A 57,671-nucleotide genomic window follows, 5' to 3' on the forward strand; every position below is an offset into this window, starting at 1 on the left:
TATCCACGTTCAGTGCTCTATATTCCTAGCCGATATCCATTGAGATATAAGCGCTAGTGCTTAACCGAATGGCATTATGACTTCAGTCAGGCTTTTCTTCGTTAGCAAGAGTGCTGCATGCTAATTTAGAGTGTGACTTGCTGGTTGAGAATACTTTCGGTTAGCGTGTTGATTTTAGGGAAACTGATCAAGCTCTGCTTCGCGATGTCTTTTTGCTCTTCCAGTACGTCTTTCAGTATTTGCTCTGTTGTTAGCGGGTTAGCCAGCACAACGCGAAAGACGGTTGTAAGCCTGCGATCCCACGCTTCTGGCGTGATACGGGTACGAGATACAAACGACTTACCCGATTCACGTTGACGTTTCTGGATGAACTTGGTCATATCATCAAGGGCCGCCAGTAGCTCTTCACGTTGCTCGGGATCGGCAAGTCGTAGCGCTTCTTGAGTACGAGCAGGGGCATACCGGTAGGTTAGCAGGCATAATTCAGGCTCGGAAATCAGCTCAAAGTCAGGGTGTTGAGCGATCAGCGAGGCAAAGTACTGGGCTTTTTCAATACTGGTATTGATCAGCATTTCATAGCCCGGCCGACTGATGATATTGAGGCTGGCATACAGTAGCATCGCCATCCCGCTTCTTGAGCCTTCCAGTGTATGGCTACCTAAGTCTTTAGAGCCCTTACGCAAGATGTATTCGGCATGATGCTCAATCGCTGTCATTAAGGCCGGGTTTTTAAAGATGACCATCCCCGCGCCCATAGGGACATACAGTTGCTTGTGAGCATCTATGGTCACTGAGTCCGCACGTTCGATCCCCTTTAGCAGTGATCGGTACGTATTGGACATCAGAGTTGCGCCACCCCATGCGGCATCGACATGAAAATGACAGCCATATTCCTGTGCCAGATCAGCCAGAGCCTCAAGCGGGTCGATATTACCTGTTTCCGTTGTACCAGCGACACCGACAATTGCAAAAGGTTTGATGTTTTGCTGCTTAAGCTCATCAAGCTTGGCGCGCATTTGGTCAACACATACCCGGTTGTGGCTATCGGTCTTGATCGGGATCAGGCAGTCTCTGCCAAGACCTAGTACATCGGCGGATTTTTTAAGTGAGTAGTGGCCTCGCTCCGAAACCAGCACGACAAGATCTTCATAGCCATAGTGCTTCATTGCTTTGAATAGACCTTCTTGTGTTACCCCTTTGAACTCACCATCAGGCTTTAACGCACTGTTTCTAGCAACCCAGAGGGCAGTGATGTTGGCGATAGTACCACCGGAACAAAAGGCGCCCAGAGAGTGGTTAGCGCTGTGCATCCACTGCTGATAAAAAGCGTCATCCTCATGGTAAATCAAGTTGTGAAGCATCCCCAGTACCTGCCGCTCCAATGGCGTAAATGCCTTAGAGGTCTCGATTTTCACCAAGTTCTGGTTCAGGCCGATCATAATCTTGGACAACGGCATCAAGAAATAGGGCAAGGCCGAGGTCATATGGCCGATAAATGTCGGTGCAGAGGTATGCACAGATTGGGCCACCAGCTTGTCCAATAGAAAATGGGTATGATCAGACACAAAGCTCGGGTGCTCTGGTATATCTGCAGACGAGAAGTCTTTTTCGATTTCTGCCAGGGGTTTTTCGCGGGCAGCTATATGCGTTTGTAAAAACACATTTAGGTTTTCTGAAATCTCTTTTTCGATCCGACCTAAGGTCGATTCGGGTGCTTCCGGCACTGTAAAAATGCGATGCAACGACTCTTGGGTTGCATCGGCTTTTTTGTGATCCACTACTGCCATAACGATTAATAACTTGTAACTATTTCGGCAAATTGCAGCTAATTTAATGCAATTTTCCGTCGCTGTCGAAAAAAATTAAAACCGGTAGTTCATACCTACGGTGAAAAGTAAGCTTTCTTCATCATAAAAGCTGATGTTTGAATTACTTTGGTTATAGCCTATTAGTGAGACTAAATTCCAGCTTTTCCAGCCCATTGGTTCATCATATTGTGATGCAAGGAAGACCCCCCACTTGTCATCTTGTTGTGTACGCTCAAAAATTGGATTTTGTTCATCAAAGGCAATGTAGTCGTAGCTGAATGTTAGAGCAAAGCTGGCTTTGTTGACGCGCTGAACCACACTAAGCTCTGCACCGAAGCTGTCACTTGCCATTGCGTCGCCTTGCGCATCGTTACGGGTATAACTGATAGCTGAGCGCAAAAATTGCGCTCGGCTAATTGGCATAGAATGGCTTAGTTGGGCATAGTAAATGTCGGATTGACGGTCGAGGGATTGCTTTTGCGCATCAGACAGAGTGGCTTGGCTTGAGCCGCTGGTTTCTTTATCAAGATCCTGATTACCTCCAGAAAGTTCTAACGAGAAATTACTGCCGAGGATTTGATTGTATTGGAAACGTAGCCCTTTGATTTTACTATCTGTTTTCGCTCTAGCTTGGTCTAGTAGGTAAGGGTCTTGCCACGTTTCACTCGTTAGTAAGCCTGGCACATAGCTAAAAACTAATGTCCCGTTGCCATCGAGCTTGTGTTTATAGCCCAATTCTACATGGAAGCGGCCAAACGCCAAGTCAGAGCGACTGGTACCAAAGTAAATTTGTTTGTCTAGTGTTTGGTTGGTATAGCTAATGGTCCCGAGTGGAGCAACAAGAAAGCTACTCTCTTTATCTGCCTTACCATAATCCCCGATGGTACTGTCATCAGTGTTAAATGGAGAGCGGCTTTCCGAATACCCCGTCAAAAGTGATATGTCAGCGTTTAAACCTGCAGACCATCGCTGTGGTTGGTTAGCGTGCGCATAGCTGGATATGCAAACTGCCGGTATGAGAAAAAATAACGCGTTAGCGTGCCGGTTTGTCATATAGGATCCTTCCTAATTAAAGGGATTCATTGCAAAAAGGGTGGGTTGACCGTAGCAAAAAACCGTTAAGCATGTATGAATCTATAAAGCTATGCAATTGAAAAAACATGATATTGCCCAATTAATATACAATATTTATTGGGCCTAAGGCACTACGTTTACTGACACTCCATTTCAGTAAGCGCCGTCATCTTTTCGTTATAGGCATTAAGTGGTTTTTCTATATTACCCGGGTGTGTGAGTAATTCGGCAAAAGCACTTCGCAAGGCATAGTTTTTCGGATGCGGCTTGCTTTGTCTGTCATCGAAGGCCAACTTAGCCGCTTTGCCCAAATCAGAGTTTTGTTCTTCTGATAAGGCTTTCACATCTTGTTGGGTTAGGTTTAACCATGACTCAACTGGAAGAGAAAGGGCTAGTTTGTCCTTGTCGTTGGCGAGATACCAATCAAAGGCATCGCGATTCAATTCAAAGTGATGCTTACGCCCTTCAAGGAACCACTGGCCAACCTCTTTGAGGTCTGGTTCTTTATCAACCGCTAACGTAACTAGGCTTTCATACCAGCTGAGAGAGGCATCAATATACTGGTGGTATTTTTTACTTTCGCAACTTGTCGAAGAAGCAAATGCGATGGAAGGCATAAGTGCTGTTGAGAGTATAAGTGCTGCTAACTTCATTTCTGTTCCTTGATGTTTTGTCTTTCATTGGGCAATGAAAGCTATAGGCGACCGTATTGTTCTACTGTTTGTTATCTGCCGCTATCTCCTGAATCCTCCGATTGTAGCTACCTGATTGCCATAAGGAAAAGAATTCTTTATCAGAATGGATCATTGTTAACATAATTAGAAGCAAAAAAACAAGGAGGCGATAGCCTCCTTGTTTAAACGTTTAGCGAAAGCTTAATCTCTGCTCTGCTTATTCATCGCGACGGAAATGCAGTATGCTGCGCCGCCCCATGTAATGCCCAAGCCGAAAAGCATCATAATAATTGCGCCCGTTGTCATAGTTTGGCCTCCTGCTGTGGCTGTGGTTTCGATGAAACATTGATAATAACGGCAACAACAAACATTGCTGCAACTAGGCCCCAACCCAACATCAGAAGATCTGAGGTTGCATAGCCGCCATAACCATCGTTGAATGTATTAACGAGGTTGGTACCCAGAATGACAGCCAGCATTGCCGGGCTTAGGAAGCGGATACAGATTTCAAACCACTTACCGATGCTGAATTCAGAGATGCTATTTACGTAGTTGCGGATGTCAGATACTTTCAGCAACCATGCAATGACGACAAGCTCAACAAGGCAGCTAGCCAAAAGTGCAACGTTGTTAATGAAGTAGTCAACCAAATCAAGGAGCAGTAGGCCGCCATTGGTGGCAAAAGCCATCGAAACAACAAAGCCGATACCACATACCAAAGAGGCTGCTAGCTTACGGGTGATTTTCAACTTATCGATGACAGCTGAGGTAACCGCTTCGATAATTGAAATGTGCGAGCTCAAACCTGCCACAACCAAAGCTAAGAAGAACAGTGGACCTAGAATATACGGTGCAGGTAGTAAGTTAATTGCTGCCGGGATGGTGACAAATGCTAAGCCAACACCAGCCGACACCACTTCAGTAATAGGTTTGGCTTGCTCTTGCGCCATATAGCCCAATACACCGAAGATCAATACACCCGCAGTGATAGAGAAACCACAGTTGATGAGCACAGTCATAAAGGCGTTGTTGTTGATATCAGACTTCTCTGGCAGGTAGCTAGAGTAAGCAATCATGATGGCGAAACCGACACTCAGGGTGAAGAAGATCTGACCATATGCCGCAGACCATACCTTGGCATCCAAAATCTTACTGAAGTCTGGCTGGAATAGGTAATTTAGTCCATCTAGAGCACCTGGAAGGAATGCAACGCGGCCAATCAACGCAACGACCATGATAAACAGCAAAGGCATCATGATCTTGCTTGCGCGCTCAATACCACCTTTGACACCAGTAAATATCGCAGTAAAAGTGATCGCCCAAGCAATCGCCATCGGAATTGCAATATGGCTTTGCAGGCTACCCAATTGACTTGGACTGTTGTCGCCTAGTTTCAGATATTCACCAAAGAAGAAGGCATTAGTATCGGTACCCCAGCTTTGGGTGAATGAATAACTCAGATAAGAAATCGCCCAACCAATAATCGCTACGTAGTAAACGGCGATAATGGCCGCGATAAATACCTGGAACCAACCTAGCCACTCAAATTTTAGGCCGAGTTTGGAAAAGGCTCTTGGTGCAGCCCCACGCAGTTTATGACCAAGGCTGAACTCCATAATCATAAAAGGGATACCGGCGGTGAGCATGGCAAAAAGGTAAGGGATAAAAAAGGCGCCACCACCATTTTCGTAAGCCATATAAGGGAAACGCCAGATGTTTCCTAGCCCGATTGCAGAGCCTACTGCCGCTAGGATAAATCCAGCGCGTGAGCCCCATTGTTCACGTTTCATATACATCTCCTTATGTACTGCAAATCACTATCTAGATAGGATTAGTCAGAGAATTATTCCAATTAATATCAATACTTAGCGTGATAATTGAAAGGTAAGACCACGCTGATTGAACGAGATTAACTAGAGTAAATATGTAAAGCAATAGAGCGTAGGGTTGTAAAGGAACGGCGGGGTAGATGTTAATTTTTGGTTTTGCCTTCTTTTCTAGTGAAGAACGCTGTGGTCGGCTTCATGTTGGTAGGAAAAACTAGCGGCAGAGAAAATACGTGGTTGGAAATATTATTTTACAAACCCGTTGATTAAATCTGCAAATTGGTTAATTTGCAGCTAATTCGCACACCAGTGCTTCAATTCACTGGTGTGTCGTCAGTAAATTGGCCTAGAACTCAGAACGCATAGGTAAAGCCAAGGTTTGTTTGGAATTGGGTTAGCCACTCGGAATTGACCTTTATATTACAGGTTTGGTTACCCTCCGGGAGGTTGCAGACGGTTGTGGTATCACTTTCCATGAGGTTAGCAAGCCAACGTCCTTCTAATAGTAATGAGAAGTGTGGCGTGAATTTGTATTCCACTCCACCCAAGAAGCCACCAGAGAAAACAAGATCTTGGTCACTCCAGTCGGCATCGATAATAGTTGTGCCTATGCTCGCGCCCACGAAAGTATCAAAACGCTCAAAGGTATCAAAACGCAGAGAGCTCTGAAAATGTACATAAGTGAATGAACCGGAATTTGAAAAGGTTTCATAGTCAGTCGGCTGGTGACTGACAAATAAACCCACACGCCCCTTGTCTAAGTCTGTTTCTATGGAGATTGCGTAATGAGGATCGTTTTCGGGCTCAATGTTAACCCCGTTATCATCCTTGATTGAGCTGGAAAAAGTGTAGCCAATGTATGGTGTCACATAGATGGTATTGGCAGCTACCGTATGCGATGCCATTAACATACCGGCAAAGATTAATAATAAATGTCTTGTTTTCATACCATTATCCAATAGCGCAAACATAAATTTAAGTGTGACAGCTTTCTTAAATTATTGCTTTTTCATTAGCCAGAATCTTGAACTCTCCCTAAAATAGAGTTAACGGTTTGTTAATTTTTTCTAGGGGGCGAAATTTATGGACTTCGAATTGAAACTCGCTGTGTTGATTGCCATAAGCATCATGACTGTTATAATTGGCTTTGGTATAGTATCAGTTACTGCGTAAGCTATTAATAATTAGATAAATATAGAACAGGTTAAGTTTTTATCTAGCTAGGGACGGTATACTGCTTTACAAGATTCCTGTAGTACGTGGGTCGGGGCATGACAAATCATTTACCGTTTAGTTTAAAGGCATTCGATTTACCTTTAATTAACAGCTTTTCACATAAGTTACTCAATGCGAAAAAGAAAAAAATCGCGTTAGTTGTGCAGGGAGGAGGGCAACGTGGCATTTTTACGGCCGGGGTATTTGATGCTTTTCTAGAAAGAGGCTTCGATCCATTCGAGCTTTACATCGGCACGTCTGCTGGTGCGCTGAACTTATCGTCATATATTAGCCGTCAACCTCGTTTCGGTTATGATTTCATTGTTAACTACACCACTGACAATGAATTTTTCAACTTATATAAGTATCTTAGCCAACAGAAACCGATGAACCTCGATTGGGCTTTGGAAGCTGTACGGGCTCATGGTTCATTACCGTTAGATGTGACTGCTGCAAGGCAGGTGCTGCGTCATCGACATGCGTTTGCCTGTGCTACCCGTAAAGATACTTTGCAAGATATTTATATACCCATGTACGAGGATAACTGGTGCGATGTATTACGGGCTTCATGTGCAATACCGGTGATTTATAATCAACCAGTTAACTTCGACGACTTGGAATGGGTTGACGGTGGCGTCAGTGCTGCTGTGCCTGTGAAGGAAGCTTGGCAGCGTGGTGCTGACTTAGTGATTGTGGTGAGAACGGAACCTGTGTTATTGCCTCAAGATGAGAGCAGCCGCTTTGATGATTGGCGCGGTAAGGTGGAAATCGCGCTTCCTGATTATATTGATAGGCTGAGTTTGAATGAGTCTTTGGATAAGGTAAAAGCTTTGCACGGAGAGCTGACAACCAAGTTCGAAAGCTGGAAGCTGAATTGGCGTGATAAAGAGCCTGGAGCAGCATCTTCAGGTAAAGGTAAAAGCTGGAGCTTACTCTCGGCTGATAACATAGAGCGATTTCTCGCACTGACAGGTAATAATAAACGGCTCGAGGTGATCGATATGCTTAATCGCTACTATACCACCTATCAGGGGGCACATGAATTTATGCTCTCTCCACCTGAAGGACTGCAAATTATCCAAATTTCGCCAGAAAAAAGTTTGAAGAGCCGAGCTTTGCTAAGCAGTAAGGATGATTTGGAGATAGATTATCGTGAAGGTAAGTTAGTAGGGCGTGAATTTGTGTCTCATTTTGCCGATATATTAAATGAGACCTCGGCATTAAGGCGATAAACGGTGTTGTTCAAGTACAAAAAAGGAACGCCGTAGCGTTCCTTTTTTCATTAGCAAGAAGTACCAGCGATTAAGCAAGTACGTTCTGCAGCCAAGGCCAGCCTTGTTTCTTACGGCTTAGCGTGTTTTCCATCATCAGCATGCCATCTTTAGCATGTGTATCTAGCACTTCGTTCCACTCACCTTTGTAAAGTAGGCGCGTTGTGCTAGTTGTGATGTCAGTCAGCATCAGAGCGGCCATTGCTAGGCCTTCTTCGTCACAACGACGCTGAAGATCAGCTTCAAGCTCAGTAATCATGTCGTTAACTTGCTCAAGAGTTGCAAGTTCGATTTGACCAACAACAACATTACGCTCTTTGAATGGGTATGCTTTAAGGTCTTTTTCTACTAGCTCAGCAGCAGATAGGCCCTGGATGTCAGTTTTAGCGATCAGAAGCTCTTTGATGAACAGGTCTAGATCTACAACACCAGCTAGTGGAGCAAGCTCAGCCACCGCATCTTTGTCTTTTTGAGTGCACGTTGGAGAAGCAAAACCCACAGTATCGCTTAGGATGGCAGACATCATCAGGGTCGCTAGTTCGCGAGTGATTTCTACGTTTTCCATCTTGAATAGGTTGAACATGATGGTACATGTACAACCAACTGGCCAGATCCATGCTTCAAGTGGGTTAACCGTCATCACATCACCTAGGCGGTGGTGGTCAACAATACCTACGATTTCAGCATCTGCGATGTCATCCGGTGCTTGTGCTAGATCAGAGTAATCAACTAGCCAAACTTTCTCGCCAGCGACACCCGTACACATTTCAGGTTGATCAACACCAGCTGTCGTTAGGATATGCTGAGTTTCACGGTTGATTTCACCTTGACGAACAGCTTTAGCTTCAACGCCACGAGCTTTAAGAAGAGCAGCACCAACAAGTGCTGAACAGATGCTATCGCTATCAGGGTTTTTGTGACCAACTACTTGAATCATGTCGTTTCCTTTACTGCGTCAATCACTGCTTGTAAGCAGTAAGACTAATTAATTTATCCTGAGCCTGTTATACGACAGGTGCTTTAGGAATGTAATCGGGCAATTTTAGAGTTTCTGGGAAAAATAACAATTGAAGTTGCGCAAAAAATTCTTGGTTGGTTAATATCGCAGCTAAAATAGCAAGCTCAAACCCTTAGATCTTGTTGTAAATACTGGTGAAATTCGTTGAATGGCATCGGTTTGGCAAAATGGAAACCTTGCATCAGGTGGATATCCCGCTGATGCAGGTATTCAACCTGATCCGCCGTCTCGACACCTTCAGCGATTACTTTTAGCCCAGCGTGTTTGGCAAAAAGGATAATGGAGTCAAGAATATTAGACTTCAAGTCATTGGTACCAATCGTGTCGATAAACATTTTATCGATTTTCAATGTATCGATAGGCAGGTTTTGCAGGTAGCTAAAACCGCCATAGCCGGTACCTGCATCATCGAGTTTGATTGAGATACCAAAATTACTCAGCTGCTGAATAATTGACCGGGCTTTTGCCAAGTTTTTGAACGGGATCCGCTCTGTCACTTCAAACGCCAACCGATGAGCTGGGATTTTCCTTTGTGTGAGTAAGTTGATCGTTGTGGCAAGGAATTCGTCATCTTCCAGTTGCTGTGGCGTAACATTCATGCTGACACAAAAATCGGATTCGGCAATGAGCTCGTCTTGAAATTGGTCAATGATGAGTTCAAGCAGGTAAACCGTCAACTGCTTGATTTGCCCATTGTGCTCTGCAATAGGGATAAATTGATTCGGTGAAATGAGCTCTCCATCAGGTCGTTGCCAGCGGATCAACACCTCGCAGCCGGTCATCTTTCCTGATCGGGTATCAATGATCGGCTGATAAAAAGGGATAAACTCTTTTTTTAGTAAGCCATGCGTGATCATTTCTTTTAGCGTTCGCTCAGGTGTACGGTATAACCCAATCAGCAAGCAGCCAGATAACAGCATAAAAAACAGTAATAGCTGAGTGATAAATTGATCACTGTTTGTCACATAGCTGATCCCATTCGCTGTTGCATAGACATTGAACGCGTAGTTGGGGCCAAAAGCTTTTCTTGCAATGTGGAAATATTGCTTAGCCTCCAGCATAGGATAAACCTGAATTTCCTCGCCATCTCGACTCAAGGTCATTGCTGTACAATTCTTGCACACTTCACTTTGTGTGAATACATGCTGCACCGGTTCGGTAATTAAGATCAAGCTCGCTTCGGCAAGGCGGTAGTGAATCTTAAGGCGGTGGTTATGATAAGGGGCAACGTTATAACTAAAGTCGACAGTATCATGCCCGAGAACGCTACTGTCCTTGTGATCAAAATCTTTAATGAGCGGAACTTTATCTCCATAAACAGAGCAATGGCCTGTTGCGGTCTGTAGCTCTAGCAGTTGGATGCCAGTTGATTGCTCAATAGTCTCACGTAATAAGGAAATGTCCTGCTGAGTACAGGTAAAGTTAAGCTCAGTTATGAGCTCTTGTAATTCACGCCCAACATCCATGAATCGTTCTTGGTAGAATATATGAATGTTTTCGAGCCGCTTTTCGACTTCACTTTTGAACAAGTAATGGCTAATTGGTTGTGAAGACATAGCAATAGCAGTCGCACCCAGTAAAAATACTAGGATTGGGGATCGCCAACGTAACCAAAGAGTCATGTTCATCAATAGGGTGCGAGTTGTTCAAAAAGGGCGCTATTGAAACATAACTTTATGGTATATAACAGAGGGGAGCATTGAATAACTGCAAAAAAAAGCAACTATCTAAAAAGGTACATTGATAGTTATCTCCAACGTATTGATTAACAATACATCTTTAAATCAACACCATAAAGGTGTATATATGATGCTTCTTTATGGAGGTGGTTAAATGATATTAAGAATGCTCCCTGTCGTTGTGAGTTTTTGGTTACTAGCTGCACATTTTTTACGCTATGGCTCATGGCTACCATGCCTATTGTTAATAGCCTTCCCTTTGGTACTGCTTATTCGCCACCGATGGGTTCCCTACGTGATGTCCATAAGCTTAGGTCTAGTTGCGTTGAAGTGGCTACAAGTTACTTATAGCATGATCACGATCCGTTTGATCATGGGGGATGATTGGTTACGAATGTCGATGATAATGGCGGCGGTCGTGTGCGTTACATTGATGTCTGCGTGTGTATTTCAAAGTCGAAAATCGAAAGACTATTATCGAGTCAATGCCAATTAAACCATAGATAACTTATGGTTTTTTCCTTGTTGGTGTTATGTTATAACATAATAATCCGGGGTGCTATTGTTCTGATTACCAGCAACCTATGCCTTTACGCTGTTTTAGTGCAATAATTTTAGATATCATTACGGTTTATACCCAAGTGACTTCATTAAACCAAATACCTTGAAGTTGCTTGGGTATAACAACCCGAGTGATCAACCCGAGTTAAAGAGTAACGCCTTAGCGATAGTCGTACCGTAGAGTATTCAATTGCTGGGTGTTGTGTAAAGAATAGTTAGTCAAACAGCAAGCCTGTAGCCTTAACCGTGAGGCTTTGTATCGATCTGATTGCCGCTGCTGATTTGTCTGTAGAAGTACTTAGGAACAACATGGTTAAAGTAAGGGCCCGTGTGCCTTTTAAAGTCGGTCAAAGAAGTAATATTCCTGCTGAGCTGCTTTCATTTAACGGGTTAGAGTCAGGCAAAGAGCATGTTGCTGTGATTTTCCAAAATGCCGATCAGCGTTCTATACCACCACTTGTACGCATGCATTCTGAATGCTTGACGGGGGATGTTTTTCATTCATCGCGTTGTGACTGTGGTGAGCAGTTAGATGAAACCATCGAAAAAATGGGTGAGCAGGGTGGTGTCCTATTGTATCTGCGTCAAGAAGGGCGCGGGATCGGTCTTTACAACAAGATTGATGCTTATGAATTACAAAGTCAGGGCATGAACACCTACGAAGCAAATAATCACCTTGGATTTAGCGATGATCTTCGAGAATTTTCTGAAGCCGCTTATATGCTGACGGCGTTGGGTTTGAAAGAAATTCGTCTGATCACCAATAATCCGAAAAAGATCCGTGAACTTGAAGCTCTGGGTATTGTGATTTCAGAAGTGGTGGGTACTAAAGCGCACGTCAAAGATGGTAACGAAAACTATCTAAAAACCAAAGCAGCACACGGTAAACACCGCTTCCACTTTGATTAATACCTGCTACCCGGAAGATAAATAAAAAGGCGGAGCCATGAAGATGGCTCCGCCTTTGTTGTATTTCTATGGGGTTCTGGCTTAGTCACGCTTCCACAAAACGTGGCAGAATTTGTTGTCAGGATCACGGCTCACAAGAAGGCGAGCGAAAACATCGTCTAGCTCATCATTTTCTTCATTAACCAGACCAACGCGCACTTCGGCATACACTTCTTTATCAACGTCAAAGCCAACGTGCTCAGCCCAGTCATCTTTAGTTTCAACTAGTTCAGCAGCACCGCGCTCGTCAAATTGCATCGTGAAAAGCAATACGTCGGCAGGCTCTAGGTTATCAGAAGCCATCTCCAGGAAGATGTCATAAGCGGCATCGATAACGTCGTCATAAGAAATTAGGTTTGGTGTGTCCATGAACTCTATCTGTCATTGGTTAATTGAAATGGCAGTATACCCAAGCAATATGCAGGTGCAAGTTTCGACCTTATAGGCCACCAAGCTTGGGCGTTCCCCTTAACAACAAAAAAGGGAAGCGCTCGTTGGGCTTCCCCTTTGGTAATAGTCTAACTATTGTTTAGTCTGCGCGACCCATGAACTTACGTTCTTGAACGTTGACCTTAACCTTTTCACCTGTAGAGATGTATTCAGGTACTTGTACTGATAGGCCAGTTGCAAAGCGTGCTGGCTTAGTACGAGCTGATGCTGACGCACCTTTAATTGAAGGGTCGGTCTCTTCGATAACCAATTCAACGGATGAAGGTAGTTCGAGGCCTGCTGCTTTTTCATTGACCAGAATGACAAGAATACCTTGGGTATCTTCATTGATGAATAGCATTTCATCAGCAATATCTTCAGCGTTGAAGGTGTACTGATCGTAGTTCTCTGTATCCATGAAGATGATGTTTTCACCTTCGGCGTATGAATAAGCGACTGGGTGCTTACTCATCTCAACAGTATCTACCACATCATCAGCCTTTAGGCGTTCGTCAACACGGTGCCCTGTCGCTAGGTCGGTACAACGCATTTTGTAGATTTTTGTACCGCCACGGCCGCCAGGTGTTGTAACTTCAATATCTTTGACTAACAGCGTTTTACCGCCGGTTACAATGACAAAACCTTTCTTTATTTCACTAGCTCTTGGCATGGGATATATCTTTCTGTTGGTAAAAACCGAAAATTACCACGGTTAAGCCTGAACACCAACTATTTCGTGAACCGAAGGGCTAACTTCTTAAGGATGTGTCGAGTGGACGTTGAATTTTGCTATAAATCGTTCAAAAGGCATAGGCTTAGCATCGAGATACTGATAGTTACCCATCACATTTGTACGTTTATTATTCAGTTGGCGTTGGGTTAGATATTGATGGACCGTGATTTGATATAGTTACTGAAATAGTTACGAAGCTAGCAGTAATTTAGAGGAATATCAGTGGCACGAGCTTTACCTGCTTTGGGTTGTCCATCCACATTTCAACCTATGTTTGATCAGATTGTTGATGAGCTGGTTCATCAGCTCAAACGCAGCATACCTGTTCTTCATAGCATCTATATTGCGGGGAGCGTTGCTAGGCTGGAAGCAGTTCCTGGGCAATCTGATTTAAATGTCACCTTAGTGACAACCAACCCGCTGACGGCGTCAGCGCAAGCAATACTTAATAGCATTGTCAGTCGGATAGAGAGCCAATGTCCACAAATTGTCGCTGTTAATATGACGTTATTGGTAAAACATGAGGTGCTTGATATTGCAGCGATCTTTAAATGGGGCTTCTGGCTGAAGCATTGTTGCGTATGTGTGTGTGGTGATGACCTCTCAAGTCGATTTGGTTGCTTTGAGCCAAGCTGGGACATTGGTAAGTCGATGAATGATGACTTACCGATACAGCTTAACGATTACCGTCGTAATATTATGGCTACAAGAGTTGTTTCCCATTACTTATCTTTGTGCCGTGATGTGGCAAAAAAAATGATTTGGTCGTGTTATACCTTGGTCTTTCATCGCTCTGGTAAATTAGCGTTGTCGATAGAGCAAGCCGCTCAGCAATTTCTGAGTTATTACCCTCAGCACAAATTGGCAATTGATCGCCTTTTTATGTTGATCTCAGGTCAGCAAGTCCCTAAAAAAGCCGTATTGTTTATGATTAATGACTTCGGCCAGTGGATAGTGACTGAATTTGATAAGATTGAACGTAAAATTGGTTAATACCATACTAACGAGGTGTTTTTGCAAACTCAGTCAAAAGGCTTTGTACTAACAAGGCAAGGCCGCGATGTTCGTGGTCAAACAGAGATTGTGCTTTGGGTTAGCACCGACAATGGGCCAGCCAGGCTGGTGATCAATAACGCTAAACCGGTGTGCTTTATTCGCCAGCAAGATCAAGTGGTGGCCCAAGGCGAACTTCATAAAGCGGGAATACGCGCTGAGTGGAAGCCATTAGCACTGAAGAACTTTCAGCATGAAGACATGGCAGCATGTTACTGCCATTCGATAAAAGACAGCCTTCAACTACCCCAGATCTTACGTGCGGTTGGGATCGAAGCATTTGAGTCTGATATTCGTTTAGCTGACCGCTATTTGATGGAACGTTTTATTTGTGGTGGCATTGCTTTTTCTGGTAAGCATACGATCAAGACGGGCTTTGATGAGTTCCATCAGGTTAAAGCTAAATCAGCGGAATATAAGCCTCAATTATCGGTTGTGTCGCTGGATATAGAGTGCTCGGAAAAAGGCGTTCTGTATTCGGTTGGTTTACATAGCGATAAAGACAGCCGGGTTATTATGGTCGGGGAGGCATCTTGCGATAAGGATGCACACGACTGGATTCAGTGGGTAGACTCAGAAAAAGCGTTGTTACTCGCCTTGGAAGCATGGTTTCTAGCGTTCGATCCTGACATTGTTATCGGCTGGAACGTCATTGACTTTGATTTTCGCTTGCTGCTTAAACGGGCGGAATGGAATGCGATTACTTTACGCATGGGCAGGGGAAAGCAGCCGCCTCATTGGCGACAGTCAACTCAGAATCCTAACCAAGGCTTTATTTCCATTCCTGGCCGTGTGGTCTTAGACGGCATTGATACTCTGAAGACCGCTACCTACAACTTCCGCTCCTGGTCTTTGGAGTCAGTTTCGCGAGAGTTACTGGGAGAGGGTAAGGCGATACACAATGTCCATGATCGAATGGCCGAAATCAACCAGATGTTCCGTGAGGACAAAGTCTCGCTGGCAAAATACAACCTGCAAGATTGCAAGTTGGTTTCGCGCATTTTCGATCATACTCACTTGCTTGACTTCGTTATCGAGAGAAGCCGTTTGACCGGTGTGGAGCTTGATCGGATTGGCGGCTCGGTAGCGGCGTTTACCAATCTATATTTACCTCAGCTACACCGAGCGGGTTATGTGGCTCCAAGTTTGGATAGCGAAAACTGGATTGCCAGCCCTGGTGGCTATGTCATGGACTCCAAACCCGGTTTGTATGAATCGGTATTGGTGCTGGATTTCAAATCGCTTTACCCTTCTATCATCCGCACCTTTCGTATCGATCCGCTCGGGTTGATTGAAGGCTTATTGCTCGAAGAAGGGAAAGAAGACAATCAAGCCATTGCCGGATTTCGGGGAGGGCGCTTCCATCGGGCCAAACACTTCTTGCCTAAGATGATCGAATCATTATGGGCGGCAAGGGATCAAGCCAAACGTGATGGGGAAAAGGCTTTTTCACAAGCGATTAAAATCATCATGAACTCTTTTTACGGTGTGCTGGGATCCTCTGGTTGCCGTTTCTTTGATCATCGTTTGGCCTCATCGATCACAATGCGCGGGCATGAGATCATGAAAACCACTCGAGAGCTGATTGAAGGTAAAGGGTATGAGGTGATCTATGGTGATACCGACTCGACTTTTGTGTCACTCAAACATGCTCATTCAGCGGAAAAAGCCGATGAAATCGGCTGTCAGCTGGTGGCGTATATTAATCAGTGGTGGACTAAACACTTACAAGACGAGTATGCCGTTGAGTCTGCGCTGGAGCTGGAGTACGAAACCCACTATCACAAATTCTTGATGCCGACGATCCGTGGGCAGGAAACGGGCAGTAAAAAACGTTATGCCGGCTTGGTGATCAGTAATGGGCATGAGGAAATGGTTTACAAAGGGTTAGAGACAGTGCGTACCGACTGGACACGTTTGGCACAGACTTTCCAGCAAACCTTATACCATCAAGTATTTCACGATGAGGAAGTGGAAGAGTACGTCAGGCAGTACGTGGAAGATACCCGATCCGGAAAGTACGATGATGTATTGGTTTACCGCAAGCGGTTACGCCGTAACCTATCTGAGTACCAAAAAAATGTACCGCCACATGTCAGAGCGGCAAGAATGGCTGATGAGGTGAATCAACGTCAAGGTCGATCACTGCAATATCAAAACGGCGGTTGGATTGAGTATGTGATCACCATTAACGGCCCAGAACCAAAAGAAGCCCAGCAAAGCCCGATTGATTACGAGCATTATATTGATAAGCAGCTAAGACCAGTAGCTGATGGTATTTTGCCTTTCATCGGTAAACACTTTGATGATATTACCGCTCCGCAGTTAGGGTTATTTTAAATTTAAACTAAGGATAGAGTAAATGTTTGATACCCGTTTTAGTTCCGAGATCCAAGGGCGTATAGATCAAAAAACTAAACCTCTTGGGGCGCTGGGCCAGTTGGAAAAAGTGGCTTATCAGTTAGCACTTATCCAGAGCCAAGGCAAAGCCCAAGCGATAGACAATATTTCTCTGGATCAGCCAACTGTTTTGGTGTTTGCCGGTGATCACGGTATTGCTGAAGAAGGGGTGAGTATCGCACCGAGTGCCGTTACCCAACAGATGGTCCTTAACTTCTTGGCCGGAGGTGCTGCGATTAATTGTTTCTGCCGTGCTAATGATGTGGCGATAAAAGTGATTGATTGCGGTATTTTGGTACCGGTAGAGCAGGAATCTCCGCAGTTGGTTAAGCAACGCCTTGGTGAACGGACGGGTAATTTAGCCATTGAACCGGCCATGACAGTACAACAAGTGCACCAAGGGTTGGTTTGGGGCCAAGAGGTGGTAGACGGTGTGATCGACCAAGGTTGCAACCTGATCATGTTTGGAGAAATGGGGATAGGTAATACCAGTAGTGCGTCAGCGCTGCTTGCTGCATTTACTGGTGAGTCTGCAGAACGTTGCGTTGGTCTTGGCACGGGTGTGTCTTCGGAGCAATTGGAGAAGAAAAAGCGTTTGGTGAGTCAAGGTGTAGCACGTTGCGGTTCCACCGACCCGAAAACATTGCTTGCCGAGCTCGGAGGGTTTGAAATCGTACAGATGGTGGGTGGTTTCCTTGCCGCGGCCAAGCAGAAAACTCCGGTACTCGTTGATGGTTTTATTGTGACAGTTGCTGCATTACTGGCGACGAAAATAGATCCGTCCTGCCGTGATTATTTGATTTTCGCTCACCAATCCCATGAGTCGGGTCATCAAATTGCACTTGAACAGCTGGATGCCGAGCCGTTGCTGGATCTATCCTTGAGATTAGGTGAGGGGACCGGTGCGGTACTAGCCGTTCCACTGCTTCGAGCTGCTGCAGAGTTTTATAATAATATGGCGAGTTTTGCAGAAGCCGGCGTCACGGTTTAAAACGGAAACAAAAAAACCGCATCAAAATGCGGTTTTTTATTGCTTTGCAAAAAGATCATCGCGATCAACTGAAGTACTCGACATTGGATACAGAAGACTTCATGGCGTGGATAGGGTCAAATTTGATAGCGCCACGGTTAGGGGTGCAAATTTTATACACTCCATCACACTCGAAAATAGCCAGTACAGTTTCTTCGGTTCTGAATACATCAGGAAGCGGCTTGCCGATTTCGCACGTACATTCAGCCCCTTCATGTTGCCATACAAGCTTGTAAATACGTTTGTTTTGCTCGGGGGCAGATACATGGTTAGCGATTGAGTTGAATACTGCTTCTGCTTGCTGCGGGCTAGATGCCGATGGTACAAAGAAATCCATGGTTCCCTCCTGGTTGAACGGCAGTCATTGGAAAAGAACATGCGACTGCGATTTAGATGATGTTATCGCTCCTGATAACGATAAAAGACTAGCAAAATAATTAACAAAAGTACAAGGCTATGAATGGCCATTCACTTTTGGTGATAAATTTCACTTTCTATCCTGATTCATATGATATTTATGTAGATTGGTATAATTTGGGAAATATGCCAGAAGGGATTATTATCATTAGTAGGTCACTCGCTATTCGTTATGGGGAAAGGAATGGAACAACTCGATTTTTTTACTATTCCCAGCCCATGTGTCGGGGTGTGCCAGGCTAATAACCGTGGTTATTGCAAAGGTTGTTTCCGTAGTCGGGATGAGCGATTTCATTGGCAGCAGTTCACCAATGAACAGAAGCGAAATGTCGTTAGGTTATGTAAGCAGCGTTACCAGAGAGTGATGAGAGCGAAAGCACAGCAAGACCGTCAAGCCGATTCAGACAATAGCCACTCTCCTCAACAAGAACTTTTCTAGCCGTATTTCTCTGTTATACAAATGTTTCTAATGAACAACAGTGGGTAAATCACTGTAAATCCAATTTTCCTATTCACATGCACTTGTTAAGGTTTTCAATAGAATACAATATTGAGGCCTTTCTATATGAAAACTAAGCGCTCTAACATTGCCTTATCTATTGTCGCGTTGGCGGCAGTTGGTACGATATCTTTTTATACATTAGCCCCACATAGTTTCAGTTCGGCCAACCCCTCTCCCCAGACTTTTCGTACCGAGCAAGTCACTTTTGGTAACGTGAGTAATCGCGTCAGTGCTACGGGATCATTGACTGCTGTTAATGATGTGGTTGTTGGTGCTCAGCTATCGGGGCAGATCATTAATATCCATGTTGATTTCAACGATCCTGTTGAAGAAGGTCAATTGCTGGCGGAGATAGATCCCGAGTACTTTGCTGCAAAGGTTGCTCAGGCTCAAGCGCTGCGAGATAAAAGCCAAGCGGATATAGCTGCACAGAAGTTAGTGATAGAACGCGCTAAATTGAATTACCAGCGTTCAGTGCGAGAGCTGGCGAGATCACGTACTTTGTATAAGAACAAGAGTATTTCTGAAGATGCACTCGATGTGATAGAGACAAACTCCCAGATGAGCAAATTGGACTGGGAGCAAAATATTTCCCAACTAGCGATCTTTCAAGCGACTCACGCGGCAAATGAAGCAAGTTTGCAGCAAGCGCAAATTGACCTTGATAGAACGAAAATTGTCGCTCCCATCTCTGGGTTCGTGATCAACCGAACCGTGGAAGCCGGGCAGACTGTTGCATCAAGCTACAACACACCAGAGCTATTTACGTTGGCAAAAGATCTCTCCGAAATGGAGATAGAGGCATACATAGACGAGTCTGACATTGGTCTGGTTAAACTTGAGCAAGATGTACGATTTTCTGTCGATGCCTACCCCGAACGCCAATTCAACGGTCAAGTCAGTCAAATTAGAAAAGCCCCGCAAACCAATAACGGTGTGATCAGTTATATCGTTATTGTGTCGGCCCGCAATGCGGATAACAGCTTGCTACCAGGTATGACCGCGAATTTGGATATATCTATTGATAGTATCCGCAATGCGCAAAGGGTCAGCAATGCCGCGGTAAGAGCTGCCAACCGGTTTGCTTCCAGCGGGCAACAAAAAGGAGCAAGAGGCGACATTGTATCTCGTTTTGAGCACCTTAATCTGACGGAAGAGCAAAAGCAGGCTTTAAGGCAGGCCTTACCATCCACACCGTCAGGGCAAGGAAGTCCTTCGAATACGGCGATGAGGCAGCAACGCCAGCAACTGCAGAAAGTCTTGTCTTCAGTACTGACGAATGAACAACGTGAGCTGCAACGACGAATCCGCAATGGTGAGGTCAAGGTTGCTCCTCTCTTGGTGCTCAACAATGGCGAGGTGGAGGTGATCCAAGCCCAGTTTGGGGTGAGTGATGATAGTTTCTCTTCAGTGTTGAGCCCGGATATTTCTGATATGAAAATCGTGACTCAAGTGAGGGATAACCGCTAATGGATACCGCTATTGTATGCCGAGAGCTGAGCCATAGCTTTCCTATAGGGGAAGAGCGGTTTCAGGTGCTTGATCGAATCAGTTTCCAAATCGATAAGGGTGAGATGGTCGCTATTATCGGACCTTCTGGATCGGGTAAGTCAACGCTGATGAATGTGATTGGTTGCTTGATGACACCGGAGCAAGGTGAAATCGAAATACTGGGAAAACCAACTCCGGCTATGAAGAAGGAACAACTAGCTGAGATAAGGCAGAATCATATTGGGTTTGTTTTCCAGCAGTTTAATTTGCTGTCCCGAACCAGTGCTTTAGATAACGTCAAAATGCCCTTAATGTATCGAGATGACAAGGTGGGTGATGCTGATGAGAGAGCCAAGCATTGTCTTACCTTGGTGGGCTTGGGAGACAAGCTAGATTCGCACCCCAATCAGCTATCGGGAGGTCAGCAACAGCGAGTCGCGATTGCTAGGGCAATGGTAAATCAACCGGATATTTTATTGGCCGATGAACCAACAGGCGCGCTTGATAGTAAAACCAGTGAAGATATTGTCGAGTTATTCAAAGCGCTTAATCGCAAAGGGCAGACAATCGTTATCATCACTCATGATCATGAAGTCGCTGCTCAGGCCAATCGAATCTTGCATATTAAAGACGGAAAGTTGGTGAAGGACCAGCAAACCCGCCTGGAGGCGATAGCATGACGACCTTGATAACCGCACTGACCTCGCTGAGGACGCATTTACTTCGCTCTATCCTGACGACATTGGGAATTATTATTGGTATCAGCGCTGTCGTTATCATGTTTGCTCTTGGCGAAGGTGCACAGCGTGAGGTTGAAAAGCAAATTGAAAGCCACGGTACCAACCTGTTGATGGTGAGATCGGGCGCAATACGCTCTGGTGGTGCCTCGTCTGCTGCTGGCGCCACAAATCGGCTTTCTATGTCTGATGTTAGTCAAATTAAGGCTGAAATTCCTGAAATACTGGCGGCGGGGGCCAATGTTCAAGGTCAGGCGCAGGTGGTGTTTGGCAACCAGAACTGGAATACCTCAATCCAAGGCACCAATGCCGACTACTTGATTGCCAGTAACTGGAATGTCGCGCAAGGTCGAGCTTTTACCGACGAAGATCTTCGCCGTAATGCGAAGGTGGCATTGATCGGACAAACCGTCGCCAAGGAATTATTTGACCATGCTGATTATGCAATGGATGAAGTGATTCGTATCAACAAGGTACCGCTTCGGATAATTGGTATATTGGAAGAGAAAGGCCAAGATATTCGTGGGCAAGATCAAGATGATTTGATCATCCTACCGTTGACGACAGCGAATAGAAGAGTCATTGGCCGTAATGATAACAGTGCCGATCGGGTGAGTCGAATCACGTTATCGGTCGAGAATGAAAAAGATATGGACATGGTGTCCGAAGAGGTAGAGCGTCTTCTATTGCAAAAATACCGTGTTGCTTCTCACTTGACGAGCCCTTTTACCATCATGAACTTAACAGCCATGCTGCAGACCCGCGCTGAAGCCAATAAAGTGTTTTCTTTGTTGTTATCTGGGGTTGCTGCCGTATCTTTGCTAGTGGGTGGAATAGGTGTGATGAACATTATGTTGGTGAGTGTGACTGAACGTACCCGAGAGATTGGCCTACGCATGGCGGTTGGTGCTAAGCCCAAGCATATTTTGACTCAGTTTTTAATTGAGAGCGTAGTGCTTTGCTTGTTAGGGGCCTTTATTGGAATTGCATTGTCGTTATTGGCTGTCGTCGCGCTTCAGTTTGGCTTGGGTTGGAAAATGGTAGTATCGCCCATGATCATTGTGGTGAGCATTACCGCAACAGCCATGATTGGGGTAGGGTTCGGGTTCTATCCGGCCTTTAAAGCGTCCCAATTAGATCCCATTGAAGCCTTGAGGCATGAATAAAGGGCATGAATAATTAGCCATGCAGTGTAGCCGTGTTTGATACCAATCTAGGTTGATATTATCGGCTATTGCTATCGAACCTGGCTGAGATGTGACAGATACAAAAAAAAGCGCCCTAGGGCGCTTTTTTTATTGAGTATGAATCAACGGCTATTAAGCGCGTTTGAAGTCCATGTGCTCAACTTTTGGCTTGTACGCGTGACGCTGGATGTCTTGAGGCTTAACAGCAACTTCTTGACCATCGATCACTAGAACTAGACCTTCGTAGAACTCAGGCTTGTCCATTTGGTTGATCACTTCGTCGTGGTTCAACTCGATAGATACAGGAGCTGCTTCGCCACCGTAAACGATTGCTGGGAATTTACCTGCGTGACGTAGGCGGCGGCTCGCACCTTTACCTAGGTCAGTACGTACTACTGCTTCAAATTTCATATTAAATACTCTTTTAAATTAAATTCACTGAGTAATGCGACCTTACTCAATGTCGTAAAAACGAGCGCGAATATTAGCAGCGATACTGCGATGCAGCAAGGATAAAAACACAGTTTATGTTTGTTTATCTGTATTTTAACCGATTGGTATTTTTTTCCTGCTTGGAAAGCTTATTTGAGTTTTAAGAATGTCGATACAAATCACAATAATAATGATAGTCATTATCGTTTGCGTTTGTATAATGTATCCAATTAGTTGATACATCGATAATTATTTTGAGCAGGGATTATGGAAAATAAGCTTACATTGGTTGCTAGCGCGGTTGTCGTTGCACTTTCTCCCGCTGTGCATGCACAGCAAGACATATCTATTTTTGATGAAATTGTAGTGGCAGAATCACGAGCGGTGAAAACGGAGCAGGACAAAACCCGTTCTATTGAGCGCGTTAACCGTGATCAATTAGATGAAGCCCAGCCCAATTCAGTTGCTGAAGCTGTGAAATTCGAACCTAATGTCAGTGTCGCTGGTGCGAATGTTCCTGGAAACCAGTCAGTGAATATCCGAGGTTTACAGGGGAACAAGGTACTTCAGATCATTGATGGTACACGACAGAATATTCAGTATGGACACCGTCCTTCTTATTTCCTTGACCCGGCACTTATCAGTGATATCGAAGTTGTAAAAGGGCCGATCAGCTCCCTTTATGGTTCCGGGGCAATTGGTGGTGTTGTCGTTCAGAATACTCTTACTGCTGATGATATCCTCGATGATGATGGTCTAGGTGGACGTGTGAGAGTGGGGTACCAGGATAATGGGGATGTTTGGAGTAATACCGCAGCAATAGCCAGCAAGAATGGTAATATTGATTGGCTTATCGGTGGTAGCTACCAAGATGCAGGTATTAAGGAGCAGGGAGATGGTACCAAGCTTTATGGCAGTGAAGCGACAAACAAGACAGGCTTAGCCAAACTTAATTGGCAAATCAATGAAGCTCACAAAGCGGGAATTAACTTTCGTTATGCCGATCTTGATGGCCGTCCACCAGTTGTTGGCGATTCAAGCGGGCAACTAAATGATCCTGACCTGCTAATTAAGCGACGCACCACAGATCAGTCCGTCGCATTGGATTACGGATTTAATCCGGCCAATGAACTCATTAAACTTGAAGTGGCATTGTTTCATAATGATACAGAAATAGAAGAGTCTGCAGACGGTCGCGTTGGAGATGATATAAGTAAGATCAAAACAACGGGCTTCTCGGTCACGAATGAGTCTGTTGCCGGTGATTTTAAAATATTCACAGGCTTAGATGGTTATGAAGATAAGTTGAATGCAACGCGTATCTCTACGGATGATAGTCGTCCCACCCCTCCTGATGGCTCTAAAACTACCACGGTTGGAGCGTTTGGTTATGTTAATTACAACGTATTCGAGACGGTGATGTTGGATGCAGGTATCCGCTACGATACCTTTACTTCTGAAGCTGATGGTTTTGATGACAATGACGAGTCGGCGTGGTCACCTTCTGTTGGTGCTCGTTGGCAAGCCCAACCTTGGATGGCTTGGTCTATTCGTTATGATGAAGCGTTCCGTGCGCCTAATACCACAGAGTTGTACATGGATGGTACGCATTTCTCATTCGGGGAAATTATTCCTGGCATGGGTGAGGTCACAAATAGCTTCACTCCAAATGCAGAACTAAAGCCAGAGAAATCTCAGAATATTGAAATTCGCGGTGAGTTTAATTTCGAACAGCTGTTGGGTGATGATGAGCTAACGATTACTGCGGCTGCTTTTCGAAACAAAGTTGAAGACTTCATCAATTTGGAAGTTGTTGTCCCTGAATTTGGCGATATTATGCAGTGTGTCATGATGAGTGGCTCTGGTGCAGGATGTGCGGGTACCAGCAAGTCGTCAAATATTGATAATGCAGAGCTTGAAGGTTATGAAATTGCTGCCGATTATCGCTACCAAAGCTTGCTGTTAGGCTTATCATATGGCCAAACGCGGGGTAAAAATACCGATACCAATGAGTGGCTGAGCAATATCCCTGCTGACAAGTGGGTTGCACAGGCGGAGTATGGCTTCTGGGATATTGATACTAAGGTCGGAACCCGCGCTATATTTGCCAGTGATCAGAAGCGTACACCTGCCAGTGATTCACAGGGGCCATATAAGGGCTACGAGTTGGTGGATTTTTATGTCAGCTGGGAGCCGACAAGTCAATTAGAAGGTTTAAAGCTTGATTTCGCTGTGAACAATGCATTCGACAAAAATTACCGTACACCTTGGACATCGGTTTATCAGCCTGGCCGCTCTTTCCGTCTAGCGGCGCAATATACTTTCTAATTAACCGAAGATCGGTTTAAGCCATCACCATTAGCCCTGTCTCTTCAGTGCTAGTTATATTGAGTGATGGCTTTTCCGGTTTAGCAATAAGCCCACCAAGAAGACTCTGCTCCAGTACCTCCGCAATAACAGAGTGCAACACAGCCACATAAAGTTTGTTTGCTTCGAACTTTGATCGATCTCGTTCTCTGCCTGGCCACGTTAGCTGTTTATTCCTTTTTCGGAGCATGGAGATAGGGTTTCGTCTGCCTCAATGCTCCCTTGCTGGAGGCTGGCTTTTTGCTCGCTTGGAGTGGCTAATATTGAAATACCACTGATAATGATAGTAATTATCGTTTGTATTTGCAATAATCCTTGTCAGTTCATTACCAACTAAAATATCAATAAGCAGGGAATATGAGTTACAAGCTTACTTTTTTGGCAAGTTCAGTGGTTCTTGCGCTTTCACCGGCTCTACACGCACAAGAAGAGTATTCAGTTTTTGATGAAGTGGTTGTTTCGGGCACCCGCTCAGAGCAAAGCATCAAAAACATTCCTTCGTCAGTCTCCAAGGTGTCTTCGGATGATATCGAGCAGAACTTAGCGACAGATGCTAAGCAGGCGCTGAAATATGAGCCGGGTGTTCAGGTAAATGGCCAAGGTCGTTTTGGCATGGAAGATATTACCGTTCGTGGTATGAGTGGTAGCCGAGTGAAAGTGCTGGTTGACGGGGTAGAGCAACCTGCCTCTTACAATCCGGGCGCTGATGTGATGCGTAAAAACGCCAACACGTTTGAAGTTGATACGCTAACAGCCATTGAGGTCAATAAAGGTCCAACATCAACACTTTACGGTAGTGATGCACTTGGTGGCACCGTATTGATGCGAACCAAGAACCCAGAGGATTTATTAGAGGCGGGTGACGATACCCATGTCGGTTTAAAAACGGGTTATGCCAGCGCAAGTGATGAATATAAAGCAACGGTAGAGGTGGCTAACCGTACTGGCGATCTTGAAACCATGCTGATTTACACCTATCGCGATGGTAATGAAACTGAAACCCATGGTGATGGGGCTAACATTACAGGTCCTGAACGTGGTGCAGCAGACCCACTGAGCTTCGAATCGCATAATGTGCTGGGTAAGATATTTTACCAAATTAACGCGGAACATCGTGTTGGCTTAACCGGTGAGTTTTATACTCGCGATCAGAAGGTAACCACACTGAGCCGTGAAGGTTACGATGGTGGTGGCGGCTTCATGCCTGGTTTTGTTTATACCAATGTCAAAGGTGATGATAAGGATGATCGTTTACGACTTGGTTTTGAACATGAATGGTTGGCCGGAATTGCTGCTTTTGACTCACTAGAGTGGAAGCTTAACTGGTCTAAGAGTGAAACAGAGCATAATAACTTCGATCATACTGATACCTACGGCAACCGTAACCGCGCCCGCTCTGGTACTGATGAAAGTTTACAGCTTAATGTTCAAATGCAAAAAGAGCTGCAATTGGCAACAAGTCGTCATGAGTTGATCTACGGTATTGATGCATCAGACGCGTCGTTTGAACTGGATTACACGGATTACTTCTTGGATACAGGAATCAGTAATCCAGGTGCAACAGAAGTCCCTAAGTCTGATGAGGAAAAGTGGGCTGTATTCGTGCAGGACCAGATGTTCTTGATGGATGAGAAGTTGGTGGTGACTGCGGGCCTTCGCTACGACGATTACAAGGCGAAACCGGATTCATCCTCCGGCCTTGAGGAGCATAGCAGCGATGCGTTGACATCACGACTAGGTGCAGTTTATCACTGGAATAATAATTTCAGTACTTACGCCCAGTATAGTGAAGGCTTCCGTTCACCAACAATCTATGAGCTTTATTACGATAAAGATAATGCTGCACATGGTTATAAGATTGTGTCTAACCCAAATCTGAAACCGGAAGAGAGTCAGTCTTATGAAATTGGCCTGCGTGCAAACAATCGCCTTGGCGCCCTTGAGCTAGCAGCATTCTACAACGACTACGACAACTTCATTAAGTCCAAGACTGAGGAAGTTAACGGTATCGATGTAACGACCAATGAGAATATTGATAAAGCGCGTATTTATGGTGCCGAGTTCAAAGGTAGCCTTTGGTTAGATGAAGCTTTTGGCGCGCCAATGGGAACCTATGCTCGCTTGTCGATGGCTTACTTGGATGGTGAAGATAAAGAAACGGGTGACACGCTTGATACAATCGCACCGTTTACGACGGTTGTCGGTGTTGGTTACGATGCACCTTCAGAAAACTGGGGTAGTGCATTGACTGTTACTGCTGTAGCAGCAAAAGACGACTGGGAAGAGGCTGACAACCTAGAGGCACCTAGCTATACCGTTGTTGATCTAACGGGTTACTACCGTCCAATGCAGGATCTAACTCTGCGCGCAGGTTTGTTCAATGCGTTTGATGAGAAGTATTGGCAGTATCAAGACCTAGAAGGAGCTACGGCATCGACCGAAGGTATCGCGCGCCGTACACAACCAGGCCGTAACTGGGGAATTAACCTCGATTATAGCTTCTAATTGGCTTATTAGTTGATAAAGTCTAGCCATGTTGGCTAGACTTTTTATGACTATGCTATCCAATATAATGGATTAAAAGGTAAGCATCATTTGGGCAGAAACGCCGTAATTATCATCCTTACCAATTTGAGCCCCTAAGTCGATACCCAGTAGACCAAATGGACGGAAGCCCAAGCCAAGGGTTGCCATATCATCTGCGTAATCAGTCATGCTATGCATATACCCCATACGTACTTGTGCCCAGCCCCAAGCGTCTAACTCTGCCCCCAAACGAGCATACTGGGTTTTGTAACCGTACTCTTTAAAGTATTTTTTGGCGTTTAGATCAACATCCGCAGCCAAGTTTACCCAACCACGGTCGTGTGCAATGCCCATTACGTACTCAGGGTTAACAATGTACGTAGCATCCATGCCATGTTGAGGGTTGGCTTCAAGAGTATGTTTGATAAGGTTACGACCTGTTAGGCCAACCATTGTTTTGTCGTTGAGTTGGTATGCCGCACCAATATCAATATTGAAAGCCGACTTTTCTATGTATTCATCTGCCCAGTCAAAGTCATCATCATCAAAGTCATCGACTGATTCAATGTAGTTTACGGCGTAGATACGTTGATACTTTGGTGAAACACCAAGGAATAATGGTTTTTCATTTAGTTCAAATTCATGACCAAAGGTAAAACCAACATCGACTGTCGCGCCTCCAATGGCTTGCCCTCGTGAATTTAGTTCCGAGTTTGAAGGGTCGTTTAATGCCAAGTCATTTTCATCAATATCAAATGCCGCAATAACTGACACTTGCGATTTAACGAAAAAGTTTGTACTTAGGTAGCGGTTTGGGATTGCGAAGACCATCCCTAAGTTCACTTCCGCATTTACCGTACCATTGTCCAGATCACGAAGCGCCTCTCGCCACTGCTCAAGAGCTTCCTCGCTTGGGTTTGCACCAAGATTGTCATCCAAGTATTGGAAGTGGTCTAGTTTATCTATTGCGCTGTCACCATCATGAACTCGGGCACCAATCATTGGTAGGATCATGCCGAATGAGTCTTGTTCACCATAAGCAGCACTCAAGGCTGGGTTGTGAAAGCTAGACGTTAGATAGTTCGCTGAGGCGACACCAGTACCTCCCATACCAACGCTGCGGGTGTCAAACGCTGTCATTGCATTGGTAGTTAAAGGTGTGGCGATTGCTAGGAGTGGAAAAATAACCTTATTAAATTTCAATGTTTTGTCCCTGATACATTGTTAGATGTTATTAGTCAGGACATTGTAATGGTTGAATAATTCAGAGCCATTCAAGCTTGTTTTAAAATTGAACAATCAGGCGATATCTCCCATCTAGTTTGTAAGATTATATTGAGATGTGTAACTCAATGAAAAACATGTAACCAGTGGTAAGTTGTTGTACGGGGTAAGCGTATGATAGCTAGGACTTTTGATATTGATCTAAATCGAACAATTTATCGCGAATTGCCCAGAAACGTCCGCTCTTGCGGGCAATAACAATTTCTGGCGGACGGAAACGGTGCTCGTTATTGGCTACTTTGGTCGGCGCTGTATCGGTAAAGGGACGATGGCGATCGGCTAGGTGCGGATTGACGAACTTTTTCGTAAACGTCTCTTTTTGCACTTTGGTTGACAACGGCCATACTTCACTGATTTCTGCCCCTTCGTCGCTGATGTAAATGACCTTAAGTTGGGGTTTGCCATACTTGTTTTTACCTGGCTCAAAGCGGAGGTCGTGGCAGTTCATGATCATCGCATCTTTGAGCTTTAGGGCGTCACGCAGTTTCTTATCGGGGTCAACCATTACCGCATCGCAGACATTGCAGCGTCTTGCGGCGATGTCGTTATCTGCGCCACACTCTTCGCAGTATTTAGCACGGAAACGATATCCGCATTCTTCACGTTCGCCGGTATCGTCGTCTTCGAAGTAGCCTTGGCAGCGGCGACCATAATGCTCGATCAGAAAACCAGCAGGATCGAGCTTGCCCCAGAAGCTGTTTTTGAAACCGCAAGCAGGGCAGGGAACCATAATGACTTCACTGTCGCTGTTCGGTTTGGGATCGCCGACCTCTGGTTGGTAAAGGTCATAACAGTTACCCGCATATTCTAGTACCAAGCAATCTTGTTTGCCTTCGAATAGACGCAGTCCACGGCCAACGATTTGTTGGTACAAACTAATAGATTCTGTCGGGCGTAGTATCGCGATAAGATCGACGTGTGGGGCATCGAAGCCGGTTGTTAATACTGATACATTGACCAAATATTTAATTTCACGGTTCTTGAACTGCTCGATGATACGATCCCGTTCATCTAAGGGGGTATCACCAATGACCAAAGCTGCACTTTCACCCCCAAGATAACCCATGATCTCTTTGGCATGGTTGACGGTAGAGGCAAAAATCATCACTCCTCGACGGTCCTTAGCGTAGTCAATCACCTGATCGATGATCATTGGCGTTGCCCGACCTGACTGTTCAATTACACTGTCGAGATCAGCTTCTTTATAACGGCCATTATTACCGGGTTTTAGCTGGGAGAAGTCATATCCCATTACGGCCATATCCATCATTTTGGGTTCGGTCAAGAAGCCCTCGTCAAGCAGGTAGCGGATTGGCAATTCAAAAATGCAGTCCCTGAAGAAACGGTCTCCCTCAGTACGGACCTGACCTCGGGTGTGGTATTTGTAAATCCATCCCATACCTAAGCGATAAGGCGTCGCGGTTAGACCAAGGATCTTAATGCCGGGGTTGATCTTTTGTACATGTGAAATCACCCGGCGGTAGGCACTGTTCTCGTCATCGGGCACACGGTGGCATTCGTCAATGACTAATAATGAAAACTCATTGGCAAATTGGTCAAGGCTGTTGGCCATTGATTGAACTGAAGCAAAAACGACTTGTCGATCGGTCTCTTTTCTTCCAAGCCCTGCTGAAAAAATAGAGGCTTTGAGACCATAACTTTCATATTTGCTATGGTTTTGTTCGACCAACTCTTTGACATGGGTAAGCACCAGTACACGTCCACGGGCAATGCGTGCAAGTTCAGCTACGACCAGGCTTTTACCTGCTCCTGTGGGCAGGGCAAGTACGGCCGCAGAGGTGTTCTTTCTAAAGTAATGGATGGTCGCATTGACACTGTCTTGCTGGTATGGGCGGAGCGTATACATAAATGGTGAAAAGCCGGAAGTAGAAAATACTGTGTAAGTGTACAGGTAGGGCGATAGAATGAAAACACCCGCGGGTAAACTGCCCGCGGGGGTTGATGTCTTCAGGCCATAGGTTAAGAGGCTATGTGTAGCGGTATTTCTTCTGCGGTGATGATTTTGGTCATCATGCAGAATTGACGTCGTGGTACAAACTCATGTTTTTCATAGAATTTTCTTGCCCCTTTGTTGCCGATGTTAACTTCAAGCGAAAGGGCGTGAACTCCAGCAGAAGCTGCATGTGCTTCAATTTGCGGAAGTAGCACCGTGCCGATCCCTTGCTGTCGCCATTCCGGCTTGAGATAGAATTGGTCGATCAGGCCGACTCGTCCACCATGCTCCAAACTAAAGCTATAGCTAATGATGATATGGCCAGCAATGAGTTTTTCGCCATCGTTGTCCAACTCGATAAACCAAGCTTGGCCAAGCTCGGGATTTGTTAACAGGTGCTGTATAGCCTGTTGAGTTTGCTCTTTCTTTTTCGGCAGTACTTCATACTCAAAAAGCTCCTCAACTAATGTAAGCAGCATATCCATTGATGTAATACTTGGCGCAACAAGTGAAATATTCATATCGTAACCTTCACAGTTAGTCGGTATAACCAATGCGTAGATGATACTTGTTATACGTAACCATTGCCTGAATACGTTTATTGATTCTTACAGATATATCGAAAAAAGTTCGAGACTTTGAGGTTAGTTACGTTCTGAGATTTTGCACTGAACTTTTGGAATAACATTGTTTCACAAAGTAGAGCACTTTGTGGTTTCGTTGTTCAGATGCTTCTATTTTAGTCCATTACACGCTGAGGGTAATGCCTAACCCTTTTAGAATTGCTATGATACGCGCTTTTGTACCATCTGGAGCCAATAATGAGGCTTGATAAGTTCCTTAGCACGACACTTGGAATTACCCGTAAAGAAGCTGGTAAGCTATTAAAAAACAAACAAATTGAAGTGAACGGTGACATCGTAAAAAACGGTTCTCAGAAAGTGACCGATGATTGCGACGTTCAGTTTGATGGCCGCTCTTTGCGTTTTGATGGTCCACGATATTTCATGCTCAACAAACCTTCGGGCTTTGTTTGTTCCCATGTGGATGACTTCAATCCTACTGTTTTTGTCTTGCTCGATGTTGTGAGCCCGGAAAAACTGCACGTAGCTGGTCGCTTGGATGGCGATACGACAGGGTTGGTACTACTAACAGATGATGGACAGTGGTCGCACCGTATCACGTCTCCTCGCCATGTATGCGAAAAGGTATACTACGTGGAAACGGCTGATCCTATTCCGGAAGAGACAATCAAGCAGTTTGCCGAGGGTGTGCAATTGCGCAGCGAGAAAGATCTTACTCGTCCTGCGAAGCTTGAAATCTTAGATGAAAAAGCGGCGTTGATTACCATCTCTGAAGGTAAATACCATCAGGTGAAGCGTATGTTCGCCGCTGTCGGTAACAAGGTTGAAGCCCTGCACCGTGAGCAAATTGGTAGCGTAGCGTTGGATGAAGATCTCGAACCGGGTGAATACCGCGCCTTGACGGCCGAAGAAGTGGCTTCGTTCACCAAGTAACTACGTGTTTACTTGAGTAATTGGAGAGGGATTATGCTAATGATCCCTCTCCTTTTATATTTCTCTCCATACATTCCCTCTTTGGCAATATGACAGTATAGAAAACGCACTATTTCCCAGAAGGAAAGAGTGTGTTCAGCCAATTCAACGTACAATATAAGTCTTTGACTTTATTTCTGCACAACTGAGAGCACATGACTGCGACAGACAGCCAAAAACTAAGTATTCAACTGATTCTAATTTTAGGGGCAATTGGTGCGCTGACACCGCTGGCCATTGATATGTATCTTCCGGCGATGCCAACCATTGCCAAAGATTTAATGGTAAACCCAGGCTTGGTACAAGCAACGTTAACAGCTTATACCGCTGGTTTTGCAGTCGGCCAGCTGATACATGGCCCACTGGCAGATAGCTATGGTCGTAAACCCATTTTGATTGTCGGCATTATTTTCTTTGCCATAGCTGCTGTTTTCTGCGCTGTTTCCGCAGATATCATTGAGCTGACGTGGATCCGAGCGGCGCAAGGTTTTGCCGGTGCGGCTGCGGCAGTGATTATCCAAGCTTTGGTGCGGGATATGTTTGAGCGAGAAGACTTTGCTCGCATGATGTCGTTCATTACCTTGGTCATGACCGTCGCACCGTTGATTGCGCCGATGTTGGGGGGATATTTGGCGGTATGGTTTGGCTGGCGTTCGATTTTTTGGGTGTTGGCACTGTTAGCTATTATTATTTGTTTGGCAGTAACGGCTAAAATTCCAGAGACACTGCCGAAGGATAAACGCCTGCCATTTCATCTTGGCTCGACGCTGCGTAACTATGCAAGAATGCTCACAACACCTGTGGCTGTAGGCCTTGTTTTCTGTAGCGGCTTCTCGTTTGCCGGTATGTTTACCTTCTTAACTGTTGGTTCATTTATCTACATTGATATCTACCAAGTTAGCACACAGTACTTTGGTCTGTTGTTTGGTCTGAATGTGGTGTGTTTGATCTTGATGACCAGCATTAATGGCCGCTTGGTAAAAAAACTAGGCTCACATTGGATGCTACGTTTTGGCCTGACTGTGCAGTTAATCGCCGGTGTTGGCTTGGTTTGTGGTCAGCTACTTGGCTTGGGCTTGTGGGGGGTAGTGATCCCTGTCATGCTATTTGTCGGAACCATCTCAATTATCGGCAGTAACACCATGGCATGTCTACTTGCTCGCTATCCTCATATGGCGGGTACGGCGTCGTCGCTGGCAGGAACATTGCGTTTTGGTACAGGTACCGTTGTTGGCGGGCTGGTCGCTTTAATGCATAACAATACGCCGTGGCCGATGGCGCTGACTATGGCAGCTTGTGCTGTGCTTTCAGCTTTGTTTTATTGGTTCCTTTCACGAGAGGCATAAAGGTTATCAATGGCTACGTTTTATCAAGAAATTTATAAGGTTGTTTCGCAGGGTCTGCAAGAGTTGGTTGAATCTCAGCAAGCAGGTAAAACCCCAAAAAATCCAGTGAGTGAGACTCTGTATCTCAATGCTTGGGTGACCAAGGTTATCAAGCAGCAGCGTTATGATCATGTCGTTGCCAAGACGTTGATTGCTTGGCAAAAGCAGGCGCGCAGTATGGGTAAAAATGCTCAGCTTAAAAGCCAGTTCGAACAGATCAAAGCTTGCTACGAGGGGATCCCTCATGAAGGAGAGACCGCCAACACGCTGAGCGATGCTCAACTGACAGCATTTTATGAGCAGCTGGAGGAGCAAGACTGGCTGGTTACGACGGAACATGAAGTAAACCGTAAAGTCACCCACCATACTGATGGCCAGGCTTCACTTGTTGTTTGCTCGGCACAGCATGCTGCTGCTTTTGATGAAGCGGGTGAGATGGTAAAACCGTTGTCTTTGTTTGTCCGTGGTGATGTCCGTGTGTTGATTGACTTGGCTTACACGCAAGGCTTATTGCTATACAAAGTGACAGACTATAAATCAATTGTGAAGTACCACGGTGAATACAAGCTGTTCCCGCGTAATGCGGGTACGCACCTGCCAGAGCTACCAACGCAAAAGTAAACGACTACTTTTAATGAAGAACGGGAACCTTATCGGTTCCCGTTTTTGTCTCTGTCTACTGGATAAAAACCTTCACTTTTGCTTCATGTAAGTGACATGTTCAATCGTTAACTTTGTTCACAGATTATTTGCACGCGCGTGCAAACTTTAATGAAAAACACCTATTCACGCCGTTTAGTTGAAAGAGAACAAGGAGCACATTCCATGTTGCAACGTACATTATTGGCGACAGCCATCATCGGAGCATCGTTTACTACTATTGCCGGGGAGCTCGTTATCGCAGGACGCGATAGTAGCTACGGTCAAGCCATGCAGTACATTGTCGATGAATATAAAAAGGACAACCCTGACGCGAAGGTGACGCTGGTACAACGCCCGAGTAATGGGCTGTATGAAAGTGTTGTTTTATCTATGCGTGAAAAAACAGGTAACTACGATGTTATCTTGATGGATGATACTTGGGCGCCAGAGTTTATGACTAACAACTGGTTGGCACCATTATCAGATGCTGTGGCCGATAAAGACTTTGTTCAAGCCCCTTTTGACATTGGCCGTTATCCAGATGCTTCTGGTGATATCTATGCGATGCCAATGGTCGGGAATGTGGCGATGTTTGCGTGGAACCGAGCGACATTTGAATCTCACGATTTGGCTGAACCTAAATCGTGGTCTGATGTGCTTCAAGCGGCAGCCAAAATTGATGAAGCTTCTGATACTAGTGGTGTGGTATTCCGTGGCGTAAAGGGTAACCCGATAGTGACTGGTTTCCTGCCAATTTTGTGGGGCTATGGTGCTGATGTGGTTGATGCTGATGGAAAGGCAACCTTGAATACTCCTGAGGCTAAGCAAGCACTCGAAGCCTTCTTAGCTATGAAGCAATATGCCCCGCGTGGTGTCGATGTCTATAACGCCGATGAAGTACGTGATTCCCTGCAGAAGGGGACCGCGGCTATGGCTATTGAAGTCTGGCCGGCATGGGTACCAAACCTTGATAACCCAGACATGTCTGACGTTGTGGGCGATATGGAAATCATGGCTCCACCTGCAGAGGTTGGTGCCCCATCCCCTATGTTGGGTATTTGGCAGTTGGCCGTACCGGCTGACTCAAAAAACCAGAAAGAAGCTGAAGCTTTCCTCCAGTTTGCAACTAGTCCTGCAATCCAGAAATCCTTGGCGCTTGATTTTGGCATGCCACCAACGCGTGAAAGTGTTTACCTCGATGATGATGTCGTTGATCAGTACCGCTGGTACCCACAACAAGCGAAAGCTTTGACCACAGGTAAAGCACGCCCTCGTATTCAAAACTGGGCCGAAGTAGAAAGTGTGCTGGGAGACTTTTTGCAGATGGCGATGATGGGGCAAATGACCGCAGAGCAGGCATTAAATCAAGCTCAGCGACGTATCGACCGTATCATTAAAGTGTAATTGTTCGCCTATTTTTCGCTGCCTTGGGTAGATGCCTGAGGCAGTGAGTCTTTGGATTTCACTATGTTATTTGAGAACCGTAAACAGTTAGGGCTGCTACTAGCACCGGCCTTGGTTATTTTGGGACTGTTGACTGTATATCCCATTTTGAATGTGATTTATAACGCTTTCGGAGAGGTGGATTACGCAAACCAAACCTATCAATTTGTTGGTTTGGCAAACTTTACCGAATTGCTGGACGATTTTTTCTTTATTTCCGCCATCAAGAATACCTTTATTTTTACCTTGGTCGCTTCCACAGCTCAGGTCTTGTTAGGGCTTTACTTGGCGTTGTTGTTCCAGCGGCAGTTCCCAGGGCGCAAGTATGCTTTGCCCATTATCATCTACCCGATGATGCTATCTACTTTGGTCTGCTCGTCAATTTGGCGCTCATGGTATCACTATGATTTTGGCCTTATTAATAGCGTTCTTGTGGCCGTAGGGCTACCCGCTCAGGAATGGTTGTTTAATCCCGATTTAGCCTTGTTCGCTATCGCCTTGGTTGATACTTGGCAATGGACGCCAATGGCGTTCTTGATCATATTGGCAGGCTTGCAGTCGATCCCTAAAGATATTGGCGAAGCGGCAATGGTCGATGGTGCAAAAGGGTGGCGCAGTTTTGTTTATATTACTTTCCCCTTAGTGCAAAAGCAGTTGATGTTAGCACTATTACTTCGCTCGATTGATACCTTCAAGTTATTCGACAAAGTCTATGTGATGACCGGGGGCGGGCCGGGAAATGCCACCGAGACTTTATCTATGTTCGTCTATAAATATGGATTTAGATTCTTCAATCTTGGCATGGCCAGCGCTGCTGCGTTAGTCATGTTGGCAATCTCAATGGTGATGACCTTATTTTACGCCCGCAAAGCATTGCAAGGAGGCAAGGCATGAGTCGATATATTCATACAACATTGGTTTGGCTGGCGGTCGGGTTATTTCTATTGCCTATTGTTTGGATGTTTGGCACCGCGTTTAAACCCCCTGGTGAAATTTTGCGGTCAGGTGCATCCTTGCTGCCATCCCAGATAAGCTTCGATGCGTTTCGCACGCTTTGGTCGGGGGATGTGCAAACCTTAATTGGTAATACGGTATTGATCTCACTGTCGGCGACGATGGTGTCGGTCATTGTCGCTTTCTTTGCTGCTTATGCGCTGGTGCGTTATCAGTTTCCCGCCAAGCTGGACAATGTTTTCTTGCTACTCGTGCTGATCATCAAAATGATGCCACCGATTGTAGTTGCTATTCCTTTGTATTCACTGATGAATCAACTTGGGCTGCTTAATAGCAAATTAGGCCTAGTATTAGCGTATCAGGTTTATACCTTACCGTTTTGTATTTGGATGTTGTTGGGCTTTATACGTGATATCCCCCTTGAAATTGAAGAGGCAGGGGCAATGGATGGGGCCAACCTATTTAATCGTCTGGCGTATATTGTGTTTCCGCTGTGCGCGCCAGGACTGGTTGCGACAGCGATATTTGCCATGATCCTTGGCTGGAACGAGTTTTTATTTTCGCTGTTGTTCATCCACACGCCGGATAAATTTACCATTCCGCTGTTCATTTCCAACTTCATGACCGAAGACGGTACTGCGTGGGGCGAATTGATGGCGGTCGGAATTGTTTCTTCGCTGCCAATGTTGGCACTGGCTGGCTATATGCAACGTTACTTGTTGCGTGGCTTTTCGATGGGTTTGAAATAAAGAGAACAAGATGATGACTAAATTAGCAATTAACAACCTGACGAAAGCGTACGGTGACAATGTGGTGATACCTAAGGTCGATTTAGATATCCATGATGGCGAATTTGTCGTGTTTGTCGGTCCTTCTGGCTGCGGAAAATCTACCTTACTCCGAATGATTGCTGGCCTGGAATCAATCAGTGGCGGTGAGATTAAGCTCAACGGTAAATGTTTAAACGGTATACACCCATCTGAGCGTGAAGTGGCTATGGTGTTCCAATCCTATGCCCTATATCCGCATATGACGGTAGAGAAGAACATGGGCTTCCCATTAAAAATGGCAGGCACAGACAAAAGCAAGATTGCTGAAAAGGTCAGTGAGACGGCAGGGCACCTTCAACTCGATGCGCTCTTGAAAAGGCTACCCGGAGAATTGTCGGGGGGGCAGCGACAGCGTGTTGCCATTGGTCGAGCTATTGTTCGCGATCCTGAGCTGTTTTTGTTTGATGAACCTTTGTCTAACCTTGATGCAAAATTGCGTGGTGAGATGCGTGTTTATCTTAAGCAACTTCATCAGCAGCTGAATGCAACCATGGTCTATGTTACCCATGATCAGGTAGAAGCCATGACTCTTGCTGATAAAATCGTAGTACTTAACAAAGGAGAAATTGAACAGGTTGGGGCTCCTGAAGAGCTTTACAATCAGCCTGTTAATCGCTTTGTCGCTGCTTTTATAGGTACGCCAGTGATGAACTTTCTACCCGTTGATACCCTGAGTCGTCTAGTGCCGAAAATGCAGGTTTTCGATGGCACGGAAAGTGTCGGAATTAGACCGAATCAAGTGTCAGTATGTCCGCAGGATTATGACTGCGAAATGCTCATCAAAGTCGTAGAGCCATTGGGGCATGCCCGTCTTTATTACGGAGAGCTCGGTGGCGAAACATTTGTTGTTGAGAGTGATCTGAGGTTTGAGCAAGGTGACAAATTACCGCTGAATCTATCACAATCAGTAAGTCACTTTTTTGATCATCAAGAACAACGCATTGAATCGAAGGCCATTGCCAATGCCGCATGATTTTTCATTTTATGTCGTTGGTAGTGGAGATGCTTACGATAGTGAGCGGACTAACGCCAGTTTGCTCGTACAGGAAAGTAGCTATTCGTTGTTGATTGATTGTGGCCCATGGGTACCAAAGGCTTTAATGGGGCATTTAAGCACACCAGAACAGGTAGACTCGATATATATCACCCACAGCCACCCAGATCATTGTGCGGGCTTAACAACGTTGCTCAATTGGATGGATGCAAAAGGTCGAAAAAAACCGATGACAATTGTCGCTCAAAAAGCGCAATGGGAAGTGCTCAAGCCGCTGGTTGATTTTGCATATTGGCCGTTAGATGGGTTAGGTTTTGAGCTTATTTGGCAAGATAGCGGTGAAGTAAACCGTATTGGGCCTTGGTCGGTTAAAACCGCCCCGACGCAACATGCGGTGTCCAACCTTAGTCTGCAGTTAACGAGGTCCGCAGGGCAGAAAATGTTCTATTCCGGTGATGGGAAACTATTGGAACAAGGACGTGTTCTTGCTGCGCAGTCAGATTGGGTTTTTGTAGAATGCGAGACGATAATGGTTCACGACAGCCATGGATCCTGGCAGGAAATTCAGTCTTATACCCGTAAGCGTAATAGTTTATGGTGGCTGTACCATATTGATCCGCAATGTCGGCCAAATTTGGCTGAAAAGGTGGAAAAAACAATGGGGCTGAACATCGCTGAAGATGGCTACTGTTACAAAAAAAGTGAGACTAGGGAGTTTTTAGTTATTCATGAATAAGAAGGTTACAGCTTCAGATGTAGCTGAGCATGTTGGGGTATCGCGTTCGGCGGTATCTCGTGCATTTACCGAAGGGGCCAGCATTAGTGCGTCTAAACGGGATGAGATATTGCTGGCAGCTCAGCAATTAGGCTATCAACCTAACTTTTTTGCCAGAACGCTAAGTACGCCCGCACAGAAAGCCCGTTCTCACTTAGTGGCGATACTGATTAGTGATTTTTCAAATCCTTTTCAATCCTACTTGTTCGAAACGCTTTCGACGGTACTGCAAAAGCACGGTAAGCAGCCAATGTTGCTTAACGTCAAGCAAGCTGAAGACTTGGATGCGGCACTGATGAGGTTATCGGGTTATCAAGTGGATGGGGTGATCGCCGTGATGGGATCGCTACCAATAGAAAGTGTTGCTCAGTGCCAGAAGCTATCTTTACCCTTGGTTACCCTTGGACGTTCAGATCCCGCTGGACAGCACCCTTCCGTGCAAACGGATAATCGGCTGGCGGGTCAACTTGCTGCGCATTACTTTATTGAAAAAGGGTTCTCTCGTGTTGGCTTTGTGGCGGGTAGAGCCGATGGTCAGGCATCTACCGAACGTTTTCAAGGGTTTATCGATACTCTTTATCAGCATGGGATCGATGATGTTGCTCGGCTAGAGGCTGGAAGATATGGCTATAGTGCTGGTTATCAAATTACGCAGAAAGAACAGTCGACATTGCGACTGTTACAGGGAGTGTTTTGTGCCTCAGATGCATTAGCCTTTGGCTTGATGGACTGTTGCCGGCAGGATATCAGTTTGACGATCCCTAACCAGTTGAGTGTCGTAGGCTGTGATAATGTTCCTCAGTCAGACTGGGAGGGTTATCAGTTAACAACGGTTGCTCAGCCCGTTTTGGAGATTGCTGAGCAAGCTTATCGATGTTTGGAAGAAGTATGGCAAGGCAAAGCCGAAGTAAATATGTTAGTTCGGATAAAGCCGACATTAGTACAAAGAAAAAGCTAAACCAAAGCCACTCTTATATTGTCTCGGTTTTCCCTTCTTGTGCTTTAGCTTGGCAGCGCCTGACGAGTGCATGGGTCATACCACGGAAGATAAAAAGATGGGCAGGCATCATGGCAAACCAGTAGAGCAAACCTGAAAAACCTGCTGGGTGCCACCAGGCCCGGATGTCGATTTCGCGGTAGTCACCTTTATCTTCGATAGTAAACTCTAACCGGCCAAGCCCTGGCGCCTTCATACCAAACAGCAGGGATAGAAATTGGTTCGGTACTAAGTTAATCACTTTCCATGAATCAATTTTGTCGCCAAGTTCTAGATTCTCGGGGTCCCTGCGATAGCGTTTGAGGGCATCACCGCCAATAGCGAAATCCATCCATTCCCGTATCCGCCATAAGTAGTTGGCATAGAAGTAACCCTGTTTTCCTCCGACCAGCTGTACTTGCTGCCACAGCTCTTCAGCGGTTGCGTCTGTCTTCAAGCAGTACCCTGCTTGCTTGGGATAATAGCCATAGCCGGGTTGCCAGCGGGCGAGGGCGTCTGGGTCAAAGCCCCATATATCACTTCTGACCACTTCATTTTCATGGCCTAGGCTTTCTTCAACCGCTTCCTCGTAACTCAGTAAATGCTGGGGGATAAGAGATTGAAGTGCAGTGCCATTTGCCTGTAAATCATGCCCGAGCCCCCCTATTAATGCTTTGGCAATATTAGTGGGAACCGAGGTTACTAGATGTAGCCATCTTGCGGCGAACTTGGGTGTAAGGAAAGGAACAGACAAGATACGAGTTTTCTTTCCTATATATTGACCAATAGTTTTTAATTGTTGGGCGTAAGTGATGTTCTCTGTCCCGGCAACATCCATAATTTGATGACGAGTTGGCTTGAAATGAAGTAACTGCACCAGATAGTACAGCAGGTTACGCAATGCAATTGGTGAACTTTTCGAATAAACCCATTTAGGCGTGATGAGAAGTGGAAAATGGAACACAAAATCCCGCATTACTTCGAATGCTGCAGAACCAGGGCCAACGATAATCCCCGCTCGTAATTCTGTAATGGTTTTACCGCTTTCTCTGAGGATATCGCCCGTGGCCTTTCGGGCCTGTAGGTGAGCGGAGGGTTCGCCGTCAGCAGGTTGCAGTGCGCCAAGATAGATTACGCGTTCAACGGAAGAATGCTTTAAGGCGTTACTGAAGTTTTTTGCCGCCTGTAATTCAATATCAATAAAATCATGGCCATGGTTCATACCATGAACAAGGAAAAACACACTGTCTACGCCTTCAAGTAGTTCAGGTAAATTGTTGGCTTCATTGAGATCTAATTGGTGAAGGCTGACGTTTTCTATTTCCTGCCACCCGCGTTTTTCTAACAATTTTAAGTTGCGGCCAGTGGCTCTGATTTTGTAGCCAGTACTAGCCAACTCCGGCACAAGGTGACTTCCTATATAACCTGATGCGCCGACCACTAAAATTGTTTGCTCCATAAATTCCGGCTCCGTGTCGCAAGGTTGCTGGTTATATGTGATATTAGCTCTGGGCTTAACAGCGATTCCCTGCAACTTATTGGTAAGTAGGGTTTACACTAAAATATAACAGTAATTGATATTAAGTAGCGTCTTTTTGTGAGCATCTTGTAGGTGTTTTGCGTAGAAATGTAGGCTGAATGTAGCGCGTTGGTTGTATTTTATCCCCATGTTCTTCAAAGGGCTTTATAGAACAATCAGTTTACTGTAAATTTCAGTTCAAAGATTTCCTACCTCTGAGGATTACAATGTTACGACTGGTCGACCTTTGCAAAGGATATATGGATGGGGATGAATACCATTCGGTTTTGCAAGGTGCTGAGCTGGATTTAAAGCAGGGTGAGCAACTAGCACTGATGGGTGAAAGTGGCTCGGGTAAGAGTACACTACTGAACCTGATTGCTGGTTTAGATTCTGTTGATTCTGGGGAGGTCTGGTTAGGTGATAAACCAATACATATGATCTCAGAGCGTGAGAGAACCGCTTTTCGTCGTAACAACATTGGACTTGTCTTTCAGCAATTCAATCTATTACCCACCTTAAGCACTGCTGACAATATTCGCTTTTGTCGCCAACTTAAGGGGTTGCCAGAAAAGCCTGCACTTTGGCGGCAAATTATCGCGGCGTTAGATTTGATGCCCTTGCTCGGCCGCTACCCTGAAGAAATGTCGGGGGGACAGCAGCAGCGGGCAGCAATTGCTCGTGCACTTTACATGGAACCACAAATATTATTGGCTGATGAGCCGACGGGCAGTTTAGACGAACGAAATGCCTCAGCGGTAATTAACTTATTGAGCAACCTGACTAAGCAGTTGGATTGTACTCTACTACTTGTTACTCACAGTAATCAGGTTGCGGCACATATGAATGGCTGTATTCGCTTGCAAGGAGGGCTGTTGCATGTCAGGCCCCGTAGCTAAAGCGCTCTGGGGGCATTATAAGCGTCACCCACTTCAAATTGTTCTTGTATGGTTGGGTTTAACCCTAGGTATTGCGTTGTTGGTTGGGGTGATGGGGGTCAATCAGCAGGCTCGAGAGAGCTACCGTGATGGTGAGCTCCTTTTCTCGAATCCATTTCCTTATCGTATTCGTCACACTCAACCTGCACTGAGAGTACCGCAGGGGTTTTATATCCAGCTTCGTCGTGAAGGGTTTAGTCAGTGTGTCCCGCTCGATGAACAGCGCATCTCACTAGAAAACGGTCGCAGCGTTGAGCTCGTCGGCATTGACCCTATCGCTTTATTTTCGAGTTTCCGCCGGAATACGGAGGCTGATGCTAAGAACCAAGAGCAAATATTGTCACTGATGCAACCACCGTATCCTGTGCTGGTGGGCGATCAACTTGCCAACTATATGGGATTCGAAGATGGCCAGACATTATTGTTGGAATCCGGTCATACCATAGGGCCGCTGCATGTCTTGAACGAAGAAAGGATTAAAGGCCCTCGGCTTATTGCTGATATGGCCCTGCTTAGGCAGTTGAAGCCAAGTTCGGGACTAAGCTCCATTCTATGTGGTGAACTAGATCCTCAAACTCTCAGTCGGCTCAAAGATAAGCTACCAGCAGCACTGAAGCTTGAAAAACAAGAAACTGAAGGCCTAGAGCCACTGACAGACGCATTCCACTTGAACTTGTTTGCAATGGGAATGCTGGCCTTTGTAGTGGGGCTATTTATTTTTTATCAAGCAATGTCACTGTCCTTTTCTCAGCGCCAGCCATTGGTGGGGATAATGCGGCAAGCGGGGGTATCTTCTGGGCAGTTGGTGCGAGCGCTGAGTGTTGAATTAGTCGTTTGGATAATTGTCGGATTGATCGGTGGTAATCTTCTTGGCTTATTGTTGGCTGAGAAGTTGTTACCGTCCGTAGCGCAAAGCCTTAATGATCTGTACGGGGCAAATGTCAGCCTTGTTGTTCGGTGGCAATGGGAGTGGGGGGCTGCTTCGGTATTGATTGCGGTCGGTGGTTGCTTGCTGGCCTGTTGTTGGCCATTGGTACGCTTAATCAGGACTCAGCCTGCTCGATTGTCGAGTCGGATGTCTATCGTTAGATTCAGTGGCAGAGAGTTTGCGTTGCAAGCGGTGTTCTCATGTATGTTTATCGGTGCTGCTATTGCGGTGTATCAGTTACCGCATGGTCAAAAAGCTGGCTTTGTGTTGATTGCTTGCATTTTGATAGCGTCAGCATTGGTAATGCCATTTCTACTTTGGCAGCTGTTTCGGATCTTGGGTATTGCGGCACGCTCGGCCCGTCTGCGCTGGTTTTTCACCGATGCTGCAGCCAGTCTAAGCTACCGCGGTGTTGCTTCAATGGCGTTTATGTTGGCATTAGCATCAAATATCGGGATGGAAACAATGGTGGGTAGTTTCAGGAATACCACCCAAACTTGGCTAGAACAGCGATTGGCTGCTGATATCTATATTCGTCCTGCAGTTAATATGGCGCCGAGGATGACACAGTGGCTGGAAAATAGGGATGAAGTGAAACAGGTATGGTGGCAGTGGCGTAAGATGTTGCCAACAGATGCAGGGACACTGCAAGTCGTCAGCATTGGTGGCACCGCCGATGAGAAACAGGCTTTGGCCGTTAAAGTGGCAGCCCCTAATTACTGGCAGAAGCTTCATCATGAACGTGCTGTTTTGGTCAGTGAGTCTATGGCGCTGAAGCACAATATCAAGCCGGGCCAAGTACTCGATCTTCCCCCGCCGCTTAACAAGCAGTGGTTAGTCGCAGGGATTTTTTATGACTATGGTAATCCACATGGCCAAATAATCATGTCCCAAAAACGCTGGAAAGCAGTATGGCCGCATAAAGGCCAGGTTAGCTTGGCTATACACCTTGAAGACCACTCCCAGGCTGAGACCATAATCCGCTCGTTGGGAGAGGCCTTCCGCCTGCCGCCAGAGCGGATACGGAACAATAATGAATTGATGTTGCAAGCGATGAACGTATTTGACCGCACGTTCATTGTGACGGCCACTCTGGGTAAGCTTACGTTATTTGTTGCTGTGTGCGGCTTGTTCTTTGCTACGGTGGCGGGTGAAACCTCGCGTCTTCGCCAGTTTGCGTTGCTGCGCTGTATGGGAATGACAGGACGGGAGCTTGCCTTGCTCGGTGGTGGTCAGTTGCTCGTTATTGGGGTGTTGACGGCATTGATTGCTCTGCCTCTGGGGTTGGTATTGGCGCAGCTATTGATTGATGTAGTGCTTAAGTATTCGTTTGGTTGGACTATGCCTATTGAGTACTTCCCAACGAATTATTTGTTCTCTTTGGGCTCAACATTATTGGTGTTGTTGCTTGCCGGAGCTTGGCCTGTTTGGCGCTTGGTGAGGCAGTCGGCCATTATGTCACTGAGGGAGTCGTTCTAATGAAGGGAAGCAAATTTCCTCGATGGTATCTGGTTATTTCGATACTGACGTTGAGCACCGTATTGTTTATGTTGAGCTACGATAGTCCCGAGCAGAGGGAAAGTCCCTCTGTTGCGATGATGTCAGGACAAAATCATGACCAGTTCGCGCAAGTAACGCCGGGTTATCAATTTCAGTTTCCTCGTGACCATTTACCACACCCTGAGTTTAAAACGGAATGGTGGTATTTGACCGCAAACCTCAAGTCAGATGACGGGGAAGAATTTGGCCTTCAGTGGACCTTATTCCGATCCCGAGCGCTTACAGAAAAGGGGCAGGGATGGAAAAGTCCGCAGCGGTATATGGCACATACTGTGGTGACCAGTAAAAATAAAACGTGGTCAGCAGAGCGTTTTGCCCGTGGCGGGATTGGGCAGGCAGGTGTATTGGGTCAGCCTTACCGCGCTTGGTTAGATAACTGGGAGTGGCGATCTTTTTCTGATTCACCATTTCCGGGGGTGCTCACATTTGCTGACCCAAGCGGTATGGCGGGTAAATTAGCCATTCAGCAAAGCGGTGGTATTGTTCTGCAAGGGGATCAAGGCTACAGTAAAAAACATGCGACAGAAGATATAGCATCTTATTACTTCAGCGCACCTTTCTTGAAGGTAGACGGCAGATTGGAGTTGGATGGTAAGCTTTATGAGGTCTCTGGCGATGCGTGGTATGACAGAGAATGGAGTAGTCGTGGCCTTTCTGATAACCAAGAGGGGTGGGATTGGTTCTCTATCCATCTCGATGATGGAAGTGCATTAATGCTGTACCAGATCAGGGAAAAAGATGCACGGCCATACTATTTTGGTTCGTTAAGTTGGCCTGATGGAAGGACAGAGACACTGGCTGCTGAAGATATTCAATTGTCACCGTTTTCATTTACCCACCATGGGGATAAGACGTACCCCGTAGTGTGGAAGATTAAAGTGCCATCCAAGGCTATAGAACTGAAAGTGGATGTGGTCCGAAAGGAGCAGTGGCTTCCCTTCATCTTCTCTTACTGGGAAGGACCGATAACGGTTACAGGTAGTCACACAGGACAAGGATTTATGGAGCTGACGGGATATTGATGCCGTGCCCTGTAAAAAAATATTAGGATGAATAGGTGTTAAGTAACTTGCAATTCGACGAACAAACGCTGTCGCAGCGCTTAATGAATCATCGCCGGGAGTTTCATCGTTACCCAGAAGCCGCGTGGCGTGAATTTTTTACGACAAGTCGTATCGCTAGCCACCTTGAACATTTTGGTTACTCGCTACACTTCAGTGATGAAATCATTAAGCGCTCTTCAATCATGGGGCGTAATGAAGTACTCGTTGCTGAAGCGCAAGAGCGGGCAATTAGCTGGGGGGCAGATATTACTTATCTGGCTCATATGGATGGGATCACCGGTATCGGGGCTGAACTCGACACGGGAAAGCCAGGCCCTGTGATTGCACTTCGTTTTGATATTGATGCCGTTGAAGTGATGGAAAGTGAGGAAGACGCTCATCGACCTCGTTTTCTTGGCTTTGCTTCTCTTGCTACAGGTATTGCCCATGCATGTGGACATGATGCCCATGCCTCTATTGGGTTGGGTGTTGCCGAGGTATTGGCTAAAAATAAGCACCTGCTAAAAGGAAAAATTAAGTTACTGTTTCAGCCTGCCGAAGAAGGTTGTCGTGCGGGTAAGGCTATTGCCGAGAGTGGCTGGCTTGACGATGTCGATTATTTCTTTGCAGCGCATATTGGTATGAACGTGCCCAGTGGTACGCTGGTTTGTGATCCCCAACATTTCTTATGTAGTTCCAAGTTTGATCTTCACTTTATGGGGAAACCGGCTCACGCAGGTATCGAGCCAAACGCGGGACAAAATGCCCTTGCTGCGGCTTGTACGGCAGTTAATCAAATGCTGGCTATTCCACGTCACCGTGACGGTATGACGCGTATTAACGTTGGTCAAATGCATGCAGGCGACGGACGTAATGTGATTCCGGCCAGTGCTGTGTTATTGGGGGAAACTCGTGGTGAGAACCGCGCGCTCAATTCCTATATGTTTCAGCAGGTAGAGAATATTGCCCAAGCGGCGGCCATGATGCACGGGGTCAATGTTAAACTGTGTGCCCAAGGTGAGGCGATTGGCCTTGAGAATGATCCTGAATTGGTTGAGTTGCTCGAGTGTGTTGGCCCTGAGAGTGGATTTACCGAAGTGGTTCGAGAAAAAGACTTTGGTGCCAGTGAAGATGCAGGTTATTTGTTTGATCGTGTGCAGTCTCGCGGGGGTAAGGCGATCTATTGCCTAGTCGGTTCGGATTTAACGGCAGGCCATCACAATGGTGACTTTGATATTGATGAAAGTCGCATGTTACCAGCAGTAAAATTACTGCTTAATGCCGTCAATGCGCTTCAACAATCGCCTTTGATAGAAGAGCCTTCTAATAAAAGCCAGTAATTGATTTAAGCCCCAGCGTAAAACCTGGGGCTTTTTGTTACCCGTGATTCTTGGATGAGCCAGAGGGGGCCACAGGCCTTCTGGTTGAGAACTTTGTCAGGGGGAGAGGATGACAATTGATATATTGATTTTTGATCTAGATGGCACCATAAGCGATCCCAAACAGGGAATCGTACGTTCTATGAACCATGCGTTAGCTGCACATGGCTATCAAACACGAAGTGAAGATGAGATTGCCAGCTATATTGGTCCACCTCTTGATAAAATCTTTATGGAACTTGTTGGTTCAAAGCAGCCATCATTGATTCTTGATCTTGTTGCTACCTTTCGTCAACGTTACGCCGAAGTGGGGTATTCGGAGAATCGACTTTATGCAGGTATGCGCGAAACTCTTGATACATTGAAATCGGAAGGTAAATACCGTCTGGGGGTATGTACCTCCAAGCGGGTTGATTTTGCGAGCAAGATTTTAGTGCTATTTGATCTGCTTGATCATTTTGATTTTGTTGACGGTGGTGATGTAGGCATAGAAAAGTGGCAACAACTAGAAGCACTCAAGGAGCAAGGTGTGATTACAGATCAGTCCTTGATGATCGGTGATCGCTATGTCGATCTTACTGCTGCCCATAAGAATGGCTTAAAGTCAGCAGGTGTTCTCTGGGGTTATGGCTCCCAAGTGGAATTGGAAGCACATTCACCAGCCTATTTATTCTCCAAACCGAAGAATTTAGCGCAGCTGTAAGCGAGTTCTCACTGTTATGATTATTGCTTAAGAGTTCTAACAATTCGATAGATAAGACAATTTTTTGCTACACCTTACAAAAAATATCCTAGCATTGTAGTTATGTCTACACGGGCATAATAACGAATATTAGGGGCATAGGGTGAGCAAAGCGGACACTCAGGTACTTCGTATCAGAGACAAGCTATCGGTTTTCCAGTTGGGAAACTGGTTAATACCTTTTTGTCTGAGTGATAAGTTCAAGTTTGCCTTCCGTGTAGCCACCAGTCTTACATTAGCCTATATGATCCCAATGGCTTTGGGGTGGACACAACCTTCAACCGCTGCAACGACCGTGATGTTGATTGCATCAACAGGTAGTCGTCGTGAATCTATGGCAAAGGGGACATTGCGAGTACTTGGTACTATTGCAGGTGGCATTATTGGCTTGCTGCTCGTGGGGTTCTTTGCCCAAGATCGCTTGCTGTATATGTTGGCGGTTTCTCTTGTTGTGGTGATCGTGTTCTACATCCGATCAGCTTACCTGAATGACCCGACATTGTTTATGCTCACTGGCGTCATGCTTCTGATGATGTATAACGGAGGCGATGCCGAGGGCGCTTTTCTTTACGGTATTGATCGTACTTTTATGACGGTTTTCGGGGTCGTTGTTTATACCCTCGTTGGTGTATTTCTCTTCCCCCCCAAAGTTGAGCAAAATCTTCGTCAGTTAGGCGATAATTTGGCTTCAGCGCAAAAAGCCTTGTTTGAAGCGATGAGCTTTCCACCGCAACAAGAGATAAAGGCAGATCAGCCCAAGCCTGAATTATCAGAAGATGATACGACTAGCTCAGAGACCGAAACCGACCAAGAGCAACCCACCTTAGCCGATCTCAGTAAGTCGCTCTTTGCTGCTCAACAGGCCTTCGAAGCGAGATATCAGACTCTCAACAGTGAGTGCAGTGAAGTATCTGCTTATAAAAAAGAGTGGGATGGCACAATCGCGTTGTATGGTCAGATCACAGAATTACTTTTGTTTGCTGCCAAAGATCACTCGCGGTCGGGCGGGCACCCAATAGAATACCTTCGTGACTTTGATAAATTACGCACAGAGGTGATCCAATTATTCGAAAGGCTCCCTGATGCATGGGAAAAACAAGCTGCACATTCTCCCCAGCCGTTGGATCCTGTTGAGTATGATGGAGAAAGGCTGAAACAAGCCAGCCATTTATATCGAGGGGAGGCGGTATCATCGGGTTATTTGTTTAATCAATTGCGAGAGCGGTTAGCCAAGCTTGAAAGCTGTATCAGCAGTATCGATTCATTGACTGGAACCGTCGAATTCGAGTTACCACCATTAAAGGCCAAGCCCAATTTTAATTGGTGGGATGCTGAAAATGCAAAGTCTAGCATTAAGGTATTTGTGACCTATTGGATCGCTGGCGCATTTTGGATTCAGTTTAATCCCCCGGGTGGCTATAACTTTGTCATATTTAGCACACTCTTTGTTTCTATTCTCTCTTTTCTCCCGTTTCACCCCGTGATGCTATTGATATTGTTTACGCTGGGTTTTGTTTTTTCTGTTCCCGCCTATGTTTTCCTTTTACCACAATTAACCCTAGGTGCAGAGCTGGCTTTGTTTATTTTTGCTTATACCTTTGTTGGTTTCTATGTACTCAAGGGTCCGGTGACTATCTTCTTTTTGATAGGTTTGTTTACCCTCGGTATTGATAACAACATGGTGTATCACTTCGGCATTACCCTAACGATTGTCACTTTATTCTACATGACGGTGCTGTCCGTTGTGATCTCATATTATTTACCGTTTTCAAGTCGTCCAGAACACTTGTTGTTGGTGTTCAGGGAACGCTTTTTTCGTCATGCGACCGGCGTGATCCGATTGTTGCAAGTTGATCAACTGTCCCTTGTGCAAAAACTACAGTTGGTTTGGCGTATTACTACGATGGTAGTGGCATTAAAAAAAATGCAGGTGTGGGGAGCGAAATTTAACACTAATCCTTATCCATCACTCACGGCCGAACAGCTTAAGCGTTATATCGAACAATGCGACTTGTTCCACCATCACCTGATGACTTTCATCAAGGCGCGTAAAAAAATGGATGAAAACCCGTTATTGGTAGAAGCAAAAAAAGGCAATAAAGATACGGTGATCCCTGCATTGTCACAGGCATTATGGAAAGTGGAATCAGAGACAATTGATGAACTTAATGCTGATCACTTAAAGCAAGATTATCAAGACTTAGAAGCTCGACTCGATGAGTACTTTTCTCATATTGAATTGGATAAGTACTCTAATTCAGACATTGCCGGGTTTTATATCTTCCTAAACTTGAAGAAAAATATTTTTGAATCATTGCTGAGCTGCAAACAAGTGAGTGATGACGTTGTTTGGGAAGAATTGTCGATGAAGCGGTTTTAGGGGGGCTGAGCGTGGTGAGTAAGATCAGCGTTTGCATAACAGTGTTATCTTTGCTTGTTACGTCAGGCTGTACGGTATTAGGGCCCAAGTTTGAGGGGGTGGCACCAGCTACGTTGCCAACATCATGGTCCACGTCGGATCTTGAGCAGAGCAAAAACAAAACCGCGCGCTGGTGGCAGCAATTTGATGATCCAGTACTCAATGAGCTAGTGGAAAAAGCCAGCCAACAGAACCTCGACTTAGAGGCCGCCGGGCTCAGAATTCTTCAGGCTCGGACCGCAGTGGGTGTCGCGGAATCATTTCAATACCCACAGCGGCAAAATGTATCGGGTAGTGTGGCAAAAATTTACCAAAACGAGAATACTTTTGATAATGCTTCGCTGAGCTTTGATGCCGCTTGGGAGCTGGATGTGTGGGGGCGTTATGCGCTTGGCGTCGAGTCAGCTGAAGCGACCTTATATGCGTCAATCGCTTCCTATCACGATATTTTGGTCACTATTACGTCAGAAGTCGCCAGAAACTATATCAATTATCGGACATTCCAAGAGCGGGTACTGTTATCTGAACGGAATATTGAAATTCAGCGCCGCGTCGAGCGGATCACTGAAATCCAGTATGAGTCGGGGGATGTGACTGAATTAGATGTCCAGCAGGCGAGAACCCAGCTGTATAACACCGAGTCGGCATTACCCAGCCTGAAAATTGGCATGATGCAATCGCGCAATGCCATTGCAGTGCTGCTTGGTATTCTGCCGGACCAGGTGATGGTGCTGTTGGACAGCCCTTGGGTGGATGCCAAAGTGAAAGTCTTCGACAATAAATATGAGGGTACGCGAAATAGCCGGCTAACAAGTGATTACGACCAATATTCTTTGATTCCCGCGACGTTGCCTATCAGTACACAAGTCGATGCCGGTTTAGTGTTACGCCGTCCCGACCTTCAACTTGCCGAGCTACAGGCTCATGCACAAAACAGCCAAATCGGTATAGCTGAAGCCGATTTATACCCCCAATTTTCGTTGTTTGGCGTCATTGGTCTCAATAGTACCGTTCCTGCAGGTAATGATTTTAGCTTTAGTGATTCCCTCAACCTTTCTCTTGGTCCTGCTTTCTCGTGGAATATTTTCCAGTATGGCAGGGTGAAAAACGCTATTCGCGCTCAAGATGCTCGCTTCCAAGAGACACTGACGAACTACAACAAGCAGGTGCTACTGGCGGTGCAGGAAGTGACGAACGCCTTGGAGTCCTATCAGCTCAATCAGTACCAACAGAAACTTGCCTTTCGGTCTGTTGACGCGTCGGTACGCGCTTACAACATCTCGTTGACCCAGTATGAAAATGGCCAAATTAGCTTTGAGCGTTTGCTCAATTCGCTTGAGAAGATGACCCGAAGCGAAGATGCCTATGCGATTGTGAAAGGGAATGTTGCCAATCAAGTGGTGGCACTTTATAAATCACTCGGCGGCGGGTGGGAAGCCGAAACTGGCCGACCATACCTCAATGATGCGTTGCGCTCGCAAATGGAGAACCGAACAGATTGGGGCGAAATGTTGGATGAAACACAGCTTCCCCTGCTATCGCCCGACCAAGTTCCAAATGCCGTGTCACCGTTTGGCGAGCCGATAGATCCGGCCAAGCAGAGTTACCCTGGAGGCCCATAATGGAAGTGCCGCATGAAATGTCTTGGGGAGATGTGTATTACTCGCCCTTTTTACTTGTCATCATTTTGTCTGTAATCGCGACTTGGATAACGGTAGTCATTTTAAATAAAACCCGTTTATCGCGGCTAATTGCTTATCCATCGGTGACCTTTTTGGCAATAACGGTGCTTTATACCGTTGCTATTGACGCTTACTTTATTCAGTTTTAGGTGTGAATATGAAGAGTATAAAAAAGCTATTCGTTATTGCGCTGAATCTCATCATTATTGGTGGTGCCATTTACTATGGCTATCAAAAATACCAAGAGTACTTCGACAACCCGTGGACCCGTAACGGCCAAGTTCGCGCCAATATTGTCAAGGTGGCGCCTCGGGTTTCAGGGCCTGTGGTTTATGTACCCGTCGTCGATAACCAATTCGTGCGCAAGGGCGAGCTGTTATTTCAAATTGATCCCACGACATATGAAGTTGCGTTATCGCAAGCTGAAGCCTCCCTTGAACGCTCGAAAATAAGTTCGAAAGGAAAGAAAATCGAATTAGATCGCTTGCTCGATATTCAACGCAAAGATAAGGGGGCGGTTTCGTTGAAAGATATCACCCGCCGACAGATATCGTATGAAGAGTCGCTCATCCAAATCAAAGTTTCAGAGCAAAAGTTACGTGCAGCCAAATTGAATATGGAGTTTACCCAAGTATTTGCATCGGTTGATGGCTATGTGTCTAACTTGGATATTCGCGAAGGCACACAAGCGGTTGCCAACCAGCCTTTACTTGCTGTGGTTGATGTGAATAGCTTTTGGGTGTTTGGCTATTTTCGTGAAAACCAGCTATCCAATATCACCATAGGTGATAAGGCAAAAGTGACCTTGATGGCTTATCCAGAAGAGCCGATTGAAGCTGTTGTTGACTCTGTCGGGTGGGGGATAGCCCCACAAAATGGTGCAGTGGGCTATAACTTATTACCAAGCGTGAATCCGGTTTTTCAATGGATCCGCTTAGCACAACGTATCCCGGTAAAAATTACTCTATCGACATTGCCAGAGGGTGTGAACCTGCGCTTCGGCATGACGGCATCGATTATGGTGATGGACGAGCAACAGGATTCAAAAGCAGAGCACACACATTAATCGGATCAGGAGGGGAAATGGGTAAGAAAATCACTGAGAAAAATAATTTTTACTATCTCACGACTGCTTTGATTCTCTTGTTGGTGAGTTCTTCACTTGATCAGGTACTGCATATTACCTGGTTGGATAAAATCATGCAGGGAATTACCTTGCTGACGTTTGCGGTTTGCTTGATGAGTTTGCGGTTTGACTCAGGGTGGTATCGGTTTTTGTTGAGTCTTGCCGTGGTATGGATTGGGCTGGTGATTGTCAAAGAATTGTTTGATTTCAAGCAAACCGATGTTGCTATGCTGGTCTTGATGCTGAGTTTCTTTTTCGGCACGTTCAAATCTATTATGCGACAGATCCTTTTTACCGGCAGTATTGATAACAATAAGGTCGTTGGCTCATTGGCGTTATTTTTACTTCTCGGTTTAATGTGGGCCATTACCTATTTGCTTATTCTCGAATTTTCCCCTGAATCCTTTACGGGTCTTGAGGCCAAAGACTGGGGAGATAATTTTTCCAATGCAGCCTACTTTAGTTTTGTCACTCTTACTACATTGGGCTATGGCGATATTAGCCCTATCTCACCCTTTGCTCAGGTCATTGTGTATTTAGAAGCGACAGCTGGCGTGTTCTACATGGCAATTGTTGTTGCAAGCCTGGTCGGTGCCAGCCAAAACAGTCAGGAAAACAACGATGGATAGACAACTTGAAAAGCAAAATAGCAGTATATTTATCAATAATATGCTGGAGGCATCCATAAGGATCGGGCTATTAGTTATTTTGATCGTGTGGACCTATGACATTATCAAGCCCTTTATTATTCCAGTGCTATGGGGGGCAATCATCGCGGTGGCTTTGATGCCACTTACTCTCAAGTTAGAAGGGGTAATGAAAGGAAGGCGAGGGTTGTCAGCCACTATTCTCGCTGTGATAGGTATTACCATATTGGTCGTGCCACTGATCATTGTAATGGGATCGATTTTCGATGGTGTTGTAGGATTGACCGACTTTTTGCAAAGCGAAACGGTTAAACTGCCGGGACCTCCAGCAAGAGTTGCTGAAATCCCTATGGTGGGAGAAAAGCTGCATAGTACATGGGCTTTGTTTGCTACCAATATGGAACAAGCTCTGATGAAATATTCAGAGGAAATAAAAGCGGCAGTGGGGGCTTTTGCTGGTGCACTCGGTAGTGGCTTAGCAACAGTTGTCATGTTTATCATCTCACTGCTTATTGCTGCAGGCTTTATGGCGCACTCAGAGTCGATGGCAAAAGCGGTTGGGCTTGTCTCCGTTCGGGTTGTTGGTAAACATGGTGAAGAATGGGCAAGTTTGATAGCGGCAACAATCCGAAGTGTTTTGTTGGGGGTCGTAGGTGTTGCCTTCATCCAATCAGTTTTGATTGGTCTCGCTATGTTTGTGTTTAAAATACCAGCGGCAGGGCTTATCACGCTTGTTGTTTTCATTTTAGCCATCGCTCAATTGCCGGCTCTATTGATTGTGTTGCCAGTTATTATCTATGTTTTTTCATATATGGATACCACACCCGCAACCATTTTTACTGTTTGGGTTCTATTAGCGGGGTTGTCTGATAACTTTCTGAAACCGATGTTAATGGGACGAGGAGTAGATATCCCAATGCCCGTCATATTGATTGGCGCTATTGGCGGAATGATTTCAGCTGGTATTATCGGGCTTTTCCTTGGTGCGGTGGTTTTGGCCATTTGGTATGAGTTATTCATTTCTTGGATGAAGATGTCACCGCAAGAGAAGAAAAGTGACAATGAGACAGATGAAGTAGCTAAGGCCCAACCAAATACGGATTAAGCAATAGTATTGTTTACTCGTTGCTGAATTTAACAGCAGAGTATCTGGGGTATATATAGTTGCTGGAATATCGATTGTGTTTTATCACTTTGGTATTCCAGTTTTTCTTTGCTTGTAATTCGAATAATTACTCTATACTTGGTTAGACAAGCACAGTAATGCAGTGTTACTAGCATTGGTCATGGAATGAAGATAATTACAGGGCATTGTGGTAATGAGTAATTTTTTCGATAAAGCAAGACGAGCGATAAACCAGTTGGAAGTGATGGTGAATACTATCTCTATGCCTAAGGTCAAGGCTGATGAGGAGAACCTCAGTATGCCGCTGACTGATCAATCGAGTTCCTTGGTGAATAAGACAGTATTTATCAGTGGTGGCTCTCGTGGGATTGGTTTTGCGATTGCCAAGCGGTGCGCGCAAGAGGGCGCGACGGTAGTCATAGCCGCTAAAACCGCTGAGCCACACCCGATATTACCCGGCACCATATATACTGCAGCAGACGAAATTAATCAGGCGGGTAAGGGGAAGGCTATTCCTGTTGTGCTGGATATCCGTGATGAAGCCGCAATTGCGAGCGCGGTTGAGCAAGTTGTCACGCAAACCGGTGGCATTGATATAGTAATTAATAACGCCAGCAGTATTCATCTACAAAACATGGAAAACACGCCAAGCAAGCGCTTTGATCTGATGTTTTCGATAAATGTGCGCGGGACGTATTTGCTGACTCAAGCGTGCTTGCCGTATTTACGCAAGTCGTCTAATCCGCATATTTTGACTCTCTCCCCGCCGATTGATTTAAGCCCGCAGTGGTTTAAGAACTATGGCGCCTATACCAGTTCAAAATATGGCATGTCGATGATGACCATGACCTTTGCAAATGAGCTCAAAGAATATGGTATTGCAGCCAATTCATTGTGGCCGAAAACCACCATTGCCACTTCAGCAATATCTCATATGAAAAACGGTAAGAAAATTATGGAGCACTCACGCCAACCGACTATCATGGCTGATGCGTGTTATGAGGTTCTCACCCGAGACGCGAAAGAGTGTACGGGGAGGTTTTTTATTGATGAAGAGGTATTGCAGCACCAAGGTGTTACAGATTTCTCGGAATATGCTTGTAAGCCTGGAGCGTCTTTACAGCGGGATTTGTTTTTAAGCTAAGTTTGTAACTTCAATATGAATATAAATACCAAGAACAAATAAAGCAAGCGGCAGAGCCGCTTGTTAAACGTTGTATCGCAAGGCCATTTTAATCTGCATAGTTACGAAAATGAAAATGGCTAAAATATAGAATTTATGATTTATAAGTTAATGAAACACTTTGTTATTATTTCTACAGTGATCATTATATAGGATCAAATCCCCCCTGATTTACCAAGCTTGAGGCTGATGCTTTGACTGTAATTGTGTTTATTACAGATGTGGGTATTATCGGGTGTGTGATGTGGGATTAGAGGTATCGATGCAGCAGTTTTTCAAAAATATTTACCAGTATATCAATCCGGAGAAAGATCCTGACTTGCAAGCAGCGACCCAGCAGTGGGAGGCATCTTTGCCAACATTATGGCTACTGGGTAAAACTGGCGCAGGAAAGTCGACCCTGATAGCAACTGTCACGGATAATGAATTGGTTGAGGTTGGTAATGGCTTTCAACCCTGCACCCAGACAGCGGTTGAATATGCTTTTCCTTCACTGAGCCCAGTGTTGCGTTTTCTCGATACCCGAGGGTTATCAGAAGCTGATTATGATCCTTCTGATGATATTTCTGCCTGCCAGGCGCAAAGTCATGCGCTACTGGTTGTAATGAAAGTTGAAGAGCCGGAACAGAGTGATGTGCTATCAGCGTTGAAAAAAATCCGCAAAGATGGCCGTATTGATAGTCTATTGGTGGTCCATACTGCGTGTTTGTCGATTATCGACCCAGAACAACGGCTTCAAGCTATTCGATATAACCAAACTCAGGTGGAGAAAGTATGGGGTACGACATTGATGTCGGTTAATGTGGACTTCCAGGCCACCGCTCCCGATAGTGCAGCGACCCAAAGTAATGAATGGTTTGGCCTGTCAGCATTGAATGAACAGTTAGCAGACATGCTACCAATTATTCAGTTGATGCAGCAATCACAGCAGCATGGCAATGCTGAGCAAAGTAATTTCCATAAGCTTCAACAAGAAGTTATGTGGTATGCAGGCAGTGCGGCAGCATCTGATGCGCTTCCAGGTGTAGGCTTGGTGTCTGTGCCGGCCATACAAGGGAAAATGCTGCACAGTTTGGCACGTCAATACGGTGTTGAGTGGAACCGAAAGCGTTTTACTGAATTCGCTGGCTTATTAGGAAGTAGCTTTGCTTTGAAGTACGCAACAAAGTTGGGCGTGAGGCAGTTGGCGAAGTTTATTCCGGTATATG

Annotated in this window: 51 protein-coding genes (1 of these 51 running past the window's edge); 35 read left to right on the plus strand and 16 right to left on the minus strand. The window is 45.5% G+C overall.

Going from position 1 to position 57,671, the window contains the following annotated elements; all coding sequences use genetic code 11:
- Positions 1-125: 125 nt before the first annotated feature.
- The 6 genes from panP to NHN17_RS11685 all read right to left on the minus strand — a co-directional run bounded on the left by panP (position 126) and on the right by NHN17_RS11685 (position 6,329).
- The gene (gene panP / locus NHN17_RS11660; RefSeq protein WP_255042701.1) at positions 126-1,787 is read right to left on the minus strand and encodes a pyridoxal-dependent aspartate 1-decarboxylase PanP; all 1,662 of its coding nucleotides are present in this window, start codon (positions 1,785-1,787) and stop codon (positions 126-128) included.
- Between the two features lie 75 nt (positions 1,788-1,862).
- On the minus strand, positions 1,863-2,861 hold the full coding sequence (locus NHN17_RS11665) for a DUF2860 domain-containing protein (protein ID WP_255042702.1): 999 nt from the start codon (positions 2,859-2,861) through the stop codon (positions 1,863-1,865).
- A gap of 158 nt (positions 2,862-3,019) precedes the next feature.
- Entirely contained in the window at positions 3,020-3,535 is a 516-nt protein-coding gene (locus NHN17_RS11670; RefSeq protein ID WP_255042704.1) for a hypothetical protein, read from the minus strand.
- A gap of 222 nt (positions 3,536-3,757) precedes the next feature.
- Entirely contained in the window at positions 3,758-3,862 is a 105-nt protein-coding gene (locus NHN17_RS11675) for a MetS family NSS transporter small subunit (RefSeq protein ID WP_255042706.1), read from the minus strand.
- On the minus strand, positions 3,859-5,346 hold the full coding sequence (locus tag NHN17_RS11680; protein WP_255042707.1) for a sodium-dependent transporter: 1,488 nt from the start codon (positions 5,344-5,346) through the stop codon (positions 3,859-3,861). Before NHN17_RS11680 ends, NHN17_RS11675 begins: the two co-directional genes overlap by 4 nt.
- A gap of 389 nt (positions 5,347-5,735) precedes the next feature.
- Entirely contained in the window at positions 5,736-6,329 is a 594-nt protein-coding gene (locus tag NHN17_RS11685; RefSeq protein WP_255042709.1) for a putative outer membrane beta-barrel protein, read from the minus strand.
- A gap of 136 nt (positions 6,330-6,465) precedes the next feature.
- Between NHN17_RS11685 and cydH the strand changes: the two genes are divergently transcribed.
- The gene (gene cydH, locus NHN17_RS26045; RefSeq protein WP_373689558.1) at positions 6,466-6,555 is read left to right on the plus strand and encodes a cytochrome bd-I oxidase subunit CydH; all 90 of its coding nucleotides are present in this window, start codon (positions 6,466-6,468) and stop codon (positions 6,553-6,555) included.
- A 98-nt stretch (positions 6,556-6,653) separates the two neighbouring features.
- On the plus strand, positions 6,654-7,829 hold the full coding sequence (locus tag NHN17_RS11690) for a patatin-like phospholipase family protein (protein ID WP_255042711.1): 1,176 nt from the start codon (positions 6,654-6,656) through the stop codon (positions 7,827-7,829).
- 70 nt (positions 7,830-7,899) lie between these two features.
- Here the strand turns inward: NHN17_RS11690 and NHN17_RS11695 are convergent, their stop codons facing one another.
- Both NHN17_RS11695 and NHN17_RS11700 read right to left on the minus strand, forming a co-directional pair.
- Positions 7,900-8,805, minus strand: coding sequence for a manganese-dependent inorganic pyrophosphatase (locus tag NHN17_RS11695; protein WP_255042712.1), 906 nt, complete (start codon positions 8,803-8,805; stop codon positions 7,900-7,902).
- 185 nt (positions 8,806-8,990) lie between these two features.
- Complete coding sequence (locus NHN17_RS11700) at positions 8,991-10,514, minus strand: EAL domain-containing protein (protein WP_507237092.1); 1,524 nt, start codon at positions 10,512-10,514, stop codon at positions 8,991-8,993.
- Between the two features lie 205 nt (positions 10,515-10,719).
- Here NHN17_RS11700 and NHN17_RS11705 point away from each other — a divergent pair, with 205 nt between their 5' ends.
- On the plus strand, positions 10,720-11,061 hold the full coding sequence (locus NHN17_RS11705; protein ID WP_255042714.1) for a hypothetical protein: 342 nt from the start codon (positions 10,720-10,722) through the stop codon (positions 11,059-11,061).
- Positions 11,062-11,435: 374 nt separating this feature from the next.
- Positions 11,436-12,035 carry a GTP cyclohydrolase II gene (locus NHN17_RS11710; protein ID WP_255042715.1) on the plus strand — a complete coding sequence of 200 codons (600 nt, stop codon included), beginning with the start codon at positions 11,436-11,438 and terminating at the stop codon, positions 12,033-12,035.
- 81 nt (positions 12,036-12,116) lie between these two features.
- Here NHN17_RS11710 and NHN17_RS11715 read toward each other — a convergent pair whose 3' ends face one another.
- Positions 12,117-12,443 carry an HI1450 family dsDNA-mimic protein gene (locus tag NHN17_RS11715; RefSeq protein WP_255042716.1) on the minus strand — a complete coding sequence of 109 codons (327 nt, stop codon included), beginning with the start codon at positions 12,441-12,443 and terminating at the stop codon, positions 12,117-12,119.
- Between the two features lie 160 nt (positions 12,444-12,603).
- Positions 12,604-13,173 carry an elongation factor P-like protein EfpL gene (efpL, locus tag NHN17_RS11720; RefSeq protein WP_255042717.1) on the minus strand — a complete coding sequence of 190 codons (570 nt, stop codon included), beginning with the start codon at positions 13,171-13,173 and terminating at the stop codon, positions 12,604-12,606.
- Between the two features lie 285 nt (positions 13,174-13,458).
- Between efpL and NHN17_RS11725 the strand changes: the two genes are divergently transcribed.
- The 3 genes from NHN17_RS11725 to cobT are packed head-to-tail and all read left to right on the plus strand — an operon-like array spanning position 13,459 to position 17,680.
- On the plus strand, positions 13,459-14,229 hold the full coding sequence (locus NHN17_RS11725) for a nucleotidyltransferase domain-containing protein (protein WP_255042719.1): 771 nt from the start codon (positions 13,459-13,461) through the stop codon (positions 14,227-14,229).
- A gap of 15 nt (positions 14,230-14,244) precedes the next feature.
- Positions 14,245-16,629: a DNA polymerase II gene (locus tag NHN17_RS11730; RefSeq protein ID WP_373689559.1), complete on the plus strand. Its 2,385-nt coding sequence runs from the start codon at positions 14,245-14,247 to the stop codon at positions 16,627-16,629.
- Between the two features lie 22 nt (positions 16,630-16,651).
- Entirely contained in the window at positions 16,652-17,680 is a 1,029-nt protein-coding gene (gene cobT / locus NHN17_RS11735) for a nicotinate-nucleotide--dimethylbenzimidazole phosphoribosyltransferase (RefSeq protein WP_255042722.1), read from the plus strand.
- A gap of 64 nt (positions 17,681-17,744) precedes the next feature.
- Here the strand turns inward: cobT and NHN17_RS11740 are convergent, their stop codons facing one another.
- Positions 17,745-18,056, minus strand: coding sequence for a hypothetical protein (locus NHN17_RS11740; RefSeq protein ID WP_255042723.1), 312 nt, complete (start codon positions 18,054-18,056; stop codon positions 17,745-17,747).
- 264 nt (positions 18,057-18,320) lie between these two features.
- Between NHN17_RS11740 and NHN17_RS11745 the strand changes: the two genes are divergently transcribed.
- The 4 genes from NHN17_RS11745 (at position 18,321) to NHN17_RS11760 (ending at position 22,032) form a co-directional block, all read left to right on the plus strand.
- Positions 18,321-18,575 carry a DUF1289 domain-containing protein gene (locus NHN17_RS11745; protein WP_255042724.1) on the plus strand — a complete coding sequence of 85 codons (255 nt, stop codon included), beginning with the start codon at positions 18,321-18,323 and terminating at the stop codon, positions 18,573-18,575.
- 126 nt (positions 18,576-18,701) lie between these two features.
- The gene (locus NHN17_RS11750; protein WP_255042725.1) at positions 18,702-20,108 is read left to right on the plus strand and encodes an efflux RND transporter periplasmic adaptor subunit; all 1,407 of its coding nucleotides are present in this window, start codon (positions 18,702-18,704) and stop codon (positions 20,106-20,108) included.
- Positions 20,108-20,809: an ABC transporter ATP-binding protein gene (locus NHN17_RS11755; protein ID WP_255042726.1), complete on the plus strand. Its 702-nt coding sequence runs from the start codon at positions 20,108-20,110 to the stop codon at positions 20,807-20,809. Before NHN17_RS11750 ends, NHN17_RS11755 begins: the two co-directional genes overlap by 1 nt.
- The gene (locus NHN17_RS11760; protein ID WP_255042727.1) at positions 20,806-22,032 is read left to right on the plus strand and encodes an ABC transporter permease; all 1,227 of its coding nucleotides are present in this window, start codon (positions 20,806-20,808) and stop codon (positions 22,030-22,032) included. The genes NHN17_RS11755 and NHN17_RS11760 overlap by 4 nt, the downstream gene beginning before the upstream one ends.
- A gap of 153 nt (positions 22,033-22,185) precedes the next feature.
- Here NHN17_RS11760 and rplY read toward each other — a convergent pair whose 3' ends face one another.
- Complete coding sequence (gene rplY / locus NHN17_RS11765) at positions 22,186-22,464, minus strand: 50S ribosomal protein L25 (protein WP_255042728.1); 279 nt, start codon at positions 22,462-22,464, stop codon at positions 22,186-22,188.
- Between the two features lie 288 nt (positions 22,465-22,752).
- On the opposite strand from rplY, the gene NHN17_RS11770 reads away from it, so the two are divergent.
- Positions 22,753-24,813, plus strand: a complete 2,061-nt coding sequence (locus NHN17_RS11770; RefSeq protein WP_255042729.1) for a TonB-dependent hemoglobin/transferrin/lactoferrin family receptor — start codon at positions 22,753-22,755, stop codon at positions 24,811-24,813.
- 396 nt (positions 24,814-25,209) lie between these two features.
- Positions 25,210-27,357 (plus strand): TonB-dependent hemoglobin/transferrin/lactoferrin family receptor, encoded by a 2,148-nt coding sequence (locus NHN17_RS11775; RefSeq protein WP_255042730.1) that lies wholly within the window; start codon positions 25,210-25,212, stop codon positions 27,355-27,357.
- A 72-nt stretch (positions 27,358-27,429) separates the two neighbouring features.
- On the opposite strand, the gene NHN17_RS11780 is transcribed toward NHN17_RS11775, so the two are convergent.
- The 3 genes from NHN17_RS11780 to NHN17_RS11790 all read right to left on the minus strand — a co-directional run bounded on the left by NHN17_RS11780 (position 27,430) and on the right by NHN17_RS11790 (position 31,137).
- On the minus strand, positions 27,430-28,581 hold the full coding sequence (locus NHN17_RS11780) for a conjugal transfer protein TraF (protein WP_255042731.1): 1,152 nt from the start codon (positions 28,579-28,581) through the stop codon (positions 27,430-27,432).
- 202 nt (positions 28,582-28,783) lie between these two features.
- Positions 28,784-30,529 carry a DNA repair helicase RadD gene (gene radD / locus NHN17_RS11785; protein WP_255042732.1) on the minus strand — a complete coding sequence of 582 codons (1,746 nt, stop codon included), beginning with the start codon at positions 30,527-30,529 and terminating at the stop codon, positions 28,784-28,786.
- A 113-nt stretch (positions 30,530-30,642) separates the two neighbouring features.
- Positions 30,643-31,137: a GNAT family N-acetyltransferase gene (locus NHN17_RS11790; RefSeq protein ID WP_255042733.1), complete on the minus strand. Its 495-nt coding sequence runs from the start codon at positions 31,135-31,137 to the stop codon at positions 30,643-30,645.
- A 300-nt stretch (positions 31,138-31,437) separates the two neighbouring features.
- Here NHN17_RS11790 and rsuA point away from each other — a divergent pair, with 300 nt between their 5' ends.
- From rsuA to NHN17_RS11835, 9 genes are all read left to right on the plus strand, one after another.
- Positions 31,438-32,133 carry a 16S rRNA pseudouridine(516) synthase RsuA gene (rsuA, locus tag NHN17_RS11795; RefSeq protein ID WP_255042735.1) on the plus strand — a complete coding sequence of 232 codons (696 nt, stop codon included), beginning with the start codon at positions 31,438-31,440 and terminating at the stop codon, positions 32,131-32,133.
- Between the two features lie 194 nt (positions 32,134-32,327).
- The gene (locus tag NHN17_RS11800; RefSeq protein WP_255042736.1) at positions 32,328-33,518 is read left to right on the plus strand and encodes a Bcr/CflA family multidrug efflux MFS transporter; all 1,191 of its coding nucleotides are present in this window, start codon (positions 32,328-32,330) and stop codon (positions 33,516-33,518) included.
- Positions 33,519-33,527: 9 nt separating this feature from the next.
- Positions 33,528-34,178, plus strand: a complete 651-nt coding sequence (locus NHN17_RS11805; protein ID WP_255042737.1) for a DUF2913 family protein — start codon at positions 33,528-33,530, stop codon at positions 34,176-34,178.
- A gap of 204 nt (positions 34,179-34,382) precedes the next feature.
- On the plus strand, positions 34,383-35,603 hold the full coding sequence (locus NHN17_RS11810; RefSeq protein WP_255042743.1) for an extracellular solute-binding protein: 1,221 nt from the start codon (positions 34,383-34,385) through the stop codon (positions 35,601-35,603).
- Positions 35,604-35,666: 63 nt separating this feature from the next.
- Entirely contained in the window at positions 35,667-36,536 is an 870-nt protein-coding gene (locus tag NHN17_RS11815) for a carbohydrate ABC transporter permease (protein WP_255042744.1), read from the plus strand.
- Entirely contained in the window at positions 36,533-37,345 is an 813-nt protein-coding gene (locus NHN17_RS11820) for a carbohydrate ABC transporter permease (protein WP_255042745.1), read from the plus strand. Before NHN17_RS11815 ends, NHN17_RS11820 begins: the two co-directional genes overlap by 4 nt.
- Before the next feature lie 13 nt (positions 37,346-37,358).
- Positions 37,359-38,399, plus strand: coding sequence for an ABC transporter ATP-binding protein (locus NHN17_RS11825; RefSeq protein ID WP_255042781.1), 1,041 nt, complete (start codon positions 37,359-37,361; stop codon positions 38,397-38,399).
- Complete coding sequence (locus NHN17_RS11830) at positions 38,389-39,156, plus strand: MBL fold metallo-hydrolase (protein WP_255042746.1); 768 nt, start codon at positions 38,389-38,391, stop codon at positions 39,154-39,156. The genes NHN17_RS11825 and NHN17_RS11830 overlap by 11 nt, the downstream gene beginning before the upstream one ends.
- Complete coding sequence (locus NHN17_RS11835) at positions 39,149-40,153, plus strand: LacI family DNA-binding transcriptional regulator (protein ID WP_255042747.1); 1,005 nt, start codon at positions 39,149-39,151, stop codon at positions 40,151-40,153. Before NHN17_RS11830 ends, NHN17_RS11835 begins: the two co-directional genes overlap by 8 nt.
- Before the next feature lie 13 nt (positions 40,154-40,166).
- Here NHN17_RS11835 and NHN17_RS11840 read toward each other — a convergent pair whose 3' ends face one another.
- Positions 40,167-41,630, minus strand: a complete 1,464-nt coding sequence (locus NHN17_RS11840; protein ID WP_255042749.1) for a DUF2867 domain-containing protein — start codon at positions 41,628-41,630, stop codon at positions 40,167-40,169.
- A 287-nt stretch (positions 41,631-41,917) separates the two neighbouring features.
- On the opposite strand from NHN17_RS11840, the gene NHN17_RS11845 reads away from it, so the two are divergent.
- The 13 genes from NHN17_RS11845 to NHN17_RS11905 form a co-directional block, all read left to right on the plus strand.
- Positions 41,918-42,589, plus strand: a complete 672-nt coding sequence (locus NHN17_RS11845; RefSeq protein WP_255042751.1) for an ABC transporter ATP-binding protein — start codon at positions 41,918-41,920, stop codon at positions 42,587-42,589.
- On the plus strand, positions 42,570-45,035 hold the full coding sequence (locus NHN17_RS11850; protein ID WP_255042753.1) for an ABC transporter permease: 2,466 nt from the start codon (positions 42,570-42,572) through the stop codon (positions 45,033-45,035). The genes NHN17_RS11845 and NHN17_RS11850 overlap by 20 nt, the downstream gene beginning before the upstream one ends.
- A complete protein-coding gene (locus tag NHN17_RS11855; protein ID WP_255042754.1) occupies positions 45,035-46,138 on the plus strand; it encodes a lipocalin-like domain-containing protein in 1,104 nt (367 codons plus the stop codon). Before NHN17_RS11850 ends, NHN17_RS11855 begins: the two co-directional genes overlap by 1 nt.
- A gap of 35 nt (positions 46,139-46,173) precedes the next feature.
- The gene (locus NHN17_RS11860) at positions 46,174-47,499 is read left to right on the plus strand and encodes an amidohydrolase (RefSeq protein WP_255042756.1); all 1,326 of its coding nucleotides are present in this window, start codon (positions 46,174-46,176) and stop codon (positions 47,497-47,499) included.
- Between the two features lie 109 nt (positions 47,500-47,608).
- Positions 47,609-48,241, plus strand: coding sequence for an HAD family hydrolase (locus tag NHN17_RS11865; protein ID WP_255042758.1), 633 nt, complete (start codon positions 47,609-47,611; stop codon positions 48,239-48,241).
- A gap of 226 nt (positions 48,242-48,467) precedes the next feature.
- Positions 48,468-50,660, plus strand: coding sequence for an FUSC family protein (locus NHN17_RS11870; RefSeq protein WP_255042782.1), 2,193 nt, complete (start codon positions 48,468-48,470; stop codon positions 50,658-50,660).
- 5 nt (positions 50,661-50,665) lie between these two features.
- Positions 50,666-52,321, plus strand: a complete 1,656-nt coding sequence (locus NHN17_RS11875; RefSeq protein WP_303629384.1) for a TolC family protein — start codon at positions 50,666-50,668, stop codon at positions 52,319-52,321.
- A gap of 5 nt (positions 52,322-52,326) precedes the next feature.
- Positions 52,327-52,530 (plus strand): DUF1656 domain-containing protein, encoded by a 204-nt coding sequence (locus tag NHN17_RS11880; protein ID WP_255042785.1) that lies wholly within the window; start codon positions 52,327-52,329, stop codon positions 52,528-52,530.
- Between the two features lie 17 nt (positions 52,531-52,547).
- A complete protein-coding gene (locus tag NHN17_RS11885; RefSeq protein ID WP_255042786.1) occupies positions 52,548-53,447 on the plus strand; it encodes an HlyD family secretion protein in 900 nt (299 codons plus the stop codon).
- A 17-nt stretch (positions 53,448-53,464) separates the two neighbouring features.
- Entirely contained in the window at positions 53,465-54,136 is a 672-nt protein-coding gene (locus tag NHN17_RS11890) for a potassium channel family protein (protein WP_255042759.1), read from the plus strand.
- Complete coding sequence (locus NHN17_RS11895; protein ID WP_255042760.1) at positions 54,129-55,259, plus strand: AI-2E family transporter; 1,131 nt, start codon at positions 54,129-54,131, stop codon at positions 55,257-55,259. The genes NHN17_RS11890 and NHN17_RS11895 overlap by 8 nt, the downstream gene beginning before the upstream one ends.
- Before the next feature lie 214 nt (positions 55,260-55,473).
- Positions 55,474-56,424, plus strand: a complete 951-nt coding sequence (locus NHN17_RS11900) for an SDR family oxidoreductase (RefSeq protein ID WP_255042761.1) — start codon at positions 55,474-55,476, stop codon at positions 56,422-56,424.
- A gap of 301 nt (positions 56,425-56,725) precedes the next feature.
- Positions 56,726-57,671 carry the 5' portion of a YcjF family protein gene (locus NHN17_RS11905; protein WP_274129851.1) on the plus strand. Its footprint extends 188 nt past the window's final position, so only the first 946 of its 1,134 coding nucleotides appear in the window; it begins with the start codon at positions 56,726-56,728; its stop codon lies off the right edge, out of view.

Origin of the sequence: Photobacterium pectinilyticum (assembly GCF_024357955.1) — a bacterium.
In the GTDB taxonomy this organism is placed as follows: Bacteria; Pseudomonadota; Gammaproteobacteria; order Enterobacterales; family Vibrionaceae; genus Photobacterium; species Photobacterium pectinilyticum.

Bases quoted from the DNA above. Each gene is read 5' to 3' on its own strand.
- rplY (WP_255042728.1), bottom strand. From the start codon at position 22,464: ATGAAATTTGAAGCAGTAGTACGTACTGACCTAGGTAAAGGTGCGAGC.
- NHN17_RS11685 (WP_255042709.1), bottom strand. From the start codon at position 6,329: ATGAAAACAAGACATTTATTATTAATCTTTGCCGGTATGTTAATGGCA.
- NHN17_RS11800 (WP_255042736.1), top strand. From the start codon at position 32,328: ATGACTGCGACAGACAGCCAAAAACTAAGTATTCAACTGATTCTAATT.
- NHN17_RS11810 (WP_255042743.1), top strand. From the start codon at position 34,383: ATGTTGCAACGTACATTATTGGCGACAGCCATCATCGGAGCATCGTTT.
- cydH (WP_373689558.1), top strand. From the start codon at position 6,466: ATGGACTTCGAATTGAAACTCGCTGTGTTGATTGCCATAAGCATCATG.
- NHN17_RS11825 (WP_255042781.1), top strand. From the start codon at position 37,359: ATGACTAAATTAGCAATTAACAACCTGACGAAAGCGTACGGTGACAAT.
- NHN17_RS11755 (WP_255042726.1), top strand. From the start codon at position 20,108: ATGGATACCGCTATTGTATGCCGAGAGCTGAGCCATAGCTTTCCTATA.
- NHN17_RS11830 (WP_255042746.1), top strand. From the start codon at position 38,389: ATGCCGCATGATTTTTCATTTTATGTCGTTGGTAGTGGAGATGCTTAC.
- efpL (WP_255042717.1), bottom strand. From the start codon at position 13,173: ATGCCAAGAGCTAGTGAAATAAAGAAAGGTTTTGTCATTGTAACCGGC.
- NHN17_RS11850 (WP_255042753.1), top strand. From the start codon at position 42,570: ATGTCAGGCCCCGTAGCTAAAGCGCTCTGGGGGCATTATAAGCGTCAC.
- NHN17_RS11745 (WP_255042724.1), top strand. From the start codon at position 18,321: ATGGAACAACTCGATTTTTTTACTATTCCCAGCCCATGTGTCGGGGTG.
- NHN17_RS11680 (WP_255042707.1), bottom strand. From the start codon at position 5,346: ATGAAACGTGAACAATGGGGCTCACGCGCTGGATTTATCCTAGCGGCA.
- NHN17_RS11790 (WP_255042733.1), bottom strand. From the start codon at position 31,137: ATGAATATTTCACTTGTTGCGCCAAGTATTACATCAATGGATATGCTG.
- NHN17_RS11895 (WP_255042760.1), top strand. From the start codon at position 54,129: ATGGATAGACAACTTGAAAAGCAAAATAGCAGTATATTTATCAATAAT.
- NHN17_RS11700 (WP_507237092.1), bottom strand. From the start codon at position 10,514: ATGAACATGACTCTTTGGTTACGTTGGCGATCCCCAATCCTAGTATTT.
- panP (WP_255042701.1), bottom strand. From the start codon at position 1,787: ATGGCAGTAGTGGATCACAAAAAAGCCGATGCAACCCAAGAGTCGTTG.
- NHN17_RS11760 (WP_255042727.1), top strand. From the start codon at position 20,806: ATGACGACCTTGATAACCGCACTGACCTCGCTGAGGACGCATTTACTT.
- NHN17_RS11670 (WP_255042704.1), bottom strand. From the start codon at position 3,535: ATGAAGTTAGCAGCACTTATACTCTCAACAGCACTTATGCCTTCCATC.
- NHN17_RS11855 (WP_255042754.1), top strand. From the start codon at position 45,035: ATGAAGGGAAGCAAATTTCCTCGATGGTATCTGGTTATTTCGATACTG.
- NHN17_RS11840 (WP_255042749.1), bottom strand. From the start codon at position 41,630: ATGGAGCAAACAATTTTAGTGGTCGGCGCATCAGGTTATATAGGAAGT.
- NHN17_RS11865 (WP_255042758.1), top strand. From the start codon at position 47,609: ATGACAATTGATATATTGATTTTTGATCTAGATGGCACCATAAGCGAT.
- cobT (WP_255042722.1), top strand. From the start codon at position 16,652: ATGTTTGATACCCGTTTTAGTTCCGAGATCCAAGGGCGTATAGATCAA.
- NHN17_RS11820 (WP_255042745.1), top strand. From the start codon at position 36,533: ATGAGTCGATATATTCATACAACATTGGTTTGGCTGGCGGTCGGGTTA.
- NHN17_RS11890 (WP_255042759.1), top strand. From the start codon at position 53,465: ATGGGTAAGAAAATCACTGAGAAAAATAATTTTTACTATCTCACGACT.
- NHN17_RS11715 (WP_255042716.1), bottom strand. From the start codon at position 12,443: ATGGACACACCAAACCTAATTTCTTATGACGACGTTATCGATGCCGCT.
- radD (WP_255042732.1), bottom strand. From the start codon at position 30,529: ATGTATACGCTCCGCCCATACCAGCAAGACAGTGTCAATGCGACCATC.
- NHN17_RS11815 (WP_255042744.1), top strand. From the start codon at position 35,667: ATGTTATTTGAGAACCGTAAACAGTTAGGGCTGCTACTAGCACCGGCC.
- rsuA (WP_255042735.1), top strand. From the start codon at position 31,438: ATGAGGCTTGATAAGTTCCTTAGCACGACACTTGGAATTACCCGTAAA.
- NHN17_RS11835 (WP_255042747.1), top strand. From the start codon at position 39,149: ATGAATAAGAAGGTTACAGCTTCAGATGTAGCTGAGCATGTTGGGGTA.
- NHN17_RS11695 (WP_255042712.1), bottom strand. From the start codon at position 8,805: ATGATTCAAGTAGTTGGTCACAAAAACCCTGATAGCGATAGCATCTGT.
- NHN17_RS11665 (WP_255042702.1), bottom strand. From the start codon at position 2,861: ATGACAAACCGGCACGCTAACGCGTTATTTTTTCTCATACCGGCAGTT.
- NHN17_RS11740 (WP_255042723.1), bottom strand. From the start codon at position 18,056: ATGGATTTCTTTGTACCATCGGCATCTAGCCCGCAGCAAGCAGAAGCA.
- NHN17_RS11775 (WP_255042730.1), top strand. From the start codon at position 25,210: ATGAGTTACAAGCTTACTTTTTTGGCAAGTTCAGTGGTTCTTGCGCTT.
- NHN17_RS11805 (WP_255042737.1), top strand. From the start codon at position 33,528: ATGGCTACGTTTTATCAAGAAATTTATAAGGTTGTTTCGCAGGGTCTG.
- NHN17_RS11675 (WP_255042706.1), bottom strand. From the start codon at position 3,862: ATGACAACGGGCGCAATTATTATGATGCTTTTCGGCTTGGGCATTACA.
- NHN17_RS11750 (WP_255042725.1), top strand. From the start codon at position 18,702: ATGAAAACTAAGCGCTCTAACATTGCCTTATCTATTGTCGCGTTGGCG.
- NHN17_RS11900 (WP_255042761.1), top strand. From the start codon at position 55,474: ATGAGTAATTTTTTCGATAAAGCAAGACGAGCGATAAACCAGTTGGAA.
- NHN17_RS11690 (WP_255042711.1), top strand. From the start codon at position 6,654: ATGACAAATCATTTACCGTTTAGTTTAAAGGCATTCGATTTACCTTTA.
- NHN17_RS11710 (WP_255042715.1), top strand. From the start codon at position 11,436: ATGGTTAAAGTAAGGGCCCGTGTGCCTTTTAAAGTCGGTCAAAGAAGT.
- NHN17_RS11705 (WP_255042714.1), top strand. From the start codon at position 10,720: ATGATATTAAGAATGCTCCCTGTCGTTGTGAGTTTTTGGTTACTAGCT.
- NHN17_RS11845 (WP_255042751.1), top strand. From the start codon at position 41,918: ATGTTACGACTGGTCGACCTTTGCAAAGGATATATGGATGGGGATGAA.
- NHN17_RS11770 (WP_255042729.1), top strand. From the start codon at position 22,753: ATGGAAAATAAGCTTACATTGGTTGCTAGCGCGGTTGTCGTTGCACTT.